We start from the raw sequence: 55,743 nt of genomic DNA, 5'->3' as shown, positions 1-55,743 counted from the left end.
TAGCGGGCAGGAGACCCCCGGGCGGCGGCCGTTCGCCGTCGCCTAAGCTTCCCGATCATGCTTTCCAGACGACTGGCCGGGCTGCTCGTCGGCGCCCTCGCCCTCACGGCGGCCTGCACCGGCGTACCGGGTTCCGACCGGGGCGCTTCCGACCGGGGCGCCACCGGCCCTGCCCCCACCGGCCCCGCCGCGACCGACCGGGCCGCCTCCGGCGCGACGGCCGGGGTGCCGTCGCCCGGCGCCCCGGCGACGCAGGAGCCCCCGCCCGACGCGGACCCCGCCTACACGGCCAGGGTCCAGGCGATCCTCCCGTACGACGTCCAGGCGGCCTGGTGGAGCTGGGCCGCCTCGATCGAGCAGGCCCGCAACCCCGTGCTCGACCGGGACGGCCACCTCTGCGGCCAGGGGCAGAAGGCCGATCTCTGGTTCCTCGCCGGGACCACGGACGGCGCCGCCACGCGCTCCTGCCTCATCCCCGCCGACATGCCGATCATCTTTCCGGTGGTGAACCTGATCGGCGTCCGCAGCGACTGCGTGGACTTCATGGCCGTCGCCGAGGGCGGTGCCACCCTCGACGGGCGCGCCCTCACGGTCGAGCGGATCGAGCCGACCCCGACCGAGTTCGACTCGGTCAAGGGCAACCCCTTCACCGGCGGGGCCGCGTCCGGCAAGGCCTACCGGTACGCGTGCGGCCTGTGGGTGCGGATGGAGCCGCTCACCCCCGGCCGTCACGAGCTGAGCCTGCGGGGCAGTTCGGGCGGGTTCGCCACCGCCGTGGACTACCACCTCCAGGTCGGCCGGACCCCGCCCGCCGGCGGCGCCTGAGTACGGCGGCGTCCGAGCACGGCGGTGCCTGAGCGCCCGGCCCGTCGTTCTCGGGGAGCCGGGACCCGGACCTGACGTCAGAGCCGGGTGGCCGGGGCCGCCCGGCGGTACTTCGCCGGGTCGCGCAGCGCCCGCCGGGCCTCCTCGGCCGACGGGGTGACACCGCCGAGCCGGGCTCCGCATTCATGTCCGCCGGGTTCTTACACGCCTTTGCCGTCGCTCTGCCGAACGGCTGACGGGCACCCGGCAAGGTCGTGCCCACACCGACCGCAGGACGTACGGAGGGCACGGCGATGACCACGAACACGGCGAACACGGGAAGCACCGCGAGCACCGCGAGCACCACGAACACGGCGAGCACAGCGACCACCCACACCACCGCGAACAGCGCCAAGCGCCCCCGGCGGGCCGCCCTGGCCGCCGCGGCCCTGGCGGTGCTGGCGGCCGCACTGCCAATGGCCGCCGCCCAGCCCGCGCAGGCCGCCCCCGGCAAGCCGAAGGCCGGGCCCGCGTGGTGCCCGACCGTCCCCGGCCACCGGGTCGACTGCACGACCATGCGCCGCCCGCTCGTCGCGGACGAACCGCGCCTGGGCGGCATCGACGTGAGCTATGCGGTGGTCCGCCACAGCCTCCCCGGCCCGGCCAAGGGCACCGTCGCGCTCAACCCGGGCGGCCCCGGCGAGACCATGATCGACCGCGCCCGGCAGGTGGCCGCCGCCCTGCAGGGAGTACTGGACGACCACGACGTCCTCCTGCTGGACCCGCGCGGCACCGGCCGCTCCGGCCGGCTGCCCTGCGACGTCACCGAGGCCGAGTACCGCTGGGCCCCGCGCGCCGGCCAGCGCCGGGCCGTCGCCGACTGCGCCGAGGAACTCGGCCCGCGCGCCCGCGCCTACACCAGCGCCGCCACCGCCGACGACCTCGACGCCGCCCGCGAGCGCCTGCGCGCACCCAAACTCGTCCTCTACGGCCTGTCGTACGGCACCTACCTGATGCCGGTCTACGCCGACCGCCACCCCGAGCGGGTCGAGAAGATGGTGCTCTCCGGCGCCTACCCGCTCGCCTTCGACTCCCTGGCCCGGCCCGGCGCCCAGCAGGTCTCCCTGACCCTGCGCCGGATCTGCGAGCGCAGCGGGGCCTGCGACCCGGACACCGTCGTGCACGACCTCGCCGCCGTCACCGAGCGGCTGCGCACCCGCCCCCTGGTGCTGACCGCCTCCCTCGCCGGCCGGCCGCGCACCGTGGTCTTCGGCGAGGACAAGCTCGCCGACCTGCTGTACGAGCCCGCCACCCGCGGCATCGGCCTGCACCCCGACGAGCCCGGGCTGCTCGGAGCCCTGCCCGCCGCCCTGCACGCCCTCGCCGCAGGCGACGAGCGACCGCTGACCGCCCTGGTACGCGCCGAGGTCGAGCACACCGGAACCGAGGACCAGGCCTCCTTCCTGGCCGTCACCTGCAACGACTACGCCCGCGCCTGGGACCCGGACGCCCCGCCGGCCGAGCGCCGCCGCCAGTACCGCGCCGCTCTGGCCGCCGCCGACCCGGCCGACTTCGGGGCCTTCAGCGCCAAGGGCTGGACCGAGGGCCAGACCGACGGCGGCGACAACTGCCTGGACTGGCCGCGCCGCGGCACCGCCCGCCCGCAGCCGACCGACCTGAAGAACCTGCCCGACGTGCCCGTCCTGGTGCTCTCCGGCGACCTCGACACCAACACCCCCGAGGCCAACTCCCGGCTGTCCGCCGCCCAGTTCCGCCACAGCGCCTTCGTCTCCGTGCCCAACAGCGGGCACGTCCCGGAGATGGAGTCCACCGGCTGCACGCTGGACATCTCGGCCCGCTTCATCCGCACCGGCGAGGTCGGCGACACCTCCTGCCTCGCGCAGATCCCGCCGGTCCCCGTCGTCCCCGTCCCCCGCTGACGCGTTGACCGACCGGCATGACCACGCCCGCCACCAGCGAAAATGACACCATGACAGATCCCACCGCCGCAGGGCGCACCATCCTGGTCGTCGAGGACGACCCCGGCGTCCGCAACACCCTCGACCACCTGCTCCGCTTCGAGGGCTACCGGGTACTCACCACCGCCGACGGCCAGGAAGCCCTGGACCTCCTGGAGCACCGGCGCCCCGACCTCGCGGTGGTGGACGTGGTCATGCCCCGACTCGACGGCCTCGCCCTCTGCCGGATGCTGCGCCGGCGCGGCGACCGCCTGCCCGTCCTCGTCCTCACCGCCCGCCACCAGCTCGGCGACCGGGTCGCCGGACTGGACGCCGGCGCCGACGACTACCTCGCCAAGCCCTTCGCCACCGAGGAACTGCTGGCCCGCATACGCGCCCTGCTGCGCCGCACCGGCCTGCTCGGCACCGGGAGCGGCGAAAGCCCCGAACTCGGCCTCGCCGACCTCGCCCTGGACCCCGCCGCCCGCCAGGCCCACCGCGCCGGCCGACGGCTCGACCTCACCAAGACCGAGTTCGACCTGCTGGAACTGCTCCTGCGCAACCAGGGCACCGTCCTGACCCGCCACCAGATCTACGAGCGCATCTGGGGCTACGACTTCGACACCGACTCGCGCTCGCTCGACGTCTACGTCGGCTACCTGCGCCGCAAGACCGAGGAGGACGGCGCACCCCGGCTGATCCACACCGTGCGCAACGTCGGCTACACCGCCCGGACCGCCTGATGCTGCGCACCAGGATCGGCCTCGTGGTCCTCGCCTCCGTCCTGCTGGCGATCGCCGTACCCGTCGCCGCCGCCTACCGGGGCGTCAGCACCCTGGTCGCCGAACAGCTCGACCGCAGCCTCCAGGACCGGGCCCAGACCGTGCTCGCCGCCCTGGAACTCGACCGGCTCCCGCCCGCCCGGCCCGACACCGTCGAACAGCTGCTCCCCGCCGACGGCACCGCCCGGCCGCTGGCCCCCGGCGGTCCGGCGCTGCCGGTCTCCGCCCGGGCCCTGGAGGTCGCCCGCACCGGGCAGGGCTCCCACCAGGAGGACGTCACCGTCGACGGCACCCCCTACGGCATCCTCACCCAGGCCCGCCCCGATGGGCAGGGCGCGGTGATGGTCGGCCAGACCTACGCCGGAGCCACCGAGGTCGACGAAGCGTTCCTGCACCGCATCACCGCCACCAGCGTGGCAGCGGCCGCCGCCTGCGCCCTGCTCAGCTGGCTCGTCCTCGGCCGGATCCTGCGCCCGGTGCGCCGCCTGGCCCTCGCCGCCGAGCACATCACCACCACCCGCGACCTGGCCACCCCGCTGCCCGCCGCCGGACGCGACGAGGTCGGCGGCCTCACCCGGGCCTTCGAGTCCATGGTCGGCGCGCTGCGCCGCTCCCGCGAGCAGCAGCAGCGCCTCGTACAGGACGCCAGCCACGAACTGCGCACCCCGCTGACCTCGGTACGCGGCTGCGCCGAACTCCTCCAGCGCGCCCGGGGCCGGCTCGCCCCCGAGGACGAGGAGCAGATCCTCGCCACCCTGGTCACCGAGACCGTCGCGCTCGACGAACTCGTGCGCGAGCTGGTCGAGTTGGCCACCGACCAGCAGGCCGCGGAGGACCCGGAGCCGCTCGACCTGCCGGCCGCCGCCGAGGACAGCGCCCGGCGCTTCCGCCGCCGCACCGGCCGGGAGATCGCCGTCACCGCCGAGGGGCCCGTCACGGTGCTGGCCCGGCCGCGCGCCCTGCAGCGCTGCGTGGACAACCTGGTGGGCAACGCCGTCAAGTTCAGCCCGGACGGCACCCCGGTGGAGATCCGCGTCACCGGTACCCGGCTGGCCGTGCGCGATCACGGGCCCGGCATCGCACCCGACGACCGGCAGGCCGTCTTCGAACGCTTCTACCGCGCCGCCGGCACCCAGTCCACCCCGGGCTCGGGGCTGGGCCTGGCCATCGTCCACGACCTCGTCGCCGCCGACCGCGGCACCGTCTTCGCCACCGCCGCACCCGGCGGCGGCGCCGAGGTCGGCTTCCGGCTGCCCCCGGCCCCGGGCGGCTGACGGGCGGGCGGCGGGCGGCGGGCGGGCGGCGGACGCGGCTGACGTGCACGGCTGACGTGCGGGCGGGAGCCGGGCCGACGCGGCACGCGCGTGCCGTCGCCGGGAGCCGAACCGACGCGAGTGCCCGGACAGTTGAACCCGTCGCGCGGGTGCCTCCGTCAGCACTGGTGAGGGCCCGGCCGTTCGTCCGGGCCCGACCGGTCGTCACGTCTCTCCTCTGGAGCAGTCATGAAGTTCATCAAGGCCCTCGCCGTCTCCGCGGCCGCCTTCGCCGCGCTCTCCGTCGCGGCGGTGCCCGCGAGCGCGGCGGACACGGGCCGTACGGTCCCCGGCACCGGCAAGGGCACCGACGGCACCAGCACGTGCAGCAGCCCGGTGTGGGGCGGCAAGTACATCTGCGGCGGCTCGTACGGCGACGGCACGGCGACGTACTACTTCCGGGACGGCCGCCAGGAGGTCTTCGTCATCGGCACCGACCGCGCCGTGTGGACCCGCTGGACCGACAAGTCCGGCAGCAAGAGCGGCTGGCTGTCCATGGGCGGCACCCTGGCCGGCCCGGTCGGCATCCTCGCCTCGGACACGGGCGGCGGCAACTTCGAGATCGGCGCGCGGGGCACCGACGGCCGGATCTGGAGCCGCGTCCGCACCGTCGAGGGCAACTGGACCGGCTGGGCCGCGATCTAGGACCGCACGGCTCCGCTCTGACGAGGCACCGGCTCGCGGGCCGGTGCCTCGTCATGTGAGGCGGGCGCGGTGGCGGGCCCTGCGGCCGAGGGCCGCTCCGCATCAGCCCGGGGATGTAAACCCCTGGGCCAATGCGTGGTGACGGATGATCAACCGGTGGGCCGATGCCGCCCGTCCGCCCCCCGTGACACCGTTCCGGGCATGGACACCACGCCGATGGACACCACGCCGGTCGCCCACCGCACCGGACCCACCCGCCGCCGCATGCTGGGCACCGCCCTCGCCCTGGGCGCCGTCGCGCCGCTCGGCCTCGCCCGCGCCGCCTCGGCCGCCCCCGCCCCCGCTCCCGCTCCCGCTCCTGCCCCCACAGGCACCGGCACCGGCTCGCCCGCGCGGCTCACCCTGACCGCACCCACCGGCCCCTTCCCGGTGGGCATGGTGCCGCTGCACCTGCGCGACGAGTCCCGGCTCGACCCGAACGCCCGGCCCGGCCGGTTCCGCGAGCTGATGGCCACCGTCTGGTACCCGGCCCGGACTGCGGACGCCGACGCGTACCCGCTCGCCCCCTGGATGACCGACGGCGCCCTGAAGGCCTTCCTCGACGACGTCGGTTTCCCGCTCCCGCTCGCGCTCGCCCCGCTCACCGCCGGCCACCAGGGCGCGCCCGTCCACCGCGCCGGCCGGCCGCTGCCCGTCGTCCTCTACTCGCACGGCGCGGGCAGCCACCGCGCCGACCACACGATCATGGTCCAGGAGCTGGCCAGCCACGGCTTCGCCGTCGTCACCGTCGACCACACCCACGACGGCATCACCGAGTTCCCGGACGGGACCGTCGTCACCCGGGACAGCGTCGCCCCCGTGGCGCCGCGGGACTACGCCGCCGACCTGCTCTTCCTCCTCGACCGCGTCGTCGACCTCGCCAACGGCCGCAACCCCGACGTCGACGGCCGCGCCCTGCCGGCCGGCCTGCTCGGCGGCCTGGACGCGCGGAACATCGGCGCCGCCGGCTGGTCCAAGGGCGGCACGGCCGTCGGCCTCGCCATGGTCGCCGACCAGCGGATCCGGGCCGGGCTCACCCTGGACGGGCGGATGGAGTGCAACCCCGCCATCACCACCGACATCGACCGTCCGTTCATGATGATGACCGCCATCTACAACCGGGCCACCAGCCCCTACGTCGAGACCTTCTGGGGCCACCTGCGCGGCTGGCGCCTCGACGTCCAGGTCACCGGCGCCGTGCACTCCTCGTACGGCGACAACATGACGCTGATCCCGCAGGCCGGGAAGCTGCTCGGCCTGACCGAGCAGCAGATCCAGTCCCAGGTCGGCACCCTCGACCCCGACCGCGGCACCCTCATCCAGCAGGCCTACCCGCGCGCCTTCTTCGACCTCCACCTGCGCGGCCGCCACTGCGGCAAGCTGCTCGACGGCCCGTCGAAGGCCTTCCCCGAGGTCGTCTACCACCCGTAGGCCCGGCCCACGGCACGGCCGGGCCCACGGCCCGGCACGGCGCCGGGGCGACCGCCACGGGGGTGCGGCCGCCCCGGCGCCGGGAGTACGGGCGGCCTCGGGGAGAATGCCCTGGTGAAGACGTGGATCGACGACCTGCCGCAGATACCGTTCCCCTACCGCGCCCTGCCGCCGGGGGGCGACTGGATGACCCAGGAGGAGGCCGCGGCCCGGCTCGGCATCGGCACCTACCACCTGAACTCCCTGACGGCCGGTACGCACCGGCTCGACCTGGTCCGCACCACGGGCAAGGAGCTCGCCGTCACCCGCGCCAGCGTCGAGGCGGAGGCGCGCTGGCGGGCCACCGCCACCGTCGGGCAGAAGGCCTGGCGCCTGTTCAAGGACGTCTTCAAGTTCCTGTGAGGGCTGGGGCGTTCGCGCGGCGGCTCACCTGCTCCTGATGCCGCGAAGCCGGTCCGGCGGACTGCCGGACCGGCTTCGCGGTCTGTGTGCCGCACGCGCGGCGCTGCGGTGGGTCAGCCGCTGCGGTCGAAGAGCTTGACGCGCAGGGGCTCCCGGGCCGGTGCGTCGGCCGGGTCGTGCGGGGAGAGGGCGAGGGCGAACCCGCCGATGGCGATGACGGCCATGATGGCGACGGCCAGCGGGACGATGAACTGCGAGGCGGGCAGGCCGTTGGACTGGAAGCTGTCGTCCAGCCGGACGGAGACGGCGGCCATCCCGGTGTAGTGCATGGCGGTGACCGCGACCCCGGCGATGAGGGAGGCGGCCAGCGAGGCCGCGAAGCCGGTGATGTTGAGGGTCATCCACAGGGCGGCGGTGGCGGCGGCCACGGCGATGGCGATGGAGACGGTCACCAGCAGGGGGTCGTAGGAGACCTGGCCCTGGACCTGCATGGCGGCCATGCCGAGGTAGTGCATGGCCGCGACCCCGAGGCCGGTGACGGTGCCGCCGATCAGCAGGGAGGCCAGGGTGCGGCGGCGGTAGCCGACGTAGAGGACGCCGGCGCCGACCACGACGATGGCCAGCAGGAGGCTGCCGAGGGTCTCGGGGACGCGGTAGACGATCGCGGAGCCGGTGACGGAGAAGCCCATCATCGCCATGAAGTGCATGGTCCAGATGCCGCAGCCGAGTTCGACCGCGGACAGCAGCAGCCAGCCCAGCCGGCGGGCCGGCGGCAGGGTCAGGGCCCGTACGGTGCAGCGCAGTCCGAGTGCCGCGCCGGTGCAGGCGATGAGGTAGGACAGGGCCGGGTTGATCCAGCCGTAGTGGAAGCCGTCGATGTGGGCGGTGTGGGAATGCATGGCCACGTTCTTGCGTAGGGGGTGGGCGAAGTCGCTCTTCTGCCCAGGGGGGGCGGGCCGGCGAATGTGGGTTCGCTGTTCGGGCCCGCGGGATCAGTGTTCGATTCCCAAGGGATCGTATAGTGAGCACCAGGTTCCGTGAAATTGACAGCCTGTTTAATAGGCGAGGTCAGGCCGGGCCGGAATCCGGTGTCGACGGTGGTGGGCGGGTGCTTTTCGTCACCGTCCGGACTCTTTCCCGATTTCTGGAAATACCTTGGGAAATTCCCTCCGGGCGGCAGGGAAGTGCCCCCGCCGAATGGCGGGGGTTCACCGGGGAATGCCGTGGAATTCACCTGCCGGCCGCCGACTGCCGGCCGCCGACTGCGGGCCCGCCGACGGCCGGCCGGACGGTCAGGGCAGTGGCAGCGGCGCGGGCAACGTCACGGGTACCGGCGGCGCCAGGGACTCCAGCCCGGCGAGGCTTTCGGCGGTCACCTTCCGCAGGCCCGCCCTGCGGGCCAGGGCGAGGGCCGCCGTCCAGCAGTCCCGGGCGGCGGCGGCCCGTCCGGCACGGGCGTGCACGGCGGCGGTCGCCTGCAGCGCCACCGCGGCGGCGTTGTGGTCGTCGAGGGCTTCGGCGACGGACAGCGCCTCGGCCAGGGCCGTCAGGGCGTCCCGTGACCGGCCGAGGGCGGCCAGGGACTGGCCCAGGCTGGTCAGTGTGGTGGGTACCAGGGAGGGCAGTTCGCGGCGGAACACCTCCAGGTACCGACGGAAGATCCGCTCGGCCTCCTCGGCGTTCCCGGTGGCCAGGAGCATCCTGGCCAGGGTGCACTGGGCCGCGGGGTTGTCCCGGCCGTCTACGGCCCGGAACAGGTCGATGGACCGGTGGGCGGTCGCGAGGCCCTCGTCGACCCGGCCCTCCTTGAGGAAGGTCAGCGCCCGGACGAGCAGGACCATGGCCAGGCCCTCCTTGACGCCCTCCTCGGCGTAGATCCCCTCGGCGGTGGCCAGGTGCGCCAGGCAGGCGGCGTGGTCCCAGTCGTGGCCGTGGATCGTCGCGAGGACGACGTACAGCCGGGCCTCGGCCCGTCGCGCCCCGTGGGCCCGGGCGAGGCCCAGCGCGTCCGTCACCAGGGGGCTCCAGTGGCCCTCCCACCAGTAGCTGGTGCCGTACCCGGTGAGCAGGCCGACGATCTGCCAGGCCGGTTCCGGGCGGTCGGAGGCGCCGGCCCGGCGGACGGCCGCCCGGATCGACGGCATCTCCTGGCGCAGCCAGGCCAGGGCGTCGGTGGGGGAGGCGAGCCGGGGCAGCGGCGCGGGGGAGGGGGCGAGCCCGTCCACCGGTTCGGTGTCGCCCCAGTAGGGGGTGCAGAGCGTGCCGGCGTGGTGGACGGCGCGGGCGTACCAGGCCAGCAGGCGGTCGAGCGCGGCCGCCCGGCCCTGCGGGGATTCCCGGGTGCGTGCCAGTTCCGTCGCGTAGCCGGCGACCAGGTCGTGGAGGACGTAGGTGCGCGGGGCGGGCGACTGGAGCATCTGGGCGTCGACCAGGGTGTCCAGCAGGTCGAGCGTGCGGTCGACCGGCTCGCCGAGCAGGGCCGAGGCCACCTCGGGGGACAGCGGGAAGCACGGCCAGACGCCCAGCAGGCGGAAGGCCCGGGCGGAGGCCGCCTCCCCCGGGCCGTCGTCCTCCAGCAGCGCCTGGTAGCTCATGGCGAACGCGGCCCGCACCGAGGTGTCGTCCCCGGTCAGCAGTTCCAGCGTCTGCGGGGCCTCCTCCAGCCGGTCGGCGAGCACGCTCAGCGGCCAGTTCGCGCGGTTGGCGATCCGGCCGCCGGCGAGGCGGATGGCCAGGGGCAGGCCGCCGCACACGGCCAGGATGCGTTCGACGGCCTCCGGCTCGGCCGCGACCCGGTCCTCGCCGCAGACCAGGGCGAGCAGGTCGCGGCCCTCCGTGCCGAGCGGCTGCAACGGGACGCGGATGGCGTCGAGTTGTCCGGAGGGGGCGCGGCGGGTGGTCACGATCACCGCGGACGGTCCGGTGCCGGGGATCAGCGGGGCGATGCCGGTGAGGTCGTGCGCGTTGTCCAGGACCACGAGGACGCGGCGCCGGGCCAGCCGGTCGCGGTAGAGGGCGGCCCGGTCGTCGAGGTGCTCGGGCAGGGCGGACCCGTCGACGCCCAGGTCGGTGAGGAACCGCGCCAGGACGTCCCGCAGTTCGCGTCCGGGGCCGTTGCCGTAGCCGTTGAGGTCGACGTACAGCTGTCCGTCCGGGAACGCCGTCCGCAGGCGGTGGGCGGCGTGCACGGCGAGGGTGGTCTTCCCCAGGCCGCCCATGCCGTAGACGACCACCACCGGGACGGTCCCGGCGGCATCGGCGGCGGCATCGACGTCGGCGTCGTCGGCGGCGTCCGTGGCAGCGGCCTCCCGTGGCGCGGCGAGCGCGGCGGTCAGCTGCTCCAGCTCGCGTTCGCGCCCGATCAGGGCGGAGGCGGGCCGGGGCAACTGGTGCGGGACGCGGACGGCCGTCCCGGGCGCGGCGGGCGCGGGCGCTGTCGGGGGTGCCGCATGCGGCGCGGCCGGCTTGGTGGCCGACGAGGCGCGATCCGGCGAGGTGCGGTCCGACGAGGCGTGGTCCGACGAGGTGCGGGCAGGCGCGGCGCGGGTCGGTGCGGCCGGCGGGGAGTCCGCGGCCAGCAGTTCGCGGTGGGCGTCCCGCACCAGGCCGCCCGGGTCGACGCCGAGCTCCTCGGCGAGGGCCGCCCGCAGCACCCGGTGGACCTCCAGCGCCTCGGCGGTGCGCCCGGAGCCGTGCAGCGCCAGCATCAGCTGGGCGTGGAACGCCTCGTGCAGCGGGTGTTCGGCGGTCAGCGCGGTCAGCTCCGCGACCAGGTCGCGGTGGCGGCCGGTGCGCAGGCCGGTGGCGAAGCTCCGTTCCAGCAGGGTGAGGCGGGTCTCGCGCAGCCGGGCGGCCCGGGGGGAGCCGGCCAGCACCGGTATGTCGCCGAACGGCTCGCCCCGCCACAGGGCGAGGGCCCCGGCGGTCTCCGCCGCGACGGCCGGCCAGTCCCGGCGCTCGTGCGCGTCGCGCGCGCGGTCGGCCGCGGCGGTGAAGGCGGTGAGGTCCAGTTCGTCCCGCTCCACGGACAGCCGGTAGCCCTTGGGCGCCGAGCGCACCCGGGTGCCGTACGGGCCGAGTGCCGTCCGCAGCCGGTTCACGTGGTTGTGCAGGGACGCGAGCCCGGTGCGGGGCGGATCGCCGTCCCACAGCAGGTCCAGCAGGCTGTCGACCCGGACGGTCTCGCCGGGTGAGCCGAGGAGCAGGGCGAGGAGCGTCCGTACCTTGGGGCCGGTGATCGGTACCGGCCGTCCGTCGAGTTCCACCCGGAGCGGTCCGAGCAACTCGAACCTGATCCCCATGCCGACCCCCTCCCCGCACGTGACGAAGCACGTGACGAACCATCATATTGATCTTGGACCGATGTTATCGACATGTTAGATGCCTGTGATCGGGCGGAGTGAGGATCGACTCATTCGTCCGGTCGGAGGCGAACGGCCCCCCACGGCCCGCCCCTCCTCCGCCCGGTGACGTGCGAACCTCCCGGAGCCCCCACATGTGCACCACCGCCCCCCACGTGGCGTCCGCCCTGCCCGTCTGCCCCCCACCGGGGCAGGGCGGACGCCTCCACGGCCCCGGCCCCGGCCCCGGCGCCCGCGCGGACGTGGGCTCCCCCGACACCGGCTGGGACGTCACCGCCGGAACACTCCCGACCCCGCACCGCTGACGGCGCTCCCACGTCATCGCGGCGGGCGGCTACGGGTGGTAGAGGGCCCGGGCGAGCACCGGGTCGGCGGGCCCGCCCTGACCGAGGTCGAGGAAGAAGTCCGCCTGCCAGCCCTGCGTGCGGCCGGCCTGCCGGCTGGTCGTGGCCACCCACGGCGGGTAGACGCGGAACCCGCGCTTCCCGCCGGAGCCGTCGCGGGAGACGATGCCGCGCTCGCACAACACCTCGCGCGGGAACACGAACTGTCCGAAACCGTCGTCGTCGCGGCTGCTGACGACGAAGAGGTCCACTCCGTCGTCGGAGTCGAAGGGCCGGATCGGACCCTCCTCGGACCGCTGCCACACCGTGACGAACTGGCCCGCCTTCGTCGGAGTGGTCTTGCCCACGCGGAACCGGACCGAGCGGTCGTCGAGCGTGAACGCGCAAGCCGCGTACTCGGCACTCTCCGGTTCGGGCACCGGACGTGAGCAGACGAAGCCGCCCGGGTCGTACACCGATGCCTTCGCCGCCCGCAGGTCCCCGTGAAGACCCGTCCAGGGCTGATTCGACACCATGCCCTCATCCTGCCATCACACCCGCGCGCGCTGCCCCGTCCCCCCGAACCCGGGGCCCATCCTTCGGTTGGCCTAGGCGTAGAGGGCGGCGGCGCGGCGGGTGGCCTCGGCCAGGCGGGCGCGGAGGGCGGGCGGGTCGAGGACCTCGGCCTCCGGGCCGAGGCGCAGGAGTTCGAGGTAGCCGATGTCCCAGGTCTCGACCGGCAGGGCCACGGTGACCCAGCCGTCGGCGTCCGGGGGGCCCGCGGTGGCGAGGGCGTCGGCGGCGGCGGTCGGTTCCAGCAGGACGGCGAGGTGTTCGACGGCGAGCGGGCTCAGCCGCACCACGGCCCGCTCGCGCAGCATCGCGCGGGTGAACTCCCGTGCCGCCGCGTCCCAGTAGCCGGCCAGGTCGAACTCCGGGTCGCGCTCGAACCGTTCGTCACCGGCCTCGGCGGTCTCGAAGCGGTCGACGCGGTACGTGCCGACCTTGCCGCTCGGGCCGCGCGCCGCGAGGTACCACCGGCCGGCCTTGAGCACCAGGCCGTACGGTTCCAGCCGCCGGTCCCGGGTGCCGCCGCGCGCCGCGTAGCGGCCGTGGAGCACCCGGTCCTCCCAGACGGCGCGCGACACCTCGGCGAGCAGCGGTGGGGGTTCGGCGTCGCGGAACCAGGCCGGCGCGTCGAGGTGGAACCGCCGCGCGGCGGCCGCGGGGGCGTCGCCCAGGGCGGCGGCGACCTTCAGCCGCGCGGCGAGGGCCGGCCCGGCCAGGCCCATGTCGCGCAGCGGGCCGGGCAGTCCGGCCAGGTGCAGGACCTCGGCTTCGGCGCGTTCGAGGCCGGTGAGGCGGGTGCGGTAGCCGTCGACGAGCCGGTAGCCCCCGCCGCGCCCGCGTTCGGCGTACACCGGCACTCCGGCCTCGACCAGGGCGGCGACGTCCCGCTGTACGGTGCGCTCGGAGACCTCCAGCTCGGCCGAGAGCTCGGCGGCGGTCATCGTCCGCCGGGTCTGGAGGAGCAGCATCAGCGCGATGGCCCGGCTCGCCCGCACCCCACCGCTCCTTCCGCCGCCTGCCGCCGTTCGGTGCGCCCGGACCTCCGGGGCGCGGGCGCGGCACCATTCTCGCCGGGTGCGGCGGCCCGGGCCCGGGTGGGTCCGGGCGGGTCCGGTGCGGGCGGGGTCACGGCGCTACAGCATCACGGGGCCACGGCATCAAGGCGCCACGACGTCACGCCCCGTCCGCCGTCCCGCCGAGCTTGGCGAGGTCGGGGGCGAACACGGCCATCCAGTGCGGGTGCAGCCGGTAGTAGACGACGTCCTTCTCCCAGTCGAAGGCGTCGTCGCCGTAGAAGTCCCGGAAGTAGGCGAGCAGGTCCGGCCAGTCGGCGGCCGGCTCGCCGTCGAGCGGGTTGAGGACCTCGGCGGTGCCGTGGGTGAACACGCCCAGGTCCTCGCCGCGTAGGTGCGCGGCGCTGACGGCGGGCCGGGCGGCGAGGTGCCGGGCCTTGGCGGCGCCGCGCGCGGTGCCGAAGTGCCACTTCCCGTGCAGGAAGTGCCCGTCCACGGCGCTGATCCGAGGCTCGCCCTTCGCCGTCACGGTGGACAGCGCGAGCGTGCACATGCCGGTGAGCACACCGGTGAGCTGTTCGGCGGTGAGCGTGCGCTCGTCGCTGATGATCGACCGCAGGTGCGCGGTGGAGCGGGAGAGCGAGGCGTCGAGGAGGGCCTGGAGCCGGTCGAGCTCCTCGGGTGTTTCGCGCATGGGGGTCCTTGTCCGTCCGTCGGTCGTCCCGGCCGGCGCCACCACGGCACCGACCGTGACCCCTACTCTCCCCGCAGAACCCGACATCTCCTGTCGTCTTTCCTGCGGTGTCCTCGATCCCGCCGAGCCCTCGGTGTCGTGGAGCCGTCCCGCGCGTCCGTGTCAACCGTTCGGCAGCTGATGGAGTGTCACAGTCCGATCCCTGTCATGTCCTGACGACTGTGACGCCGGACGTGGCACCGAATGCCGTCGGTCCGCCGTCTTGTGAGGTGTCCACGCAGTCAGCACACACCGTGCCTCGCGCATCGTGCATCGCCATCGGGGAGCCACCATGTCCGTCCGTCACCGTCGCCCGCTGCTCGCCTCCGTCGTCCTCGTCGTCGGGGCCGGGCTCGCCGTGACCGCCTGCGGGCCCGGCAACTCCGACACGGCCGCCGGCCCGGCGGCCTCCGCGACGTCCACGGTGGCCGTCACGCCCCCGCCGGCGGCCGGCCCGGCGGCCGGCGGCTCCCCCACAGCGGGCGCGCCGGCCACCGGCGCGGCCTCGCACAGCGCCACGCACACCCCGCAGAAGCCGCCCGCCGCGAGCCCGTCGGGCGGCACCCGGACCGACGGCGGGGCCGCCGGGGCCGCCGCCCGCCCGTGCGACATCCAGAACCTCGCGGTCCGCGCGACGGCCCGCGCCGGGGCACCCACCCAGTGGGTCATCGAGGTGCGCAACAACGGTGCGAGCGCCTGCAGTGTGAGCTCCTCCCCGGGGGTGGACCTGGGCGACTCCGCGGCCCGCGACCGGAGCAACAACCTCAAGCCGGTGCTCGCCAGCGGCACGACGCGGTTCGCGGTCCCGGCGGGCCAGAACGCCTACGCGGTGCTCGACGTCGACCCGAGCGGTGCCACCACCGGCACCGTGCCCGGCATCAACGAGTTCAACGTGCTGGCCGACGACGAGGGCGGCATGCCCCTCGCGGCCACCCGGAACTTCCCGCTCGGCAGCGGCGCACGGGTCCTGGACCCCAAGATGGGCAACTACCGGTCCAGTGTGGCCGAGGCGGTCGCCTCCATGACGGCCGCCCCCAACTGACCGACCGTCGCCGCGGCGGCCGGCCGGTCGGACGGGTGCCTGCTTTCGACTGATCGAAGGATCTTCACACCACACGCCGTCGGCAGACCGCGCAGCAGCCCCGCCCCCGGAGTCCGTGCACCTACCATGCGCCGAGAGCGCCCCGCGGAGCGGGGCTTCCGACTCCAGAAACGGCTGGGCGAATGAGATCAAGGATCCGTGGTCTGCTTCGGGTCTGGGCCACCGCCGGCGTCGCGCTCGTGGTCGTGGCGGGTACCGCCGCCGCCGCACCCGCGGAGAACCCGCAGGGCGATTTCGGGCCCGACATCACGGCGATCATGAACAAACCCGCGTACAAGCACGCGCAGTGGAGCGTGCTGGAGATCGACCCGGCGGACGGGCGGGTCGTCCACTCCTCCCACCCCGACGAGTTCCTCATGCCGGGTTCGACCATCAAGCTGGTCACCATCTCCGGTGCCTGGCACGACCTCGGCCCGGACCACCGCTTCACCACGCCGGTGAACGCCGTCGGCCGCCTCGACGGATCGACCCTCACCGGGAACCTGGTGCTCGTCGCCCAGGGCGACCTCACCATGGGCGGCCGGACGAAGCCGGACGGGTCGGTCGACTTCACCCCCATCGACCACACCTACGCCGACGACGTCCCGGGCGCCACCCTCACGCCGGAGGACCCGCTCGCCGGCCTGGACCAGATCGCCCGGCAGGTCCACGACTCGGGCATCACCACCGTCGACGGCGATGTCGTCATCGACGCGCGGCTGTTCACACCCCCGCCGATCAGCCCCCAGCCGACACCCCTCATGATCAACGACAACGTGATCGACCTGCTGAGCACACCGACCACCCCCGGGCAGCCGGCTCAGCTGAGCTGGCGCCCGCAGGTCGCGCCGTACCAGGTCACCTCGGCCGTCCGGACGGTGGAGGCCGGCGGCACCACCGACATCCAGGTCTCCGCCTCCCCCGACGGCACGGCGATCACGCTCTCCGGCACGATCGCCGCCGACGCCCCGCCCGCCCTGAAGAACTCGCCGATCCAGGACCCCAACGCCTTCGGGCGCACCGCCCTGATCGAGGCCCTGGGCCGCGCCGGGGTCACCGTCACCGCCCCGCCGACCGGCCCCAACCCGGACGGCACGCTCCCGGCCTCGTACACCGGCGACCCCCGGGTGGCCGCCTTCGTCTCCCCGCCCTACCGCGACTACGCCAAGCTGATCCTGAACGTCAGCCACAACCTCGGCGCCAACCTGGCCCTGTGCAACATGGCCGTCAACCACGGCAGCAGCAACTGCTTCGACGGCTTCCCGGTCATCCGCGACTTCCTCACCCGGACCGCGAACGTCGACCCGACCCAGTTCCAGATGGCGGACGGACGCGGTGACGTCCCCGTCGACCGCGTCACGCCCACCGGGCTCAACCAGCTGCTCGCGTACTGGCTGCGCACCCCCGACGCGGACGCGTTCCGCACCTCACTGCCGATCCTCGGGGTGTCCGGTACCGGCGCCCTCTACTGCACCACCGACTGCCCGGCCAAGGGCAAGGTCTTCGCCAAGCCCGGCACCATCATCGGATTCGACCTGCTCAACCAGCAGCTCGCCATCAACGCGCAGACGTACGCGGGCTACCTCCAGGCGGACGACGGCCACCTCTACACCTTCTTCGTCGGCGTCAACGGCGCGGCCGCACCGAACATCCAGGGGTTCTTCGACGTCAACGACGACGTCGACCAGATCGCCGTCCTCCTCCAGCAGGAGGCATGCGCGGAACGGGGCACCGACCGCCCGCGCACCGCGCCCGTCGCGGCGTGAACCGGTAGATGGTCGCGCGGGTACGGGAGGCCGGACGGCGGCCTCCCGTACCCGCGTCCCCGGGCCGTGCCCGGCCGGGTCAGCCGTCCTGTCCGAGACCTCGGTCGGGCGCGCCCATGTCCCCCGTCCGGGGTGTGCCGTCGGCGAGTGCGTAGCGCAGGTACACGGTGCCCCGCGGGCCGGCGACCGGCGGTTCGAGGAGCGTCAGGTTGGTGGGCACCGCGCCGCCGTCGAACACCTTCTTGCCGACGCCGAGCACGATCGGGTGCACCCAGAGGTCGAGCCGGTCGAAGAGCTTCTCGCGCAGGAGGGTCTGGACCAGGTCCAGGCTCCCGACGACCTTGATGTGCTCGTGCCGGTCCCGGAGCCCGCGCACCGCGGCGGCCAGGTCCGGGCCGAGGCGGGTGGACCCGGCCCACGGGAGGGCGGGGGTGCCGCGCGAGGCCACGTACTTGGGGACGCGGTTGAAGAGCTCGGCGATCGGGCCGTCCTTCTGGTGCGGCCAGTAGGCGGCGAAGATGTCGTACGTCCGCCGGCCGAGCAGCAGGGCGTCGGTGCCCTCGTACGCGGCGAGGATCCGCGCCCCGGTGGCCTCGTCCACCAGGGGCGCCTGCCAGCCGCCGAACGGGAACCCCGCCGGGTCCTCGTCGGGGCCGCCGGGCGCCTGCCCGACGAGGTCGAGGGTTGCGAACAGCTCGATGTGGATGAGGCCCATGCCTGACTCCCGGCTCCTCGGAGAGCACCCGCCGACCGGACGCGGTGCGGGCAACACGCTGCCCTGCGTGTGCCACCGGGCCAAGACGCCGCACCGGTGCCCACCAGGGGTCACCGGTGACGGGTCACCGGCCGGGCTGCTCGGCGGGCGCCGCCGTCCGGGGGGGCCGGTGTCCCGGCCGGGGCGTCCCGGCGGCGGTAGCGGCCCTCGGTCGCGGTGCAGGCCGTGAGCACCAGGGCGGCCGCCGCGGCGGCGGCCGTGACGGCGAAGGCGGCGCCCGGGGCGAAGCGGCCGGCCGCCCAGCCGGCGAGGAAGGTGCCCGCCGACTGGGCCAGGATCAGCGCGCTGACCAGCGCCGCCATCGCCTCGCCGAGCCGGGCGGCGGGCACCGTGCGCTCGACCAGGCCGAACATCGTGATGATCTGCGGTGCGACCGGGATCCCGAGCAGGCCGACGGCCGCGGTGAGCGTCACCAGGCCGCCGCCGGCGAGGAGCAGCAGGCAGGAGGCGGCGAACAGCAGCGCCGCGCTCGTCCGCAGGCGCGGCGCCAGGCCCCGGCGGGCGGGCATCGAGGCGGTGGCGACGCCCGCGAGCGCGCTGGTGCAGCCGAGGAACCCGTACACCAGCCCGGCGGTGCCCGGCCGGCCCAGCGCCTCGGTGGTCGCGGTGACGCCGACCTGGACCGAGCCGAAGCAGGCGCCCAGCAGCGCCATCCCGGCCAGGAGGAGGACGTACGGCGTGCTCAGCAGCCGTCCGGCGGAGCGGCCCCGCGCGTGCGGCGGCGCCGGGACGCCCGGTGCGGCCGTGGGGTGCAGCGCGAACAGGGTGGCGCAGACACCGGACAGCGCGGCCGCGGTGAGCAGGCCGGCGGCGGGCGAGGCGGCGGTGGCGAGCACGCCGACCAGGGCCGGCCCGGCGGTGAAGGAGACCTCGTCGACGATCCCGTCCAGGGACAGCAGGGCGGAGGTCGCCGCCGGGTCGCCGTCCGCCAGCCGGACCCAGCGGCTGCGCGACAGCGGGCCGACCAGCGGGACGGACAGGCCGGTCAGCGCGGCGGGCGCGATCTGCCAGCCGAGCGCGAGCCCGTGCCGGGACGCGGCGACCAGCGCGACCAGGGCCGCCGCGTTGACCACGGCGGCGACCAGCCCCACCGTCCGCTGCCCGCGCCGGTCCGCGAGCCGGCCGACGACCGGGCCGCCGATCGCCTGACCGCCCGCCAGCGCCCCGGCGACCACCGATCCGGACCACACGCTGCCGGTGCTCCCGCTGACCAGCAGCAGCGTGCCGATCGGGCCCATCGCGGCCGGCAGCCGGCCCAGCAGCGACCACAGCAGCACCCGGCCGCCCGTCAGTTGCCTGGCCCTGCGGAAGTTCGCGGCCACGGACACGGTGCACGCCTCTCTGCGGAGCCGGCCCGGGCGCCCGCCTCCCGCAACCGGCCCGACGGGGCGACAGCGCTCTGCGGGTGCCCCCGACGGTAGGGGCGCGGGGCGGGGCCGGGTAATCGTCCGATCGTCCGGCGGCGCCGGGCCGGGGGAGGGGCCCGCTCGGAGGAGTGGCCAAGAGGGCCGGTCCGGCCGTCGACGGTCCGCGGCCGGTGCCGTCCGCCACCGGCGCCGCCGTCCCTGAACGCGGAAGGGGCCCGGCACCTTGGCAGGTACCGGACCCCATCCGACTCTGGAGCGCCAGGCCCGGGTCGCACGGACTCTTCCTACTGAAAGTAGGACGTGCTCTGGTAGCACCACTGACGCCTGACGAGGAATCATCTCCCTCGCGACAAGAAGAATATTAGCAGCTCACGGACGGTGCGCCGAACCGCCGTGGGACGGCCGCCCGGCCCCCCGGCGCTCCGCCGCCTGCCGCAGCGCCTCGTGGGTGGGGGAGTCCCGCTCCGCGGTCAGGACCACGAGTTCGAGGCCGTCGGTGCCGGGGACGACGTAGGCGGTGTAGTCCAGGTCGAGCCGGCCCGCCCGGGGGTGGCGGAAACCGTGGCTCCCGGTGGCCGGTCCGCGGACGTCGTGCTCCTCCCAGAACGCGGCGAACCGGCTGCTGCGCGCCGCCAGGTCGGCCACGAGCCGGTTGCCGCGTTCGTCGTGCGGATCGGCGGCCAGCGCGTGGCGCAGGCGGTGCACATTGCCCCGGGCCGTCTTCTCCCAGTCGGTGAGGAGCCGGGGCGCCCGCGGGTCGCAGAACACGAACCAGGCGAAGTTCCTTTGCTCGACCGGGAGTTCGGCGTAGTCGAGGAGCAGCCAGGCCTCGGCGTCGTTCCAGGCCAGGATGTCGCGCATGGGCGTGACCACGTGTGCCGGCCACGGGCCGAGCGAGGCGAGCAGCCGCAGGGTCGCCTCCGGCACGGCCGGGACCGTCGCGTCGGCCGGGCGGGTCTGCTGCGCCGGGCCGCCGGTGGCGAGGCGGTGCAGGTGCCGGCGGGCGTCGGCGTCGAGCTGCAGGGCGGTGGCGAGCGCGTCCAGGACATCGGGCGAGGGGCGCCGTTGCCGGCCCTGTTCGAGCCGGGTGTAGTACTCGGGGCTGATCCCGGCCAGGGTGGCGACCTCGGCCCTGCGCAGTCCGTCCAGCCGGCGGCTGACGGTCCGGGGCAGACCGGCGGCCTCGGGGGTCAGCCGGGCCCTGCGTGTGCGCAGGAAGTGGGCCAGTCCGGGAAGTTCCGCCGATGGTGCCATGCACCGAGTATCGGGCCCCTCGTCCGGCCGGGGGTAGCCCTGCCGGGGCCACCCCCCGCAGGGCCTGCCCCCGGCGGTGTCTCGTCGCGGCGCACGCCCCGGCCCAGACTGGCCGTCGACGGGGCCGCGGCCGCCGTGCCGGTGCGCCCACGCGGCCCCTCGTCCCCTTCCGTCCTTCCTGGAGCACGTCCATGCCCGCAGCACGTCCCGGCGAACCGCTGCCGCCCCCTCCGTCCCCGCTGGTGTCCTGCGAGCCGGCCCGCGAGCCGGCCGCGTGCATTCGCCCCGAGCCGGCCGCGCCCGGCGCTCCGGGGCCGGTCCGGTACCTGCCCCTGGCCGTGCTGAGCGCGGCGGCGGGCCTGGACGCCGGCGGCGTCGCGATCCTCAACAGCGCCCTGCCCTCGATGGGCGCGCGGTTCGGCACCTCGGCGCAGAGCCTGTCCTGGGCGGTGACCGGCTACGCCCTCGCGTTCGCGGGCCTGCTGCTGTGGGGCGGGGCCATGGCGGACCGGCTGCGGCGGCGGAGGGTCCTCGTCGGCGGACTGGTGACGGTGGCGGCGGGCGCCGTACTCGCGTTCACGGCGCCCGTGTTCTGGCCGGTCGTGGTCGGACGCGTCCTGCAAGGCGCGGGAGCGGCCGTCACGATGCCGGCCGCCACGGCCCTGCTGACCTCGGTGTACGCCGACGGGCCGATGCGCTCGCGCGCGCTGGGCGTGTTCTCCGCCGCGCAGGCGGGCTGCTACGGAGCCGGCCTCGTCCTCGGCGGTGTCGTCACCGGCGCCTTCGGCTGGCGCTGGGTCTTCGCGCTGCAGGCCCTGGCCGCGGCGGCCACCGCCGTGGCCGCCGTACGGTGGCTGCCGCCGGGCGCGCGGCACCGCCCGCGCCCCCTCGACCCGACGGGCGCCGGCGCGCTGGTGACCGCGATCACCCTGACCGTCCTCGGCGCGGACCTGGCCGCCCGCCCCGGCGGCGGCCCGCTCGCCGGAGCGACGCTCGCCGCCGCCGCGGCCGCCGGCTGCCTGTGGTGGCGCCGAGGCCGCGCCCGAGGCGGGGACGCGGTCCTGCTGGACCGGGACCTGCTGCGCCTGCGCGGCGTGCGGACCGCCGCGCTGGTGGCCGGCGCGTTCTACTTCTGCGTCACCGGCACGCTGTTCCTGCTGCCGCTCTACCTCCAGCAGGTGCGCGGCATGTCCCCGGCCGCCTCCGGCCTCGCGGTCCTTCCGGTCAGCCTGGCCGTCGCCGCCGCCGCGCTGGTCTCCGGACGGCTGATGAGGACCCGCGGGCCCCGCCCGCTCCTGGTGTCGGGCCTCCTGCTCACCGCCGCCGGTGTACTGCTCTGGTGCGCGGCGGGGGAGCACAGCCCCTACGCCGGACCGGTCCTGGCCGGCCTGGTCGTCACCGGCGTCGGACAGGGCCTGGCCTTCCCCGCCATCACCGTCACCGGCCTGCGCGACGTGCCGGAGCGGGCCCACGGCACCGCCTCGGCGGTCACGGCCACCGCCCTGCAGATCGGCAGCGGCATCGGCCCCACCGTCCTCGCGGGCATCGCCCAGAGCGTCGGCACGGCGGTCGGCGGCGGCCTGTCGCTGCCGGGCCACCACCTCGCCTACGCCGTGGCAGCCGGACTCCTGCTCCTCGTCGGCCTCCCGGCCACGGCCGCTCCCGCACGGCGCTGATCGGCGCCGGGCTCTCGGGGAGCCGCCGGCCGCCGCCGCGGTCCTCCTTCGCGAAGCGCGCGGCGAGACCGGGGACGCGCGGGGAGCAGGCCGGCGCGGCCACGGCGCGGAAGGCGGCCGGCGGTCCGCCGGCACGGGCGGGGGCAGGGCGCCGACGGGAGTCTGGAATGATCGCGGCCCATGGGGAACCTGGCGTTCGACGCGGTGCTGTGCGATCTCGACGGTGTGATCCGCCACTACGACCTCGCGGACGTGCGGCGTCTGGAGCGGATCGCCGGACTCCCGGAGGGCGCCACCGCCGAGATCGCGTTCGCCCCGGAGCGGGACCTGCCGCTGCTGCTCGGCCGGGTCAGCCGGGCCCAGTGGACCGCCTCCATCGCCGAGGCCCTGACCCGCCGGATTCCGGCCCGGCAGGCCGGCGCCCTGGCGACCGCCTTCGCCCATGCCCCCTTCCGGGCCGACGGGGCCGTGGTGGAGCTGATCCGCGGGCTCCGCGGCAAGGTGCCCGTCGTGGTGGTCACCAACGCGACCGTGTGGCTCGACGAGGACCTCGCCCTGCTCGGACTCACCGACCTGGCCGACCACGTGGTCAACAGCTCCCGCGTCGGCATCGCCAAGCCCGACCCGGGGATCTACCGGATCGCCGTGGAACGGGCGGGCGTCCCGGCCGGGCGCTGCCTGTTCGTGGACGACAACCAGGCCAACATCGACGCGGCCCGCGCGGCCGGCATGACCGCCGTGCTTTACCGCGACCCCTCCGACCTCCGCCGAGCACTGGCACCGGTCCTCGGGCCGGACGCGGACGTGCCCGCCGGAGAGCCCGCCGGAGAGCCCGCCGGCCCGGGCCGGCCGTGACGGACGTCCGCGTCGGCCCCGGAGGACTCCGGGTGCGGGCCACCGGACGGCGGCGGGAACGGCCGGTCGGGCGGGGACGGCCGGTCGGTCAGTCGCGGAAGGTGCCGGACGCGAAGCCGAAGACGGTGTACCGGCGGTCCGCCACGGCGAACTCCGCGAGTTCGCGCATCCCCAGGTGCCGGTGGACCGCGAGCGACTTGTGGTTGGCCTGCTCGACGAACAGGACGCCGTGCTCGAAGCGTCCGCCGAGATCGGCGTCGACGGCCCGCAACAGGCTCCGGACGACTCCGCGTCCGCGGAACGGCGGATCCACCACCACCGGCCCGTAGAGGTAGAAGCGGCCCGGCGCGAGGCCGGCCCGCAGGGCCGCGTCCACGGTCAGCCGCGGCGGGCCGCCGTCGACCACGGACGAGGCGGCGGAGGTGAGGGCGGCGCCGGCGAGCCGCCCGTCCTCCTCGGCGAGGTAGATGCCGGTGTCGGCCTCCATCGAGGCGAGCTTCTCCTCGTCGAAGCGGCCCTGCACGAAGCCCTGCTTCGCGCGCTCGGCCGCGGGCAGTCCGTCCCCCCGGGCGCCGTCGATCAGGGCGAGCACCCCGGCCCGGTCGGCGCTGACCGCTCTGCGTATCGACAAGGTCATGCGGCCAACCTACCGGTCCGGGGGGCGTCCGGTCGTACGGACGCCAGGGGTTCGCGATGTGCGGTCAGACGGTGACCCGCTCGGCCGGCTCTTCGGCGCCGGCGGGGACGGCCGGGGTGTTCTCGCGGGGTGTGGGGAGCACGGCCATGATCACGGCGGAGATCACGATGGTCGCCGCCCAGGCGAGCCCGTACCGGCCGACGGGGGTGTCGGAGAGCGGGCCGGCGAACCAGTCGCACTTGGTGAAGGCGAGCCCGATCAGCAGCGCGAGCACCCAGGACACCATCGCCTGCCAGCAGAAGCCGCCGGCGTACCAGTAGCGGCTGTTCCGGCTGGTGTCCATCAGCGCGGCGGCGTCGTAGCGCACCGCGCGCGAGCGGCGCCGGAACATGTCCACCGCGTAGACGCCGATCCAGGCCGAGAAGGAGACGGCGAGCAGGATGAGGAAGGTGATGAAGGAGCCCAGGAAGCTCTTCGCGACCAGCATCAGCAGCAGGCCGCCGACCAGCGAGATCACGGCGTTGATGCTGACGGCCATGGCGCGCGGCAGCCGCACGCCCATGGTCTGCGCGGTGAAGCCGGCCGAGTACATGGAGAGGCTGTTGATCAGCAGCATGCCCACGATCGCGGTCAGCAGGTAGGGCACGGCCAGCCAGGTCGGCAGCAGGTCGCCGAGGAAGGAGACCGGGTCCGCGGCCTGTGCCAGGCCGGGCGAGGCCACCGCCATCACGGCGCCCATCAGCACCATCGGCACCATCACCAGGCCGGCGCCGGAGACCGTCACGCCGACGATCTTCCGGCCGGAGGCGGAGTGCGGCAGGTAGCGGGCGAAGTCCGGGCCGGTGGGGACCCAGCTGATGCCGCCGGCGGCGATGGTGCCGATGCCGGCGATCATCATCGCGGTGGTGCCCGCGGGCTTGGCGAAGACCTCGCTCCAGTTCATGGTCGCGACCAGGTAGCCCAGCACCAGGACGCTGAAGACGCCGAAGAGGTACGTCGACCAGGTGTTGCAGACGTTCAGCGCCTTCCGGCCCATGCCGGAGACCAGGAAGGTGCAGGCGACGAAGAGGAACAGCGTGATCACGATCAGCGCGGTGTTGCTCTTGACGCCGAACAGCAGGTCGAGCACGGTCAGCACGGCGTAGGCGCCGGTGACGGCGTTGATCGTCTCCCAGCCGAACCGGGCGACCCAGAGCACCGCGCCGGGGAAGAGGTTGCCCCGCACGCCGAAGGTGGCCCGGGAGAGGGTGGCCCCCGGGGCCCAGCCCCACTTCCCGGAGACCGACAGCACGCCGACCATGCCGAAGGAGGCGAGCGCGGCGCACGCCGCGACGATCAGGACCTGCCAGAAGTTCAGCTGGTTGAACACCACCAGGGCCGCGCCCATGGTGAGCAGCAGGACGCTGATGTTCGCCGCGACCCAGGTCGGGAACAGCTCGCGGACTCTGCCCCGGCGCTCGTGGTCCGGGACGGGTTCGATACCGCGGGTCTCTATCGCGCCGTCGGTGTCGGCGGTGGACAGGTTGTCCATGAGGGTGGCTCCGGGCGTGTGAAGCGGGAGATGAAATCGGGCAAAGGGGATCTTTGTGGAACTCTTCGCGCGTAGCGCGGGAGTTGGGTCATCCTACTTTGTTCCGGATGTGACCCGATTGACACGGTTGCCCGCCGAGTACCCGCCGGCCAGCCGCCGGATCCCGCGGCCACCCGGGGGCAGACTTCACTCCGAACTGATGTCATCATGTGAAGACATCGTTTGATGACTTACGTGGAGAGTGGTGGATCATGCACGCGGAGCGGGTGCGGCAGCGGGCCCTGGTGCCCGTCCTGGTGTTCCTGGGGATGGTCGTGGCGGTCGTCAGCAGCCTCGGCGCGCCCCTGGTGCCGACGATCGCCGCCGTCGACCATGTCTCGCTCTCCGACGCCCAGTGGTCGCTGACCGTCACCATGCTGGTCGGGGCCGTCGCCACCCCCGTCATGGGCCGGCTGGGCGACGGGCCCCGGCGGCGCACGGTGATGCTCGCCGCCGTCGCCGCCGTCCTGGTCGGCAGCGTGCTCGGCGCGCTCCCGCTCGGCTTCGGGTGCCTGGTGACCGGCCGCGCCCTCCAGGGCATCGGCCTCGGGCTGACCCCGCTCGCGATCGCCACCGCCCGGGACCACCTGGCCGGCCCGCGCGCGCACTCCGCCGTGGCGATGCTCTCCATCACCACGGTGGCCGGCGTGGGCCTCGGCTACCCGCTGACCGGGGTGCTGTCCCAGTCCTTCGGCCTGCACGCCGGCTTCTGGTTCGGTGCCGTGATCAGCGCCGCCGCCCTGGCCGCCGGGGCACTGGTCCTGCCCGCCACCGCACACCGCCCGTCCGCCCCGCTGGACGCGCTCGGCGCCGTCCTGCTCGGCCTCGGCCTGAGCGGCGTGCTGCTCGTCCTCAGCGAGGGCGAGAACCGGGGCTGGACCTCACCCGGCCTGCTCGCCCTCGCCGCCGCCGCCGTCCTGCTGCTCCTCTGGTGGATCCGGCACGAGCTGCGCACCGAGCACCCGCTGGTCGACCTGCGCTCGCTGCGCAACCGGGTGGTGCTGACGGCCGACGTGGCCGCCCTGGTCGCCGGGGTCGGGATGTACCTGCTGATGTCGCTGCTGACCCGGTTCGTGCAGACCCCGAGCTCCGCCGGTTACGGCTTCGGCGCCTCGGTCACCGTCGCCGGACTGGTGCTGCTGCCGTTCTCGGTGGCCAGCGTGCTGTCCAGCAAGGTCGCCCCGCTCCTGGCCCGGCGGACCTCCCCGGTCGCCGTGCTGCCGATCGGCTGCGGACTCTCGCTGCTGTCGATGCTGTTGTTCCTCGTCGCCCGCGACCGGCTCTGGGAGGCCTTCGCCGTCCTGGCGGTCGCCGGGCTGGGCGTCGGCTGCACCTTCGCCGTGATGCCCGGACTCATCGTCGGCGCGGTCCCGGCCGACCAGACCGGCAGCGCCGTCAGCTTCAACCAGGTGCTGCGCTACGTGGGGTACTCCACCGGCAGCGCGTTCAGCGCCGCCGTGCTCCAGGCCCACACCGCGCCCGGGCAGGCGCTGCCCTCCGGCGACGGCTACCGCGTCGCCGCGCTGATCGGCTGCGCGGTGTGGGTCCTGGTCGCGGTGATTACGATCGTCCTGCCGCGGTACCGTGCCGCGACGGACCCCGGCGCGCCCGCCGCGGCGGGTACCAGGCCGCCGGTGCGGTCCGGGGACGAGGAGCTGCTGGTGAACGGGAGCACGGCCGAGCCGATGCCGGAGCGGAGCGGCCCGCCGGGCCGCGAGCACGGAGCGGGCCGGTGAACCAGAGCCCGCCCAGGACGCGCCGACGCGACGCGGCCCGCAGCCGCGAGGAACTGCTGAACGCCGCCGGCGAACTCTTCGCCGAGCGCGGGTTCGACCGCACCACCACCCGGGAGATCGGCGAACGCGCCGGCGTGGACCCCGCCCTGATCGCCCGCTACTTCGGCGGCAAGACCCAGCTCTACCTCGCCCTGGTCCAGGCCGAGCAGGGCGACGAGGTCCCCGCCGACCTGCTCGACATCCGACGGTTCGACTCCCTGTTCAAGCACCTCGAACGCCGCACCAGCCCGATCCTGCAGAGCGTCGTCCTCCCCGCCGCCGACCCGTCCGTCCAGCAGGCCGCGCAGGCCCACCTGCACCGGCGCCTGATCACTCCGCTGCGCGAGCGCTTCGAGCGCGAGGGCCTGGACCGCCCCGAACTGCGCGCGGAACTCGCCATCGCGGCCTTCGGCGGGGTCGTCCTCGCCCGATCCGCCGGAGCCCTCGAAGAGCTCGCCCGGGCACCGCAGGCCGAGGTGATCGAACTGCTCCACCAGCTGCTGGGCGGCTCCCGGGGGCACCAACCCCCGGACGCCGCACCGTAGCCCGGCACCCCGGCCGTCCGTAGCCCGGCGCTTCGGCGTCCCGGCCGTCCGCAGCCCGTCGGCTGCGGACGGCCTCCCCGGGTTCAGCCGGCCGGCGCGTCGGGTTCCGGAGGGCACACCGCGGACGGTGGCGGAGGCAGCTCCCCGTCGGCGGACGCCCGGCGCACCCCCAGGGAGACCCCCGCCATGTCGCCCGGATCACTGCGCCGCAGCACGAACACCTTCGTCACCGCGAGCAGCGAGGGCCCGCAGAGCAGGACCGCCAGCCACCACACGTCCCGGGCCACGTACACGCCCGCGACCAGCATCGCCGCGCTCACCGCGCCCCCGGCGTACAGCCCGGCCATCCGCAGCGCGTACTGCCGCCGGTGGAGCTCCGCCCGGGCCGCCCGCTCCTCCGCCGCCCGGGCATCGGCCGCCGCCCGCTCCTCGGCCAGGTGCCGCAGTTCGAGCCGCCGCATGTTCAGCTGGTGCTCGCGCTTCAGCTGCGGCTCCAGCGCGGTCAACGCGACCTGCAACTTCTCCGGGCCGCCGAGTGCCGCGCCCCACTTCATCGCGACCTCCAGCCCGGCCGCCAGCACCGGATCCCCCGGCTGCGGCTGCGGCTGCGGCTGCGGGCGCCCGCTGTCCTCGACGGTCACTGCCCCATCCCTCCGTCACCGGTGCCTGCGGGAGCGCGGTCGGGCCGGAGCGCTTCCGGTGGCGGCCCGAGCCGGATGAACAACCGGGCCAGCGCGTGCGCCAGCGAGTCGCCGGCGACCGCGGCGACGGCCGCTTCCCCGTTCGCGTTCAGCGGCGGGTCGGGCGGCCGCTCCGGCCCCCCGGGCGCCGGCGCAGCAGAGGCGGCCGACAGGGCCGGTGGGGCCGACAGGGCCAACACGGCCGACAGGACACGCGGCGGCCCGGACAGCGCGGCGGTGATCGCGCGCAGGCGGTCCCGGACCGTCCCGGCGTCGGCGGGCCGGTCGCGGGGGTCCTTGGCGAGGAGTTCGGCGACGAGGGCGTCGAGGGCGGCCGGGACCTCGGGACGTGAGGCGCTCGGCGGGTCGGGAACCCGCCGGAGGTGGGCGGCCATGAGCTCGACGACGGACCGGCCGCTGAAGGGGGGCTTCCCGGTGAGGAGTTGGTACAGGACACAGCCGAGGGCGTACAGGTCCGCGCGGCCGTCCTGTCCGCCGCCGGTGAAGCTCTCCGGGGGCATGTACCCGGGGGTGCCGATGACGTCCGCGCCGACACCGACACCGACACCGACACTGGTGCCGGTGCCGCCCGAGAGGTCGCGGCCGGCGGGCAGGGCGATCCCGAAGTCCAGTACCTTCACCGACCCGGTGTCGGTGAGCATGATGTTCGCGGGCTTCAGGTCACGGTGCACCAGCCCGATCCGGTGCGCGGTGGCGAGGGCGTCGGCGATCTGCGCGGCCCACTCCACGGCCGCCCCGACGCTCGGCGCGCCGTCCTCGTACAGCACCTGTTGCAGCGGGCGGCCGTGGATCCGTTCCATGACGAGGAACAGGGAACCGCCCTCATCGAGCCCCGAGTCGAGGACGGTGGCGACGCCGGGGTGGCTCAGGGCGCCGACGGCGCGGGCCGCGCGGAAGAACCGTGCCGTGCCGAGGTCGTCGTGATCGGTCCGGACGAGTCTGACCACGACCTCGCGGTCGAGCACGCTGTCGTAGGCGCTCCAGGCGTCGCCCATCCCGCCCCTGCCCAGCCGTTCCCGCAGTTCGTACCTGCCCGCAAGAATCCGCCTCACCCCGCCCCCCGGCGTCGCGTACCCGGGGGCATCCTACCGACCGACAACGACCTTTGTGGTAACGAGAAGTGACGCATTGTCGGCAGGTGCGGGCACAGGTGCGGGCGGGGCCGCCGGCCCCGGACCGGTCGGCGTTCCTCCCGTCCCCGCCTCTCCGGGGCGCCCGGTGATCGTTTAGGGTCTCGTCCCGTGATGAGCAACTTCAGTGACGCGTTCCTCGACGAGGCCGAGCGGCACACCGCGTGGGGGACCGCCCAGCTGGAAGCCCTGGACGCGGCCTTCCCCGACGGCCCCTGGGACGCCGACCTCGACGCGGCCCTCTACCGGCAGGGCGGCCGGGAGATCCGGGTAGGCGTCCTGGCCACCTACGATCCGTCCGAGCGGACGTGGATGTGGGGCTGGGCGAACCCGGGGCTGAGCGGTGCGCCGGTGGTCGCCGCCGCCGAGCGGGTACGGGAGTTCGGGCTGGCGCACGGCCTCCGGGAGTTCACCGAGGAGGTCCTCGACCTGTCCGGGTTCGCGGACCCGCGCCGTGCCGCCGAGGTGCTGGCCTTCGCGGCCATGGGCGTGACCGGCGCGGCCGGCTACCTCGGCCGGGAGGCGGGGCCGAGCACCCGGGTCTACCTGCTCCCGGACGATCCCCGGGTCCCGCTCGCGGGGGTCGATCCCGTCGCCCTGCCGAGGATCCTGACCACCGCCGTGGCGCTGATCGGGCGCTCGCCGCGCCTGGCCGTGGGCGGGTACTTCGACCACTTCCGGCTGGCCCGACGGCAGGAGGGGACGGGCATCAGCGCCGACCTGCCCGACGGCGGCACCGTGGAGGTCGACTTCGACGGGCTCGGGCGCATCGCGTCGGTCCGGGTGCACACCGCCGGCCGTCGCTGACCTCCCCGGCACCCCTGCGCCGCCCCCGGACCGGGGGCGGCGGTCAGTGCGAGGTGGTCGGGGTGGTCGGGGCTGCGGGGTGGTCGTCCTGTCGCGCGATGCCCGCGGTCCACTGCGGGAACTCGGCGAAGGGTACCGCCGCCGAGGCGGCCGGGCCGGGGCCGGGGTTGTGGCCGGGGTTGTGGCCGGGGTTGTGGCCGGGGCCGGGGCCGGCCGGCGCGGCGGGGAGGAACGCGACGCGACAGCGCCGGCACAACCAGCTCGCCTTCCACACCTGTTGGAGCTGCTGCCACTGGCCGTAAGTCCGCGGCCACCGGTCCGTCGTGTCGCTCCGGCTGCTCCGGTGGCCGGAGTGGATGGTGAAGGCGATGCCGAGCAGGACCGCGGCGACCAGGAGCACGCCGTAGTCGCGGCCGAACTGGTACGCGGGGTCAGAGCTGCCACCGCCGTCGTCGGAGAACAGCGCGCGCAGTCCCAGCAGGGCGAAGAGGCCGCCCAGGACGAACAGGGTGATCGCGGCCCCGGTCGTGCCCCCGGGCTCGGGCGGCAACGACAGCAGCTCCCGCGTCGGCGGGTCCAGCGGCCGGTCGGAGTCCAGCAGGGCTTTCCGTACGGCGGCGGTCTCGTCCGCCGCGGCACACGTCGGGCAGATGACGCTCATCGAGGGGTGGCTCCGGAGGGTAGAGGCACGTACACGGAAGAACACGTAGTACAGCACAGGGCCCCGAGCACTCGTCAGCCCGGCCCCCGCTCCCGTGGCCTGACCCCTCCTGACGTGCCGGGAGCCGCCGTCGCGACCGCCCCGCGCCGCGCCGGGGTGGGGCGGGGCGAGACGGTCGCTTCGTGGTCAGTGTGCGTCCGCGAGGAGGAAGTCGAGCAGGATCTGCCGGCTCGTCTGGGAGGTGAGGCTGCCGTACACGTCGTCGAACGCGTGGTCGGCGAAGGGCAGTTCCTTCACCTCGACGTCGACGCCCTGCTTCCTCAGCGCGTCGCCGAGGCCGGTGACGGTCTCGGGGCGGGCGCTGCGGTCGCGGTCCCCGACGACGAGCAGGGTGCGGGGCAGGCCGGGGCGGACGTCGGACGTCGGGGACACCTCGCGGTAGCGGTCCGGGTATTGCCGCGGAGTGCCGCCAGTGTACATCTGCGCCGCCTCGCGGGTCCCGGCCACGTCGTCCTCCCACATCCGCGCGACGTCCGTGCCGGGGTAGAAGCCGATCACGGAGACCGGGGGTGCGGGAGTGGCGCCCTCGGCGGCCTCGATGGTGCCGTTGTGGAGGCGGTAGGCGGTGTTCATCGCCAGGGTGCCGCCCGCCGACATGCCGCCGAGCGAGATCCGCGCGCCGTCGACGCCGTACGCGTCGGCGTTGCGCCGCACCCAGCCCATGGCGGAGACGAGGTCCTGCGGGGCCTTGTCCCAGGTGGGACGGTCGGGACGGGCCAGGCGGTAGTCGACGGCGAAGACGGCGACGCCGTGGTCGGCGAGCCACCGGCCGGTGCCGCGCAGGTCGCTCTTGTCGAAGGTGTGGAAGCCGCCGGCGTGGGCGAGCACGACGGCCGGGGCCCGCTTGCCCGGGACCTTCGCGGGCAGGTACGCGTCCACCCGCAGGGGCTCGCCCCCGGGGCTCGCGAACGTCTCGGTCGCGTCCGGCTTCGCCGCGGGGTAGCCGAGTTCGGTGAACACCTGGCCCAACGAGAGGTCGGCGCCGGCCTCCCTGGCGGCCTGGAACTGGATGCCGCCGATGACCAGCGCGCCCACGGTGCACAGCGTCGAGACGACGGTGACCGCGCGTCCCCAGCGCACCAGGCCGGCCCGCCAGGCAAGCGCGGCGAGGCCGGCGGCGACGAGGGCCGGCAGGGCCAGGTGGAACGGGTACTGCCCGCCCAGGACCGGCCCGATCACGCCCGCCTTGGGTATCGAGGGGACGTACGCGCCGAGCACGACGGCTGCGGTCAGGAACGCGAGGAACGACGCCAGGACGGCGGAGGCGGCCCGCAGGATCCGGACGGGCCGACCGGGCAAGGCGGGCGAGGCGGGCGAGGCGGTGGAGTTTCGGGGTGCGGAGCTTCGGGGTGTGGTCAAGGCTGTACTCCTGCGATGGTGCGCGGGGCGGTCGCCGCCGCCCGCGGAACGTGTCGGGAGCCACGAGGTCCTCGCAACCGCACACGGGGCGGCGAGGACCGGCTCGGACAGGAACGCTAGGAATCCGGCACCCGCACCGGCCTCACCCCACGGAGCCATTCTCCGGAGCAGCTCTCAGGTACGGGGTCGGAGGGAGGCGTCCGGGCCGGTGCCGCCGCACCATCGCGGGATCACAGACCGGTGCGGCCGGGAACGACCAGTCCCGTCTCGTAGGCGAGGACCGCCGCCTGGGTGCGGTCCCGGAGCTGCAGCTTGTGCAGGATGCTGCCCATGTGCGTCTTGACGGTCTGCTCGGCGACGACGAGTTCGGCGGCGATCTCCGCGTTGGACAGGCCCCGGCGACCAGGGTGAGCACCTCGGTCTCGCGGTTGGTGAGGACGTCGATCCGCACCCGGGCGGGCGGTTTCGCCGAGCCGCCCAGCCGGGCGAACTCCGCGATGAGCCGCTTGGTGAGCCCGGGCGACAGCAGCGCGTCCCCGGCGGCCACGACGCGTACCGCCTCGGCCAGTTGGACCCCGGAGGCGTCCTTGAGGAGGAACCCGCCGGCGCCGGCCCGCAGCGCCTCGTACACGTACTCGTCGAGGTCGAAGGTGGTCAGGACGAGGATCCTGGTCGACAGGCCGGCCTGCCCGGTGATCCGGCGGGTGGCCTCGATGCCGTTCAGCCCGGGCATCCGGATGTCCATCACGATCACGTCGGGGCGGAGCTCCTCGGCCTTGGCCACCGCGTCCAGGCCGTCCACGGCGGTCGCGATCACCTCGATGCCGGGCTGCGCGCCGAGGAGCACCGAGAAGGCCTCGCGGACCATCGCCTGGTCGTCGGCGATCATCACTCGGATCGTCATGCGGTCTGTTCCCTGTCTGTCCGGACGGCCGGGGCGGCGGGCACCGGCAGCAGCGCGGTGACCTCGTAGCCACCGTCGGGGGTGGTGGCGGCGGAGAACTCCCCGCCGAGCATCGCGGCACGTTCGCGCATGCCCAGGAGGCCGTGCCCGGCTCCCGGCGAGGGCCCGGCGGCCGCGGTGCCGGGCCCGTTGCGGATCCGCAGCCGCAGGGCGGCGCCGGTGTACGCCAGCTCGACGCGGGCCGCGGCGCCCGGGGCGTGGCGCAGCGTGTTGCTGAGCGCCTCCTGCACGATGCGGTAGGCCGACAGCTCCACGCCCTCGGGCAGCGGGCGGCGCGTCCCGGAGACCACCGCCCGCACGTCCAGCCCGGCCGCGCGCACCCCGGCGAGCAGGTCGTCGAGCCGTTCCAGGGTGGGTTGCGGAGCCTCGGGAGCACGCCCGTCGGGACGGTCCTCGGAGCGCAGCACGCCGAGGAGGCGGCGCAGCTCGGTCAGTCCCTCCAGGGCGCCCGCGCGGATGTCGGCCAGCGCCGCGACCAGCTCCCGGGGCGGGTCCGCGACCCGGTACCGGGCGGCCTCGGCCTGGATGGAGATGACGGACATGTGGTGGGCGACCACGTCGTGCAACTCGCGCGCGATGCGGGCGCGTTCCTCCAGGACGGTGCGGTGCGCCCGCTCCTGCGCGAGGGCCCGCTCCTGCTCCGCGAGCCGGGCACGGACCTCCCTCGTCCGGCGCACCCCGGTCGCGGCGGCCACGACGACGGCGAACAGGACCAGCACGATCACCGTGAAGTACCAGGGCCCGATCCGCCCGCCCGCCAGCTGCAGCCCCAGCAGCAGCGCGGTGCTCAACGCCACCGTCTCGCCCGTCACCCGAGGCGGGTTGCGCAGCGCGACCAGGAACGACAGCCCGGCCTGCACGGCCCACGCCCATCCCGTGTACGGCGCGAAGGGCGGGTACAGCGAGAACACCGGCAGCATCACCAGCGACAGCCACCAGGCGGGCAGCGGCCGGCGCAGCGCCGGTACCAGCAGCGCGGCGTGGAGCATCCCGACGGGCCGCAGCGGGATGTCCTCGGTGGCGGAGACGGCCGCGAAGACCGCCACCACGACGACCGCGCCGTGCGGCAGCCACCTCAGCAGCCCCGGCCCGCCCATGGGCGGCATGGGCTGCGGTGCCGGGGTGAACAGATCCTTCCGCACGGTGTGCAGGGCTCCGCGCACCGACCGCCTCCCAGTCCTGTCCATGCGGCCGGTATGGTCCGGTTCGTCCACCGGACGGCCGCGGCCGGGGCGCTCAGCGGTTCGGATGCTCACGGGGCCTTCCTCGGCGGGGTGCATTCGGTCACCACGCTACGGATCCCACCCGCCGCCCCGCCTCCCGCTGCGGAGCCGTCCTCGGCCTGGCTCTCAGGTACGAGGTGTCACGACGAGTCCGATGCGGGGTGTCGTCCGCGGACGACACCCCGGCCTAGCCGACCGTCCGCTTGATCCACTCGTTGCCGCCCAGCGGGTAGTCGTAGCCGGGGCGGTTGACGTCGGCGCTGGTGCGGAAGGGGGTGCCCCCGTTGTCGACGCGGACGGTGCCGCGCCGCTCGCCGCTGGACCAGTCGAGCGTGAGGTCCCAGCGGACGTCGTGTGCCTTGGTGTGCACGGTGACGTAGAAGACCTCGGGGTCGGACTTGCTGACCTTGTACGGGAAGTCGCGCTGGCCGCCGTGGAGGGTGATCACCGGGCTGCCCCGGTCGAGGTCGATGTCGAAGGACTTGGTGTCGACCCCGCCGCCGCAGCCGACGCCCATCGAGTAGTCGTTCCAGGCGAGCGGGGCGCCCTTGGCGGTGATCCGTACGTGCAGTGCCTCCAGGACGACCGTGTCCGCTCCGGTGCCCTGGACGGTGAGGGCGACCTGCTGCTCGTCGGAGGAGACCGCGCCGTTGGAGGCGGCCCACCGCTGGGCGTCGCGCTCGCCGGCGGGCGGCCCGACCTGGGCGGGCGCCTTGTTGACGAGGAAGTGCTGGCTGCACGGGTCGGCGTAGACGTACGGGCGGATGCCGACGGTGAGCGGTGCGGGTGCGTCGACAGGCGGGGTGGGGGTGGGGGTCGGGGTGGAGGTCGGGCTCGGCGCTGCCGTCGTCTCGGCGGCGGAGACGGCGGGGGCGGGCGGGGACGGCTCCGGCGGGGCGGCCAGGTCCGTCGTCTCCGTGGTACCGGCCGCCGAGTGGCCGGTCTTACCGCCCCCGCCGCCGCCCCAGATCGTGGGACGTGCGACGGCCACGGCGACGGCGAGTACGACGACGGCCGCGGCGCAGGCGATCAGCGCGTGACGGCGGCGCCGTGGCGGGGCGGGCTCGGTGACGGTCCGGACGACCGGCTCCACGCCCGCCGGGGTGTCCTGGGCCGGTTCCGGTTCCGGTTCCGGCGTCGGAGCCGGAGGAACCGGCGCCGGCTCCTGGGCGCGGTCGGCCCGGCGCCTCCGGGCCGCGTCCGCGAGGATCCAACTGCGGTGCAGTTCCACCAGCTCGTCCGGAGTCGCCCGGCACACCCGCGCGAAGCGTTCGGTGGCCGCGTACTCGCTGGGCAGCGCCGTGCCGCTGCAGTAGCGGTGCAGTGTCGACGTGCTGGTGTGCAGCCGCTTGGCGAGCGTTCCGTAGCTCAGCCCCGAGCGGTCCTTGAGTTCGCGCAGCAGTCGCGCGAACTCCACCGCCTCCGCGGCCCCCGTACCCTCCGACACCCGTCTCCTCCAGTCCCCCGCGTCCCGTTCCGGCGTTCCAGGCCCGTTCCACTCCCGCTGGTCAGAGCCCGGTTCGCCGTTCCACCCTACCTATCGCGGCGTCAGACGTGGCGGCTGGGACGGATCGCTCCGCAAGCTTCGGTCATCCGATCGACCCGATACCGGGGCGACTGCCGAAAGGGGAACGACCACATGTCCGTCCGTAACTCCCGCATCCGTCTGGTCACCGCCGCCGCGAGTGTCGCGCTCGCCGCCTTCTCGATGACCGCGTGCGGCAGCAGCGGGAACACCAAGGCGGCAGCCGGCCCGTCGCCCGCCCCCGCCGCCACCACCGGTGGCACCGCCGCCCCCGCCGCCACCGCGGGCACCGCCGCGATCCCCGCCCCGGCACCCGCCGGCACCGGCACCGCCGTCCCCACCGGCAAGGCCCCGGCCGCCGCGCCCCAGCCCACCGGCCCCAAGCCCGCCACCGGCACCACCGCGCCCAAGAGCCCCGCGGCCCCGGCGGCCCCCGCTGCCGCCGCCGACCCGTCCACCTGTGAGGGCTCCAACACCAGGACCGCCGCCGCCCTGCTGAACCGCCCCGCGAACCACCTGCTGCTCACGGTCACCAACACCGGCTCCGGCGTCTGCTACCTCTACGGCTACCCGGCCGTCCGGTTCGACGAGGCCCAGTCGGTGCCCCCGGTCATCACCGACTCGAAGCCGCAGGCCGTCGTCACGCTCAAGCCCGGCGAGTCCGGCTACGCCTCCGTCAAGCTCTCCTCGGCCGAAGCCGGCAGCGCCTTGAACGGCATCACCGCGACATCCCTGACCGTCTACTTCCACGGCCGCTCCGGCAACGAGAGCGTCGGCGCGGGAGCCCACCCCTCGCTGCCCGCGAAGGGTGTCCACGTGGACGACTCCCTCCAGGTCACCTACTGGCAGCAGTCGATGGACGACGCCGTCTCCTGGTGACTCCGGCAGGACCCGACGAAACGGCAGGACCCGGCGAAACGGCAGCACCCGACGAACCGCCGACGCCCGGCGGACTCCGGCAGGACTCGACGACCCGGCAGCACCCGGCCCGAAGGCAGGAAACCCATCATGCGCCACACCCTCCGCAGCACCGTCCGGCTCCTGGCCGTCTACGCCGGTGCGGCGTTCCAGGTCCTCGTCCTCGGCAGCCCGGACGACCCGCGCCTCTCCCGGTAGGCCGCCGCCGACCGCCACTCGCCCGACCGCCGCCGACGCCCGACACCCCCACAACCGGACCGCCTGCCCGATCACGGGCGGCCGCAGTTCTCCGCAAACCTCCTGGTCCGGTCCGCGCCTCCCGGATATCGTCCCCGCGTGCCTGTTCACCAGTACGTCTACTTCGCACTGTTCAGCCGCCACACCTCCGCGGCGGCGATGGCCGAGCTGCTCGGCATCGAGCCCGACGAGGTGACGGTCCGCGGCAGCCGCCTGACGGGACCGACGGTGATCCCGGTCCGCCATTCCTGGCGGATCGTCTGCCGGGAGCCCGGCCTCTGCGTCGACGAGCAGGTCGCCCGCGTCCTGGACCGGCTCCGGCCGCACACGGAGCGAATCGCCGAACTCGCCGGCCGGCTGTCCGCCGAGGAGGAGGGAGGCGGCGCGGTCCTGGAGGTGGTGCGGTACTTCAACGACACCGACGAGGAGCAGCCGTCCCCCCGACCGGAGGCCCCCGACGGCCCCAACCTGTTCGGCTGGCACCTGGGCCGTGACGTGCTGGACTTCCTCGCCGCCACCGGAGCCGTACTCGACGTCGACGAGTACGACATGACCCCGGATTGACCGGGCGCCCCCACCGCAGGGGCCCGAGCCCCGCCGCCGAGCGGGCCTCCCGACACGTCGACCGAGGCGTCGACCGACACGTCGACCGAGGCGTCGACCGAGGTGCCGGCCGACGCGTCGACCGAGGTGCCGGCGTCACGTCCGGTCGAGGAGTCCTACCGTCCACTCCCGCTGCTCGGCGGTGTCCGGGACGGGGAGCCCACGAGCCCGTTCGATCCGGTCCCAGGCGGTGTCGGGAGCGACGCCGTCGAGGATGAGGAGGGCGGCCGCGAGGAGGGACGAGCGTCCGATCCCGGCCCGGCAGTGGGTGACGATGTGTGCGCCCCCGCGCAGCAGTTCGGCCAGTGCGTGCAGCGTGGGCAGGACCGCGGCGCGGTCGGGGACGGTGCGGTCGGCCACGGGTATCGCCACGAACCGCAGCCCGGCCGCCGCGGCCGCGCGGGGTTCGTCGGCGAGGCCGAGTTCGTCGAGTTCGGGTCCGGTGAGGGCGCAGACCAGGACGTCGACGCCGCAGCGCTTCAGCGCGGCCATCTCGTCGTCGAGCCAGTCGTCGCCGCGGGGCCTGGCCATGGTGCTCAGCCGTCCCGGGCCGGGGAGGTCGATGGTGAAGAGGGCGGATCGCATGTCGGCGGCACTTCCGGTCGGTGGGGTGGGGCGGTCGGATCGGTCATGGCAGCGGGTTCGATCGCCTGTGATCCAGGTCATAGGAACCCGTGCGGGCGGGGCACCAGATAGGGGCGTGGACTCTTCAGATCGAGATGTGCGCGCGCGGGTGCGGGCCGGGGACCGGGACGAGTTCGGCCGGCTCTTCGACACGCATGCGCGCGCGGTGTACAACCACGTGTTCCGGCTCACCGGGAACTGGTCGACGGCGGAGGACGTGATGTCGTTGACGTTCCTGGAGGCCTGGCGCCGGCACGACCGGGTCGAGGCGGACGGCGGGTCGCTGAAGCCCTGGCTGCTGGGCATCGCCACCAACCTGGTCAGCAACCAGCGCCGGGCCGCCTGGCGGCACCGCCAGGTACTGGAACAGCTGCCGCCGGCACGCGAGGACGTTCCCGACTTCGCGCAGGAGGTGGCCGGGCGGATCGACGACGCGGCGCGGATCGCGGTCCTGCACCAGGCGCTGGCGCGGCTGCGCCGCCCGGACCACGAGGTGCTGTCCCTGTGCGTGTGGGCGGGCCTGGACTACCGGGAGGCCGCCGAGGCCCTGGGCGTACCGGTGGGTACTGTGCGCTCACGCCTGTCCCGGGCCCGGGACAGGCTGCACCGTCTTGCCGAGACGGCCCAGCGCCGGGCGCAGCGGAACACGGTCGAACGGAACACGGTCGAACGGAAGAAAGTGGAACGGAAAAAGGTGGAACCCGGCCGAGGCCCGAACCAGATCCAGGGTGGGCCCGCCAACGCGGCCCCGTCCCCGAAGGAGGTACACCAGTGAACGCCGGACAGCGGCCGGATCAGGCCGAGCGCGCGGAACTGCTCGGGCTGGCTCCCGTGCCGGCCGAGCGCGACCTCCCCGAGGGACGCCACGCCCTACACCGGGAGCGCCTGATGCGCCGGATCGACCTCGACACCCCCACGCCCACCGCGGCCTCCACCCCTGTCCCGACTCGCGCCCCCGCCCGGCCGCGCCTGCGGCGGCGGCTGGCCGTCACCGTCGCCGGTGCGTTCGTCGTGGCCACGGCCGCAGCCGTGGCGGTGACCGCGACGCAGCCCTCGGGCGGCTCCCGCGGGCCGCTGAGCGCCACGGAACTGGCCAGCTGGACCGGCGCCCCGACACCGCTGTCCGCTGGGACGGGCCCGGGTGCCACCGCCGAGAAGTGGTGCCTGGACCGGATGACCGACGGCCCGGGCGCCGGGTCACCCGCCACCATCACCAACGCGGACCTGCGGGGCAAGGTCGCCTCCATGGTCGTCAACCGCGGTGGCAAGTCCATGCTCTGCTACGTCGCCGCGGAGGGCCGCGGCCTGTGGGAGGCGATCGACCCGGTGAAGAAGGTGGCGCCCGACGCGATCACGTACGACACGGGCGGCTCCCACGGTGACGGGGAGGCCAGGTTCAACTACGCGCAGGGCTCGGTGGGGGCCGACGTCAAGGCGATCACCATACAGGGCACCGGACACACCTTCCAGGTCACCGTCGAGAACGGCCGCTGGACGGCCTGGTGGCCCGGTGTCGCGGAGGGAAGCAACGTCGACACGGCCACCATCACCCTGTCCGACGGCACCAGCCGCACCGTCAGCGGCAAGTCGCTGTACACCAGGTGAGACCGCCGGGCGCTCGGCGGGCACCGCTGCGCCGGCACCGTCCGGCCGGGCACCGGCCGGTTCGGGCGGTGCGGTCGGCCCTCGCGGGCCGACCGGGCGGCCCTGCCACGCCCCATCGGGCGGTGGGGGTGACGGTGACGCCGTAGTCGTTCCGACCGGGCCGGGCCGCACCCCGCCGGCGGGGACCGACCCGACCGGCCCGCCCGGCCCCGCCGAACCCGGTGCCGAAGCCGGTGCCGGGCCCGGCACCGGGTTCGCCGTCGTCGGTCAGGACGGCCGCCCGCCGAACTGCCACGGGTGCACCTCGACGGTGGTGTACCGGTCCGCCGTCAGGACGGCGCGCGCCGCCGCCGGGTCCGGCGCCCGCAGCAGCACCGCCGTGCCGAGCCAGGCGGCGCCGTCGTCGGACAGCAGCGGCCCGTACGCGATCAGTTCGTCCCGGTCGGCCGGGACGGCCGGGTCGGCGGCCTCCCCCGAGCCCAGGCCGAGCACCAGGTAGCGGTTGCCGCCGGTCCGGCCGCCGGGGAAGTCCCACATGGTGCGCCCCAGCAGGTTGCGCCACCGCCGCAGCAGCACGTCCCGGTAGACGCCTGCCTGGTAGCCCGGCTCCTCGAAGGCGAACGCCCGGGCGGCGGCGGGATCGGGCAGGTCGACGATGTGGACGCTGCCCGTGGGCGCGCCGCCGTCGTCGGCGAGGGTCGGGCCCCGGGCGATCATCTCCTTCGCGTACCGGTCCATGTAGGACCAGTGGTCTTGCAGCAACTCGTCGCGCAGCGGCAGGGAGCCGGGCCTGTCGCGGTGGTAGCAGAGGAACTCCATGCCCGTATCGTCCCGTCGGCGAGGCGGCCCGGTCGAGCGGATTCCGCCGCGCCGGCCCCGTCCGGTCCGTCCGGCCCGTCCTCAGAGGGGCTTGACGGCCAGGATGTCGACGGGGCGGATGTCCGGCGGGCTCGCCAGCATGGTGGGGGCGGCGTCCATGAGCGCGGCGGCGATCGCTCCGTTCAGGTGGGCCGTCCGGCCCGCCTCGTCGGCGAACGTGTCGAAGATGCCGAAGACGGCCGGGCCCTCCCGGAAGGCGAACCAGGTGACGGTCCGCTCCTCGGCGCGGGCCGCCTCCAGGGCCCCGCGCAGGAGCTTCTCGACCTCGTCCGCGTACTCCGGCCGGGCTTCGATGCGGGCGAGCAGGCCGATGGTCGATCCCATGGAGGTCTTCTCCGATCCTGTGGTGTCCGAGTGTCCGAGCGTCTGACATGTCTGAGTGTCCGAACGTACGACTGGCGGAAAGCCGGTGAGCCGTCAGCCGGCGAGCCGGGTCATGACGGTGCGCGTCGGCGGTGCCCGACGAGGAGCGCGGTCAGGCACAGCGTCGCGACGGCCTGGGCGCAGGCGGTGAGGGTCTTGTCGGTGTACCAGAGGGGCTCGTACATGTCGGGCAGCGGGCCGTGGGCGCCCACGTCGACGTAGCGGTAGAGCAGGAGGGCGGCCAGCCCGGCGGCGGCGACGGCCCAGGCGAACAGGTCTCCGAGGGGCCGTCGCCACAGCAGGACGAGGACGAGCGCCAGGGCCGCGGCGGCGGCCTCCGCGCGGAAGAGGGTCCCTTGGCTGATGTCGGCGGTGACGGCGTCGTAGCGGCCGGCGAGGTGCAGGTGGACGGCGGCGTCGACGGCCAGGCCGGTGGCGGCGAGCAGCCGCAGGACGACCTCGGTGATCTGCCGACGGTGCGTGGTGCGGTCGGTGGTGGGGGTGGACACGGCTGGTGCGGGGTCCGTTCCGGTGGGGGCGGGTTCAGCTGACGGTGAGGGTGCCGTGCATGAACGGGTGGATGGTGCAGATGTAGGGGTGGGCGCCGCTCTGCTGGGGTGCGGTGAAGGTGGCGGTGGCGCCGGGGGCGAGGGTGCCGGTGTCGAAGCTCTTGTCGGAGGCGGTGAGGGTGTGGGCGGTGGAGTCCTCGTTGGTGACGGTGACGGTCTCGCCGGGCTGCAGGGTGACAGCGGCCGGTTCGAAGGCGAAGTTCTTGATGGTGATGCGGACGCTGGCGTTGGTCTCGCCGGCCGAGGCCGAGGCCGAGGCCGAGGCGGTGCCGGTGGCCGTGGCCGTGGCCGCGGCCGACGGGGAGGCCGTGGCGGTCTTGCCGGAGCCGGAAGAACCGCTGGAGCAGGCGGCGAGGGCGCAGACCAGCAGCAGCGCGGCGCCGGTCGGCACGAGCCGGCGCAGGGGGACGGCGGGTGTCCTCATGGCGGATGTCCGTTCGTGGTGGGTCGTTCGTGGTGGGGGCGTTCGTGGTGGAGGGGCGGGCGAGCGCGCTGCCACCACCGGCGCGCCGGACCGCCTCCTTCCGACCTTCGGCACCGGCCCTGCCCCGGCTTGGTCACAGGACCCGAACGGCCACCGATTCCACCCGTGAGGGTGAATCCGCCCGGGCCCGTTCGACGGCGCCGGCGCGTCGCTCGGCGGTGTCCCGGACGGTGTCCCGGGTGGTGTCCCCGGTGGTGTCCTGGTGTCCCTGGCACCGTCCCGGGTCTCGGCGCCGGCCGGTGGGGGAGTGCCATTCGAGCCAAGCGGCATCCGGATGCCGACGCGTTTCCGTGCTTGTGGTGGCCCGGCCGGATTGGCATGTGCATTGATGCTGTGGGACGGGGGGAGCCCTGCCGGACCGGCAGGGGTGGGTTCGGGACGCGAGGAGACGCTCGTGGGGGCGGAGAGTACGGCCGGTGACGACGGTTTGTCGGCGGAGGAGCGCTTCGAGCACTGGCGGGACATGGTGGGGAGGACACGGGTGTGCGAGGCGACCAGCGCCCACGCCGACACCTTCACGGCGGAGATCCGGCGCTTTGATCTGGGGCCGGTGGCCCTGCTGGGGACGTCGTTCCCGTCGGCCCGGTTCCGGCGGACGGAACGCATGATCCGGAGTTCGGACGAGGAGCTGTACCACCTGACCCTGCTCACGGCAGGCGGCCACGTGTTCGGTTCCGGCCGGGAGCAATTCGAGACGTTCGGGCCCGGCGACCTGTTGTTGATCGACACCTCGCATCCGTACGACGGGCGGTACTTCGACGTCCGGGCTCCCGGCCAAGGGGAGCCCCTGGTCTCGGGGGTCGGCATCGACCTGCCCAGGTCACTGCTGCCCGTGCCGCCCGACCGGGTGGGCGACCTGCTCGGCCGAAGGCTGTCCGGCCGGGAGGGCACGGGTGCGCTGCTGGCGGACTTCCTGCTCGGCCTCGACCGGCAGGCCGGCGTTCTGGGGCCCGCCGAGGCGTCCCGGCTCGGCCCGGTCGTGGTCGACCTGATGTCGGCCTGGATCGCCCGGGAACTCGACGCCGAGGACACGCTGTCACCGGAGGCCCGGCAGCGGGCCACGGTCGAGAGCATCCGGGCGTTCATCCGGAACAACCTCCACGACCCCGGGCTGACCCCGCCGGTGGTCGCGGCCGCCCACCACATCTCCGTCAGCTACCTGCACCGCCTCTTCGCCCGCTACTCCGACGGGGAGACCGTCGCCGCGTACATCCGCCGCCAGCGGCTCCGGAAGGCCCACCGGGACCTCGCCGACCCCGGCCTGTCCACCCTGACGATCCAGGGCATCGGCACCCGCTGCGGGATCCCCAGCGCCTCCGAGTTCAGCCGGGCGTTCAAAGCGGTCCACGGACTCTCCCCCGGGGAACACCGCCGGCAGGCACGGCCTCGGCCCGTGGGAGAGGCGACGCCGTGCGGATAGCCGTCGGCGCGGCGCGGTAGGGGGCCGGAGGCCGGAGGCCTGGGGTCTCGCCCCGGCGGTACCGCCTCCCGGCTCGGCGGCGGGGGTGACGGCGGTCGTCCTCGGCGGTCGTCCTCAGCGATCAGACCACGTGCTGCCAGACGGTGACGTCGAGCACCACGTAGGTCGAATTGACCGAGGCGACCGTCACTCCGGCCATACTCCCTTTTTCCAGCACGCAGAATGATGTTGCGGCGGTGCTGTCGGCCTGGGTGGAGAATACGGTGTCGCTCGCGCAGGCCTCGTACGTGGGTGTCGTTCCGCTCGGCAGGGCGAGCATCTTGGTTCCATTGATTGGAAGGAATACCAGGTGGCCGCCGGGTCCGCCGGTCCCGAGGTCCCCCTGGCCGGTGGTGCTGAATTCGGCCTGTGTCGGCTTCGTGGCACGCAGCGGGATGGAATGGTCCGCGTTGATGTTCACGCTGTAGGTCCCCAGCACGGTTCCGTTGGCCGTCGTCGCCGTCCCCGGTGGCGCGGTGGCGGGGTCCGTGCCGGTCGGAGTGGGCGGTACCGGCTTGGTCACCGTCGGGCCGGGGGCGGTCACCGTCGGGCCGGGCACCGTCACGGTCGGGGCCGGGTCCGGCGACGCGAGCTTGGTGCCGGCGGCGGCGCCGGACCCGAAGAGCGCCGCCGCGGACAGCACCACGGTCACTATTCCGACGGCATTCGACAAAAGCTCTTTGATATTTCCGAGAGTCGCCGCCGCCCCGCTCAGCGACGGCGGATTCTTCGGAGCCTCCCCGGCGCGAGGACCGCCGTCTTGGGCCGGTCCGTCAGGGCCTGATGATCCGGACGAATTTGGCATGCGCGCATCCCCCACGATCGGCGTCCAGAACGGATTGTCGCGAATCCGATGGTAGCCGGACGCGTGATATCCAGATAGGTGCGAGACAAGCCCGTAGATGAATTCTCAGGATGCGCGATCTTCGCGAAATGCGCCGTCCCATCGGGCGGTCGGCCGCTCGACGGGACGACGCATTCGGGCCGGTCAGAGCGGCCGGACGTTGGAGATCCAGCGCTTGTTCGCGTCGAGCTTGTGAGGCGCCTGCTCCACCGGCGCCGAACCTTCGCCCCACTGCTGGGCGGGCGCGCCGTTCTCGGTGCTCCAGTCCGCGATCTCCAGCAGCCTGCCGGAGTACGCGTTGACCAGGTTGCCCGCGCTGATCTCATCGAGGAAGGCCGAGGGGTACCAGTGCTGGTTGATGCTCCACGTGCACGTCCACTGGCGGGCGACCCCGCCGTCCTCGCGGTCGAAGTCGGCGATCTCCAGGCACTTGCCGGAGTGGCGGTTGACGATGGTGTACTGGCCGCCGGGGTAGTACACGACGTCCCACAGCTGGTTGTCGCCGCCGTCGCAGTCCCACTGCTGGGCGGCCGCGCCGTCATCGGTGCTCAGGTCGGCGATCTCCAGGCACTTGCCGCTGTTGACGTTCACGAACGTGGTGACAAAGGTGCCGGACGCGTGGGCCGCGGGGGCGGGTAGCGCGGCGAGCAGGGCGACCACGCTGCCGACAACGGCTGCGGCGGTGCGGGCGCGGTGCGGGCGGCTGGCTGAGTCCATGAGGAATCGGTTCCTTTCACGGGCGGAGGCAGGGGGACTCGGTCCACCCGGGCCCGACGCTCACCCGGAACCGCGTCGGCCAGGGCCCCGGTCGCGCGCTCGCACCGGTCGCCCTCCCCCCTACGGCCCGAACGGTCTGCCGGGCCGCCGACACCGGCGAGGACGACGCGAACGGGCGGTCCGGTTCTCATGATCGGGCGCAGCCGAGGGGGAACCCGCCGATCCGGGTGACCGCGTCGGCGATGTGTCCGGCAACCGCGCAGCCGGGCATGCCCGTAGCTGGTCATGCCCGTAGCGGGGCGCGCCCGGATCAGTGCGCCCCGGGCTCGGACAGCTGCGCGTCGACGAGGATCTGCCCCGCCGTGGTCCGGTAGTAGAGGACGGTGCGGCCCGCCCGCCGGCGCCGGATCAGGCGGGCCTCGCGCAGGATCCGCAGGTGCCGGCCCACCGCGCCCAGCGGCCGGCCGGTGAGGGCCACCAGCTGGGTGGTGGTCTTCGGGGCGTCGAGCAGGCCGAGGAGGTCGGCGCGGGCGGGGCCGAGCAGCGCCGCCAGGGCCTCGGGCACCGGGCGGCGCTCCTCGTCGACCAGAACGCCCGAACACGGGTAGACGACCGCGTACCGCCGGGCGGGAAGCGTGCGCCGGCCGTCGACCGCCGGGACGTCCCAGCAGACCCAGCTCTGGTCCGGGGTGACGGGGACGAACATCAGCTCGGCGCCGGAGAGTTCGAGAGGCGGGCTGTCGCAGCCGGTGATCCGGAGCCGGTGCTCCCCGAGCCAGCGCATCCCGGGCCGCATCCCGTCGAGCGTGGCGGCCCAGCCGCGCAGGCCGAGGCCGGCGGTCCGCGCGACGATGTCGGCCTCGATGATCCGCCGACGCCGCGGCCAGGTGGGCCGGACGGTCTCCGTCCACACCCACTCCAGCAGCTCGGCGGCCCGCTGCGCCAGGTCGTCGCGCCGCAGCAGGTCCGGCAGCAGGTCCGGCGCAAGGCCGGGCGGCAGGCCGCCCAGGGACTCCGCGAGGTCCGCGCGGACGACGGCGGGCGGGGTGCGGCGCACCTGCTCCACCTCCTCGGCGAAGGTCGGACCGTCGCCGCCCAGGGGGGTGGGCGTCAGGAAGGTCGCGTTCCAGCGGTGCCCCAGCGCGGCCCCGACCAGGGCGGCCGTGACCCGGTCCCCGGCGAGACGGTCCCGGTAGCCGGCGAGGTGGGCGTCCAGCCACCGGCGCTCGCCGACGTGGCCCGCGCCGCCGCGGTGCAGGGTCTTCAGACCGGCGAGCACCTCGGCCAGCGGGGAGACGACGAACCGGCCCCCGGCGAGGGTGTCCGCGTCGACCTGCCACCAGCCCATGGTTTCGCCTCCCCGCGAAACTCTAACGACCCGTCGGCCGCGGCGGAGAGACTCCCCGCCATGCGTACGTATCGGGACCTCTTCCGCACCCGGGAGTTCACCCCGCTCTTCCTCGCCTCGGCCGGGCAGACCGCCGCCCAGACGGTGAGCGGGCCGGCCCTCGGCATCCTGGTGTTCCAGCAGACGGACTCGGCGCTGCTGTCCTCCCTGGCGATGTTCGGCCCCGCACTGGCCCAGGTGGTCGGGGCGGCCACCGTGCTCTCCGGGGCCGACCGGCTGCCGCCCCGCGCCGCCCTGACCGGCCTGAGCCTGGCGTTCGGCGCGGGCACGGCGCTACAGGCGCTCCCCGGGCTGCCGGTGTGGGCGGTGTTCACGGTGCTGCTGGGCCTCGGCGTCGTCGGGTCGGTCGGCGGCGGAGTGCGGTACGGGCTGCTCGACGAGGTGCTGACCCGGGACGGCTACCTGCTCGGCCGGTCCGTCCTCAACATGTCGGCCGGGGCCGTCCAGATCTGCGGCTTCGCGGCCGGCGGCGCCCTGGTGGCCGTCGTCTCGGCACGCGGCACACTGCTGCTCGCCGCCGGCCTGTACCTGCTGGCCGCCGTCGTGGCGCGGTGCGGGCTGACGCGCCGGCCCCCTCGGGGCACGGGCAGGCCGTCGGTCGCGCAGACCTGGCGCACCAACGCACGGCTGTGGTCCTCCGTGCCGCGCCGGTACGCCTACCTGGCGCTGTGGGTGCCGAACGGCCTGATCGTCGGGGCGGAGTCGCTGTACGTCCCCTACTCGCCCGGCGGTGCGAGCCTGCTGTTCGCCTTCGGGGCCGCCGGAATGCTGGCCGGCGACGCCGTCGTGGGCCGCTTCCTGCCCGCCCGGTGGCGGAACCGGTCCGCCGTCCCGCTGTGCGTCCTGCTCGCCGCCCCGTACCTGCTCTTCCTGTTCGACCCGGCCCTGCCCGTCGCCCTGCTCCTGGTCACGGCGGCCACCTTCGGGTACGGCGCGGGGCTGCTGCTCCAGGACCGGCTGATGGCGCTGACACCGGACGAGCTGAGCGGGCAGGCACTGGGCCTGCACAGCTCCGGGATGCTCACCATGCAGGGCGTCGGCGCGGCGGTGGCCGGCTCGGTGGCCGAACTGACCTCGCCCGCCACCGGCATGGCCGCGACCGCGGCGGCCTCGCTGGCCGCGACCCTGCTGCTGGCGCCCGGGCTGCGCGGAGGCCCGGCGGCGGGCACGGAGGCGGCGGACGGGGCGGCGGCGGACGGGGCGGAGGCCGTCCTGCCCGCGCCGAAGTAGCTCCCCCGGAGGGCGCCGGACAGGGCATCCCGCATCCGGTGAACGCGGACAGCTGACGTCCGCCGAGGAACCGCACCGGACGGCCGGGTTGCCCGCCGACTGGTCGTCCCCGGCAGCACAGTCGGATTCGCGGGCAGGCCCGGTCCGTTGCCGGTCCGGCACCGCACCGGGCGGTGGTGTCACGGGCCGGGGGCGGGCTGGGTGAGGACGGTGTCCGCTTCGTCGAGCATGCGGTGGCGTTCGGCCAGGACGGCGTCGAACGCGGTGGCGTTCTGCCGGATCAGGGTGCGCTGGACGGCGGCCTCGGCGTCGTTCCAGATCCGGACGAGCCCGGTCTCCTGTTTGCAGGCGACATCGGTGAGGGCGGTCGTCCGTTCCTCGCCGGTGGCCTGCCCGGACGGCCAACTGCCGGTCTGCGGTGGTGTCGTGTAGTCGTAGCCGGCCCGCTTCATGCAGCGTGACCACGCGGCGATGACGGCCACGACCTCCGGCGCCTTCGCCGACTGGTCGAAGGACTCCTGGTCGGTCGAGCGGACCAGGTAGGCGTCTCCCGGGTAGCCGGTGGTGCCGGTGATCCGCTGCGCGGCGGACTCCTGGCAGCCCTGTGGGCGGGTGAGCGCGTTCAACTGCGCCGGGGTGAGCGGGATTTGGGCCGGGAGCGGGTGGTCGGGGAGGTGGTAGCCGGTGGTGCGGGCGGTGGCGGTACTGGTCAGGCCGTAGCGTCGTTCGTACCGGCCGAGTACGGGAGGCTGCGGGCTGGTCTTGGCGGGTGCCTGGAGGCCGGCGGTTCGCAGGCAGTCGGCGACCAGCCGGTCCAGGGCCGTGTGCAGCCGGGCCTCCTCAGCGGGCGGGAGGAAGTACGGGTCCAGCGGCAGGGAGATGACGGCGGGGGCGTCGGCGGCGGCCCCGGGTGTGGTCTCGGGTGTGGCGTTGGGCGTGGCGGCCGCCGTGCCGGGCGGCGTGCCGGTGGCGGTCCCGCCGCCCGTGGAGCAGGAGGCGAGCAGCAGGCAGCAGATGACGACGGCCGCGAGTGGGGCGGCGAGCCGTGGTGTGTTCATGGTGGCGTGGCCTCGAATCTCTGCGCTCGCCCGGACGGTGAGCCGACCGCGGCTGCGGACTCCGGCTCCGGACTCCGGCTCCCGCCGCCGGCGGCCGGGTCAGCGGCGGCTCTCGATCCGCAGGTCGCCCGTGGTCACCCGGCGGATGGGCTCGCTCGCCAGCAGCTCGTGCGGCTGGCCGAGGGCGATCGCGCCCGCCGCGTCGAGCCGGGCCAGCTGGGCGTCCGTCAGCTCGACCGCCAGGGCGCCCAGGTTGTCCTCCAACTGGGCAAGGGTGCGGGCGCCGAGGAGCGTGCTCGTCACGCCCGGCTTCCGCAGCGTCCAGGCCAGCGCCACCTGGGCCGGGGTGTACCCCAGCTCGCCGGCCACCTCCCGGACCACCCCGGCCACGCCGAGGCTGCGTTCGGTGAGGGTGCCCAGGGCGAGGTTGTGGCTCCGGCGGGTGCTCCCGTCGGGGCCGGCGCCCGTTGCGCCCACGTCGTCCCGGCCGTACTTGCCGCTGAGCACCCCGCCGCCGAGCGGCGAGTACGGGACCACGCCCAGGCCCAGTTCCCGGGCCATCGGGATCAGGTCGCGCTCCGCGGTGCGTTCGATCAGGCTGTACTCGAGCTGCAGCGCGACCAGCGGCGACCAGCCGCGCAGGTCCGCGATCGCCTGCATCCGGGACACCTGCCAGGCCGGGGTGTTGGAGATCGCCACGTACAGCACCTTGCCCTGCCGGACCAGGTCGTCCAGGCCGCGCAGCACCTCCTCCACCGAGGTCCGGAAGTCCCAGACGTGCAGGTACAGCAGGTCGAGGTAGTCGGTGCCGAGCCGCCGCAGGCTGCCCTCCACCGAGCCGAACAGTGCCTTGCGGTGCCCGCCCCCGGAGTTCGGGTCGCCGGGGCGGCGCAGGGTCGAATACTTGGTCGCCAGCACCAGGCGTTCGCGCTCCTCGTGGGCGAACTCGCCCAGCAGGCGCTCGGAGCTGCCGTCGGTGTAGGTGTCGGCGGTGTCGAGGAGGTTGCCGCCGAGCCCGACGTAGTGGTCGAACAGCTTGCGGGCCTCGGCCCGCTCGGCGCCCCACCCCCATTCGGTGCCGAAGGTCGCGGTGCCCAGGGCCAGCGGTGAGACCCGCAGTCCCGAGCGGCCCAGCAGCCGGTAGTCGTCGAGGGCCAGTGCCATCAGGTTCTCCTGTGCTCGCGTGTGCTCGTGTTCCGTTGCCGGGACCGAGTCTGCGGCGGCGGCGGGCCCCGGATAAGGGAGGAGCTTTCCTGGGAAGGCCGGTCCTACCCTGGCGGTTGGAGCGGTCATGACGACACGAACCGTGGACACCACCGAGGAACTGGCCGCCTTCCTGCGCGGCAGGCGCGAACGGCTGGACCCGGACCGGCTTGGCCTGCCCGCGCACCGGCGGGCCCGGCGGACGCCCGGACTGCGCCGCGAGGAGGTCGCCGAGCTGGCCGGGGTCAGCACCGACTACGTGGTCCGGCTGGAGCAGGGCCGGGGGCTTCGGCCCTCCGCGGAGGTGCTCGCGGCGCTGGCCCGGGCCCTGCAGCTGGCACCCGGCGAACGCGACTACCTCTTCGACCTGGCCCGACGGCGCCGCCCCGGCGGCACCCGCGGTGGGGCAGCCACCGGTCCGGCGCCGGCGCTGGCCCACCTGGTCGACGAACTCTCCCCACTGCCCGCCGCGCTGCTGGACCACCGCTACGACCTGCTGGCCTGGAACCCGGAAATGGCCCGGCTGCTACCGGAGTTCGACGCCGTTCCGCCGGAGCGGCGGAACGCGATGTGGCTCTGCCTGCTGTACCCGCCGATGCGCGGCTTCTACGCCGACCGCGAGCGGGTGCTGCGGGACGGCGTCGCCCACCTGCGCGCGGCCTGGGCCGCCCACCCGGAGGACCGGGCACTGGCCGGGCTGATCGCCGAATTCACCGCGCAGGACGAGGACTTCGCTCGGCTCTGGGCCGAGCGGGAGGTCCGCGTCAACGGCCGCGGCCGCAAGCTGCTGCGGCACCCAGCCGTCGGGACGATCGCCGTCGATTTCGAGGTCCTGCTCCCGCTGGAGGACCCGGAGCTGAGGCTTCTGGTCTACCGCGCCGCGGACGACGAGAGCCGCGCGGCCCTGCTCCGGCTGTGCGGCGGCGACGGGCGCCAAGAAGGCTGACAACTCACGGCTGGTTGCGAGAAGCGTGAGCGCTTGGCAGCGGGTGTGGATCGACCTCACCGGCATTCGCGCGATCGTGAAGGGAGCTTCCTCCGGAACCGGAGGCCTGCACCGGGCGGAGGCCGGGCGAGGACCGGGTGGACGTCGTCCCGGCCCTGCTCGGTCCGGGGCGGTCGTTCAGTACGTCTCGGCCTCGGTGCCGTAGCTGTAGTCGGAGACGAGTTCGCCCTGGCTGTCGGAGAGGTGCGCGGTGTCGCCCTTGTCGTTCCAGATGGCACGTCCGCTGTTGTAGGAGTACCCGCCCCACTCGGCGTGGACCTCGTTGGTGTAGATGCGGATCCGCTGGCCGGCCTTGAGCGTGGTGCCGGGCGGGAAGGTGAAGTTCTGGCCGGGGTCGTCGGCGTAGAGGTGCCAGCCGGAGATGTCCGCGTGCGCCGTGCCGCGGTTGACGATCTCGACGTACTCGTCGGCCTGGGTGTACTTGACCCCGCCCTTGTAGTGGATGCCGGTGATCACCACGTCCGGGACGCCGACGCGCGAGAGCGAGGCGACGATGTCCGCGCTGTTGGAGCCGTTCTCGGGGCTGAAGAACTTGTTGACGATCTCGCCGTCGCGCTTGAAGCCGGTGATCACGGCGGCGTACTCCTCGCCGTCGATCGTGACGCTCTCCGGGGAGACCCGCGTGGGCAGGTCGACCTCGTCGTCCGGGTTGGGGCCGGTGTTGGGGGTCTCGAAGTGGTGGAACCTGAAGCTGAAGTCGCGGTCCTTGTCGTCTTCCTCGAACCGGATGCGCACCACGAGATCGACATCGAACCGGTCGACGCCACCGCCGAAGATCGGGAAGTTTTGGTGGGTGAAGGTGCCCAGCGTCACCTCCGAACCGTCGGCCTTCGCCTCGACCGTGCCGCCGGTGAACGAGTAGCCGCTCTTCCCTCCCCCGGCCGGGGTGCCCCAGGAGACGTGGCCGGTGTTCAGCCCCGAGACGTTCGGCGGAGCCGGGGTGACGGCCGTCCAGGTCCCTGACGTCGTGATCTTCGACATGCTCTGACAACTCCTCGGTTCAGTGACGTCGCGTCAAGGTCCACCGCGTGCCCGTGATGGCTGTCACCCGCAGCAGCCGGCGCCCCCGGTCGGGGCACCGGTCCCCGGCCATCCTATGGGCACAGTCAGTTGCCGGGAGTTGCGGTGCGTGATCGGGCGTGTTGGCCCGAGCCGGCCGCGTCCGCATCGCCGATCCAGGCCATCCGGCCCGCCAGTGGCGACTGTTGCGGTCCGGCGCAGTCGTCGAGGCGCACTGTTTCGTCCTCATGCGGAGTTGTCCGAAGAACCTGTGGAGACTGCGCGGCGCCGCATGTTTGATTGTCCGTCTACAAGAGCCGGTCCGGCTTGGTGAGTGGCGGGCAGTCCGGTTCGGCCGCAGACGCGCGAGGGGAGCACGGGGTGGGTCGTGCCGGACGCCCGCAGGGGCGGTTCAAAGGGGAGACCGAGCAGGCGGACGCCCTGGCCCGGTTCGTACGGGAGGTGACGTCCGGGGCCACTGTGCGCGAGCTCGCCCAGCGGTACCAGGCCGGCAAGACCAGTTGGAGCGAGTACCGCTCCGGGGAGAAGGACATCCCGTGGCACCTGCTCCAGCGGCTGGTCCACGACCGCGCCGCGGACCCGCAGGCCCGGGCGGTGCTGCTGGCACGTGCCGCCCACCTGTACGAACAAGCCACCCGGGCGGCGCGGGGGCTCCGGCCGCCGGCGGCCGGTCGGTCGGCCGCGCGGCAGGCGCTGGACGGGGCCCGGCAGGCGCAGCGGCAGGCCGAGGCGAGCGTGGCCGAGGCGGAGGAACTGGTCCGCGTGCTGGTGGCGGTCGTGGCCGAGCTGAGGGGTGAGCTGGGCGCCGGTGTCGAGGACGAGGCCGGTGCCGAGGGCGGGGCGGGTGCCGAGGGCGGGGCGGGTGCCGCTTCACGGCGGCCGGTCGACGGGGACACGGCGCGACTGCGGCGGGCCCGGCTGCGGGAGGCGACGCGCTGCCTGGCCGAGGTGCGGCGCATCCGGGAGAGCGCGCGTGAGGCGCGGCGGATGGCGGAGCGGGAGCAGGAGGCCGTCGGGGTCCTGGTGGACCAGGAGTGTCCGCGCGAGTGGGCGGACGGACGGGAGCCGGGGTCCGAACCGGCGGTCGTGGACGGGGTGCGGGCGCATCTGCCGGTACTGCGGCGCCTGGACGCCGACCTCGTGGAGGTACGGGAGGCCCTGGCCGACCGGCGCCGGGAGGTGCTCCTGGCGGCCGGTGCCGTGCCGGCTCCATCCGTGCCCCGGATTGTCCGCGGCGAGGTCGTCGAGGCGCCGGACAACCGTCTGACCAGTGTGTCCAGCCTCGTCGCCCCGTTCTTCCGGGTACGTACCACCCCGTTCGCCGGAGGCCCCCACCGTGCTCCGGGCGCCCGTCGCCGGGCCGGCACTGCTCTGTTCGCGGCCGTCGGCCTGGTGCTGGCCGGCGTGCTGATCGGCATGCATCTCAGCGCTCCGGCACCCGGCGGCCCGGTGCCGTACCCGGCGGATCCCTCCCGCGCACCGGCGGCCGCCGCGGCCCACGATCCGTCCCCGTCCGGGGCCGGTGCCCCGGCGGACACGGTCCGCCCGGAGACGGGCATCCCGTCGGCGGCGGCGGCCCCGGCGGACGCAACCGCCTCCGGGGCACCGAAGGCCACGGCCTCGCCCTCGGCCGGGGCGGCGCCTGGCTCGGGGGCGGCGCCTGCCCCCGGGACAGCGACGGCCCCGGTCGGCTCGACGCCGGCCCCCGAGGCGTCGAGCACCCCGAGGAGTGACACCCAGGGCGTTCCGCCCGGCACGGCTCCCCGGCTGCCGGGACAACCCGCGGTCGTCGCCTCCGCTCCCGGCACGCTGTACTCCATCGCCCCGGACCACCGCGCCCTCTACCAGTGGCAGGGCCGGGGCACGGCCTGGACGCCCATCGGAGGCCCGACCGAGAGGATCCTCGCGGGAGGCGCCGGTGTGTTCGCCGTCGACGCCGACGACAAGCGGCTGCTCGGCTACACCGGCACCCCCGGCACCTGGACACCCGTCAGCGAACCCGGCGCCGACTTCGCCATCAGCGGCGACCGCCTCTACCGGCTCGCCCAGGACCGCACCGGCGTCTACCGCTGGAACGGCACCGGAACGAGCTGGACGAAGATCGGCGGCCCGGCCGGACGCCTGTACGGCGGCGGCGCCGGCCTGTTCGCGACCGACCCGCGCGACGGCCGTGTCTTCCGCTACGACCCCGCCAAGGACAGCTGGGCCCTGGTGGGCGGCGAGGCCGCGACCTTCGCCGTCAGCGACACCCACCTGTACGGACTCTCACCCGACCGCGGCCGGGTGTTCCAGTGGGACGGCACCGGCAGCGACTGGACCCTCATCGGCGGCCGGGCCGAGGACCTCTACACCGGGCCGACCGACCTGTTCGCCACCAGCCCCGACCACGGCGTCTTCCTGCGCTACGCCCGCACCCCCCAGTTCTGGGACCCGGTCAGCGAGGCGGGCGCCGAATTCGCCGTCACCGCCGCCCACATCTACCGCCTGGCCCCCGACCACAGCGCCATCTACCAGGCACCCGTCGACGACACCACGACCTGGACGAGGATCAGCGGTCCGGCGGCCACCCTGACCGTCAGCAGATGACACCCCGTCAAGGGCGCGAGGAGCGGGGGAGCGGCCGCTACGGGGTCGGGATGAAGTCGTAGCAGTTGGTGAACCAGCCCTGGTAGGTCAGCTCCCACAGGGCGCCCCCGGTCTCCCTGCCGACCACGCCGTCGATGTCCAGGTGGCCACGCGCCCGCTGGAAGTCCTCCACCATTCCCTTGGTGTCCTTCCCGAACTTGCCGTCGACGGCGATGGTGTGTCCGAGTCCGACCCGATTGAGCATGACCTGAACGCACTCGACCCCGAAGCCGGAGGACCCGTACCGCAGCGTGGGAGCCATGTGGTCCGCCTGCGCGGTCCCGCCGAGGCCGATCACCGTAGTCACCGAAAGAGCCAGAACCGCGGCAACCCGCGCGACCCTCGAACCGATCGTCATGTAGTACACCCCACCGTTGAGTCAACCAAATCCGGCCATGATGGCGAGACGACGCCCACCACCGGCGCAGACCCTACCGTCTGATGATCCATTGGATGACCGCCGCCCCCGCCTCCTCGCCGCCGTGGCCGCCACCCCGACCTGGGAGAACGTCCCAGCCCAGGGCCGGTGGCGGGCAGGCTCGTACGGGCTGTCCTCCACGTCGGTGGTCGCGGTCGCGGTCGCGGTCGTGGTCGCGGTGGTGACGGTGACGGCCGGGCGGCCCCGGGCGCGCCGCGGCCCGGGTAGGCGGGGGGCTTACCCGGGCTGCGCGGTGGGGTGTCGCGGGGGGGGGGGGGGGGGCCGGGGTCAGGCGCGGAGGGCCGGGGGGCGTGCGGCGAGGCCCTCGCGGTATATGCCCGGGAAGATGGCGACCACCTCGTCGTCGG

The 55,743-nt window shown here is 74.5% G+C and carries 52 protein-coding genes and 1 pseudogene (1 of these 53 cut by a window edge); 24 read left to right on the top strand and 29 right to left on the bottom strand.

The window, feature by feature from the left end:
- The 8 genes from ACFQ6N_RS00300 to ACFQ6N_RS00265 all read left to right on the top strand — a co-directional run.
- A protein-coding gene (locus ACFQ6N_RS00300; protein ID WP_380645857.1) for a hypothetical protein crosses the window boundary here: on the top strand, positions 1-3 show its final stretch. The gene continues 942 nt to the left of window position 1, outside the view; only the last 3 of its 945 coding nucleotides appear in the window; its start codon lies beyond the left edge, outside the window; its stop codon occupies positions 1-3.
- Between the two features lie 54 nt (positions 4-57).
- Positions 58-825 carry a signal protein gene (locus tag ACFQ6N_RS00295; RefSeq protein WP_380645856.1) on the top strand — a complete coding sequence of 256 codons (768 nt, stop codon included), beginning with the start codon at positions 58-60 and terminating at the stop codon, positions 823-825.
- A gap of 293 nt (positions 826-1,118) precedes the next feature.
- Complete coding sequence (locus tag ACFQ6N_RS00290; RefSeq protein WP_380645855.1) at positions 1,119-2,744, top strand: alpha/beta fold hydrolase; 1,626 nt, start codon at positions 1,119-1,121, stop codon at positions 2,742-2,744.
- A gap of 50 nt (positions 2,745-2,794) precedes the next feature.
- Positions 2,795-3,505, top strand: a complete 711-nt coding sequence (locus tag ACFQ6N_RS00285; RefSeq protein WP_380645854.1) for a response regulator transcription factor — start codon at positions 2,795-2,797, stop codon at positions 3,503-3,505.
- Entirely contained in the window at positions 3,505-4,818 is a 1,314-nt protein-coding gene (locus ACFQ6N_RS00280; protein WP_380645853.1) for an ATP-binding protein, read from the top strand. Before ACFQ6N_RS00285 ends, ACFQ6N_RS00280 begins: the two co-directional genes overlap by 1 nt.
- Positions 4,819-5,046: 228 nt before the next feature.
- A complete protein-coding gene (locus tag ACFQ6N_RS00275; protein ID WP_380645852.1) occupies positions 5,047-5,502 on the top strand; it encodes a hypothetical protein in 456 nt (151 codons plus the stop codon).
- 201 nt (positions 5,503-5,703) lie between these two features.
- Positions 5,704-6,972, top strand: coding sequence for an alpha/beta hydrolase family protein (locus ACFQ6N_RS00270; RefSeq protein WP_380645851.1), 1,269 nt, complete (start codon positions 5,704-5,706; stop codon positions 6,970-6,972).
- 114 nt (positions 6,973-7,086) lie between these two features.
- Positions 7,087-7,374 (top strand): hypothetical protein, encoded by a 288-nt coding sequence (locus tag ACFQ6N_RS00265; RefSeq protein WP_380645850.1) that lies wholly within the window; start codon positions 7,087-7,089, stop codon positions 7,372-7,374.
- A 113-nt stretch (positions 7,375-7,487) separates the two neighbouring features.
- On the opposite strand, the gene ACFQ6N_RS00260 is transcribed toward ACFQ6N_RS00265, so the two are convergent.
- Both ACFQ6N_RS00260 and ACFQ6N_RS00255 read right to left on the bottom strand, forming a co-directional pair.
- The gene (locus tag ACFQ6N_RS00260) at positions 7,488-8,273 is read right to left on the bottom strand and encodes an MHYT domain-containing protein (protein WP_380645849.1); all 786 of its coding nucleotides are present in this window, start codon (positions 8,271-8,273) and stop codon (positions 7,488-7,490) included.
- Positions 8,274-8,666: 393 nt separating this feature from the next.
- Positions 8,667-11,675, bottom strand: a complete 3,009-nt coding sequence (locus ACFQ6N_RS00255; protein ID WP_380645848.1) for a BTAD domain-containing putative transcriptional regulator — start codon at positions 11,673-11,675, stop codon at positions 8,667-8,669.
- 194 nt (positions 11,676-11,869) lie between these two features.
- Between ACFQ6N_RS00255 and ACFQ6N_RS00250 the strand changes: the two genes are divergently transcribed.
- Complete coding sequence (locus ACFQ6N_RS00250; protein ID WP_380645847.1) at positions 11,870-12,040, top strand: hypothetical protein; 171 nt, start codon at positions 11,870-11,872, stop codon at positions 12,038-12,040.
- Between the two features lie 29 nt (positions 12,041-12,069).
- Here the strand turns inward: ACFQ6N_RS00250 and ACFQ6N_RS00245 are convergent, their stop codons facing one another.
- The 3 genes from ACFQ6N_RS00245 to ACFQ6N_RS00235 form a co-directional block, all read right to left on the bottom strand.
- Positions 12,070-12,594 (bottom strand): MepB family protein, encoded by a 525-nt coding sequence (locus tag ACFQ6N_RS00245; protein ID WP_380645846.1) that lies wholly within the window; start codon positions 12,592-12,594, stop codon positions 12,070-12,072.
- Between the two features lie 72 nt (positions 12,595-12,666).
- A complete protein-coding gene (locus ACFQ6N_RS00240) occupies positions 12,667-13,623 on the bottom strand; it encodes a helix-turn-helix transcriptional regulator (protein WP_380645845.1) in 957 nt (318 codons plus the stop codon).
- A 178-nt stretch (positions 13,624-13,801) separates the two neighbouring features.
- Positions 13,802-14,335 (bottom strand): pyridoxamine 5'-phosphate oxidase family protein, encoded by a 534-nt coding sequence (locus ACFQ6N_RS00235; protein ID WP_380645843.1) that lies wholly within the window; start codon positions 14,333-14,335, stop codon positions 13,802-13,804.
- 331 nt (positions 14,336-14,666) lie between these two features.
- Between ACFQ6N_RS00235 and ACFQ6N_RS00230 the strand changes: the two genes are divergently transcribed.
- Both ACFQ6N_RS00230 and dacB read left to right on the top strand, forming a co-directional pair.
- Positions 14,667-15,416: a DUF4232 domain-containing protein gene (locus tag ACFQ6N_RS00230; RefSeq protein ID WP_380645842.1), complete on the top strand. Its 750-nt coding sequence runs from the start codon at positions 14,667-14,669 to the stop codon at positions 15,414-15,416.
- A gap of 182 nt (positions 15,417-15,598) precedes the next feature.
- Entirely contained in the window at positions 15,599-17,221 is a 1,623-nt protein-coding gene (gene dacB, locus ACFQ6N_RS00225) for a D-alanyl-D-alanine carboxypeptidase/D-alanyl-D-alanine-endopeptidase (RefSeq protein WP_380645841.1), read from the top strand.
- A 79-nt stretch (positions 17,222-17,300) separates the two neighbouring features.
- Here dacB and ACFQ6N_RS00220 read toward each other — a convergent pair whose 3' ends face one another.
- The 3 genes from ACFQ6N_RS00220 to ACFQ6N_RS00210 all read right to left on the bottom strand — a co-directional run bounded on the left by ACFQ6N_RS00220 (position 17,301) and on the right by ACFQ6N_RS00210 (position 20,617).
- Positions 17,301-17,936 (bottom strand): dihydrofolate reductase family protein, encoded by a 636-nt coding sequence (locus ACFQ6N_RS00220; RefSeq protein ID WP_380645840.1) that lies wholly within the window; start codon positions 17,934-17,936, stop codon positions 17,301-17,303.
- Between the two features lie 110 nt (positions 17,937-18,046).
- Complete coding sequence (locus tag ACFQ6N_RS00215; protein WP_380645839.1) at positions 18,047-19,324, bottom strand: MFS transporter; 1,278 nt, start codon at positions 19,322-19,324, stop codon at positions 18,047-18,049.
- A 408-nt stretch (positions 19,325-19,732) separates the two neighbouring features.
- Positions 19,733-20,617: a helix-turn-helix domain-containing protein gene (locus ACFQ6N_RS00210; RefSeq protein ID WP_380645838.1), complete on the bottom strand. Its 885-nt coding sequence runs from the start codon at positions 20,615-20,617 to the stop codon at positions 19,733-19,735.
- A gap of 191 nt (positions 20,618-20,808) precedes the next feature.
- Here ACFQ6N_RS00210 and ACFQ6N_RS00205 point away from each other — a divergent pair, with 191 nt between their 5' ends.
- Both ACFQ6N_RS00205 and ACFQ6N_RS00200 read left to right on the top strand, forming a co-directional pair.
- Entirely contained in the window at positions 20,809-22,293 is a 1,485-nt protein-coding gene (locus ACFQ6N_RS00205; RefSeq protein ID WP_380645836.1) for an MFS transporter, read from the top strand.
- Positions 22,294-22,473: 180 nt separating this feature from the next.
- Positions 22,474-23,148 (top strand): HAD family hydrolase, encoded by a 675-nt coding sequence (locus ACFQ6N_RS00200; RefSeq protein WP_380645835.1) that lies wholly within the window; start codon positions 22,474-22,476, stop codon positions 23,146-23,148.
- An 88-nt stretch (positions 23,149-23,236) separates the two neighbouring features.
- Here the strand turns inward: ACFQ6N_RS00200 and ACFQ6N_RS00195 are convergent, their stop codons facing one another.
- Positions 23,237-23,785: a GNAT family N-acetyltransferase gene (locus ACFQ6N_RS00195; RefSeq protein WP_380645834.1), complete on the bottom strand. Its 549-nt coding sequence runs from the start codon at positions 23,783-23,785 to the stop codon at positions 23,237-23,239.
- Between the two features lie 64 nt (positions 23,786-23,849).
- A complete protein-coding gene (locus ACFQ6N_RS00190) occupies positions 23,850-25,316 on the bottom strand; it encodes a purine-cytosine permease family protein (RefSeq protein ID WP_380645833.1) in 1,467 nt (488 codons plus the stop codon).
- A 251-nt stretch (positions 25,317-25,567) separates the two neighbouring features.
- On the opposite strand from ACFQ6N_RS00190, the gene ACFQ6N_RS00185 reads away from it, so the two are divergent.
- A complete protein-coding gene (locus ACFQ6N_RS00185) occupies positions 25,568-27,091 on the top strand; it encodes an MFS transporter (RefSeq protein ID WP_380645832.1) in 1,524 nt (507 codons plus the stop codon).
- Complete coding sequence (locus ACFQ6N_RS00180; RefSeq protein WP_380645831.1) at positions 27,088-27,675, top strand: TetR/AcrR family transcriptional regulator; 588 nt, start codon at positions 27,088-27,090, stop codon at positions 27,673-27,675. The genes ACFQ6N_RS00185 and ACFQ6N_RS00180 overlap by 4 nt, the downstream gene beginning before the upstream one ends.
- A gap of 83 nt (positions 27,676-27,758) precedes the next feature.
- Here the strand turns inward: ACFQ6N_RS00180 and ACFQ6N_RS00175 are convergent, their stop codons facing one another.
- On the bottom strand, positions 27,759-28,316 hold the full coding sequence (locus ACFQ6N_RS00175) for a hypothetical protein (protein ID WP_380645830.1): 558 nt from the start codon (positions 28,314-28,316) through the stop codon (positions 27,759-27,761).
- Positions 28,313-29,428, bottom strand: coding sequence for a serine/threonine-protein kinase (locus ACFQ6N_RS00170; protein WP_380645829.1), 1,116 nt, complete (start codon positions 29,426-29,428; stop codon positions 28,313-28,315). The genes ACFQ6N_RS00175 and ACFQ6N_RS00170 overlap by 4 nt, the downstream gene beginning before the upstream one ends.
- A gap of 192 nt (positions 29,429-29,620) precedes the next feature.
- Here ACFQ6N_RS00170 and ACFQ6N_RS00165 point away from each other — a divergent pair, with 192 nt between their 5' ends.
- Entirely contained in the window at positions 29,621-30,313 is a 693-nt protein-coding gene (locus tag ACFQ6N_RS00165) for a DUF6882 domain-containing protein (protein WP_380645828.1), read from the top strand.
- A gap of 43 nt (positions 30,314-30,356) precedes the next feature.
- Here ACFQ6N_RS00165 and ACFQ6N_RS00160 read toward each other — a convergent pair whose 3' ends face one another.
- The 5 genes and pseudogenes from ACFQ6N_RS00160 to ACFQ6N_RS00140 form a co-directional block, all read right to left on the bottom strand.
- On the bottom strand, positions 30,357-30,974 hold the full coding sequence (locus tag ACFQ6N_RS00160; protein ID WP_380645827.1) for a hypothetical protein: 618 nt from the start codon (positions 30,972-30,974) through the stop codon (positions 30,357-30,359).
- Between the two features lie 186 nt (positions 30,975-31,160).
- Entirely contained in the window at positions 31,161-32,393 is a 1,233-nt protein-coding gene (locus ACFQ6N_RS00155) for an alpha/beta hydrolase (RefSeq protein ID WP_380645826.1), read from the bottom strand.
- Between the two features lie 230 nt (positions 32,394-32,623).
- A pseudogene (locus tag ACFQ6N_RS00150) lies at positions 32,624-33,297 on the bottom strand (response regulator).
- Positions 33,294-34,520: a sensor histidine kinase gene (locus tag ACFQ6N_RS00145; protein WP_380645824.1), complete on the bottom strand. Its 1,227-nt coding sequence runs from the start codon at positions 34,518-34,520 to the stop codon at positions 33,294-33,296. Before ACFQ6N_RS00145 ends, ACFQ6N_RS00150 begins: the two are co-directional and overlap by 4 nt.
- A gap of 247 nt (positions 34,521-34,767) precedes the next feature.
- Complete coding sequence (locus ACFQ6N_RS00140; RefSeq protein WP_380645822.1) at positions 34,768-36,027, bottom strand: helix-turn-helix domain-containing protein; 1,260 nt, start codon at positions 36,025-36,027, stop codon at positions 34,768-34,770.
- A gap of 192 nt (positions 36,028-36,219) precedes the next feature.
- Here ACFQ6N_RS00140 and ACFQ6N_RS00135 point away from each other — a divergent pair, with 192 nt between their 5' ends.
- Positions 36,220-36,984 (top strand): DUF4232 domain-containing protein, encoded by a 765-nt coding sequence (locus tag ACFQ6N_RS00135; protein ID WP_380645821.1) that lies wholly within the window; start codon positions 36,220-36,222, stop codon positions 36,982-36,984.
- 375 nt (positions 36,985-37,359) lie between these two features.
- Entirely contained in the window at positions 37,360-37,824 is a 465-nt protein-coding gene (locus tag ACFQ6N_RS00130) for a DUF4279 domain-containing protein (RefSeq protein ID WP_380645820.1), read from the top strand.
- Between the two features lie 135 nt (positions 37,825-37,959).
- Here the strand turns inward: ACFQ6N_RS00130 and ACFQ6N_RS00125 are convergent, their stop codons facing one another.
- Positions 37,960-38,448 (bottom strand): tyrosine protein phosphatase, encoded by a 489-nt coding sequence (locus ACFQ6N_RS00125; protein WP_380645818.1) that lies wholly within the window; start codon positions 38,446-38,448, stop codon positions 37,960-37,962.
- A 136-nt stretch (positions 38,449-38,584) separates the two neighbouring features.
- Between ACFQ6N_RS00125 and ACFQ6N_RS00120 the strand changes: the two genes are divergently transcribed.
- Together ACFQ6N_RS00120 and ACFQ6N_RS00115 are read left to right on the top strand one after the other, a co-directional pair.
- Positions 38,585-39,262, top strand: coding sequence for an RNA polymerase sigma factor (locus ACFQ6N_RS00120; RefSeq protein WP_380646138.1), 678 nt, complete (start codon positions 38,585-38,587; stop codon positions 39,260-39,262).
- Positions 39,259-40,092, top strand: coding sequence for a hypothetical protein (locus ACFQ6N_RS00115; RefSeq protein ID WP_380645817.1), 834 nt, complete (start codon positions 39,259-39,261; stop codon positions 40,090-40,092). The genes ACFQ6N_RS00120 and ACFQ6N_RS00115 overlap by 4 nt, the downstream gene beginning before the upstream one ends.
- 267 nt (positions 40,093-40,359) lie before the next feature.
- Here the strand turns inward: ACFQ6N_RS00115 and ACFQ6N_RS00110 are convergent, their stop codons facing one another.
- The 4 genes from ACFQ6N_RS00110 to ACFQ6N_RS00095 form a co-directional block, all read right to left on the bottom strand.
- Positions 40,360-40,911, bottom strand: a complete 552-nt coding sequence (locus ACFQ6N_RS00110; RefSeq protein WP_380645816.1) for a YciI family protein — start codon at positions 40,909-40,911, stop codon at positions 40,360-40,362.
- An 81-nt stretch (positions 40,912-40,992) separates the two neighbouring features.
- Positions 40,993-41,295 (bottom strand): putative quinol monooxygenase, encoded by a 303-nt coding sequence (locus ACFQ6N_RS00105; RefSeq protein ID WP_380645815.1) that lies wholly within the window; start codon positions 41,293-41,295, stop codon positions 40,993-40,995.
- 110 nt (positions 41,296-41,405) lie between these two features.
- Positions 41,406-41,843, bottom strand: coding sequence for a hypothetical protein (locus ACFQ6N_RS00100; protein WP_380645814.1), 438 nt, complete (start codon positions 41,841-41,843; stop codon positions 41,406-41,408).
- Between the two features lie 34 nt (positions 41,844-41,877).
- Positions 41,878-42,327 carry a cupredoxin domain-containing protein gene (locus ACFQ6N_RS00095; protein ID WP_380645813.1) on the bottom strand — a complete coding sequence of 150 codons (450 nt, stop codon included), beginning with the start codon at positions 42,325-42,327 and terminating at the stop codon, positions 41,878-41,880.
- Positions 42,328-42,781: 454 nt separating this feature from the next.
- Between ACFQ6N_RS00095 and ACFQ6N_RS00090 the strand changes: the two genes are divergently transcribed.
- Complete coding sequence (locus ACFQ6N_RS00090; RefSeq protein ID WP_380645812.1) at positions 42,782-43,807, top strand: helix-turn-helix domain-containing protein; 1,026 nt, start codon at positions 42,782-42,784, stop codon at positions 43,805-43,807.
- A gap of 121 nt (positions 43,808-43,928) precedes the next feature.
- Here the strand turns inward: ACFQ6N_RS00090 and ACFQ6N_RS00085 are convergent, their stop codons facing one another.
- From ACFQ6N_RS00085 to ACFQ6N_RS00075, 3 genes are all read right to left on the bottom strand, one after another.
- Positions 43,929-44,498: a hypothetical protein gene (locus ACFQ6N_RS00085; protein ID WP_380645811.1), complete on the bottom strand. Its 570-nt coding sequence runs from the start codon at positions 44,496-44,498 to the stop codon at positions 43,929-43,931.
- A gap of 336 nt (positions 44,499-44,834) precedes the next feature.
- The gene (locus tag ACFQ6N_RS00080) at positions 44,835-45,407 is read right to left on the bottom strand and encodes an RICIN domain-containing protein (RefSeq protein WP_380645810.1); all 573 of its coding nucleotides are present in this window, start codon (positions 45,405-45,407) and stop codon (positions 44,835-44,837) included.
- A gap of 310 nt (positions 45,408-45,717) precedes the next feature.
- Complete coding sequence (locus ACFQ6N_RS00075) at positions 45,718-46,755, bottom strand: helix-turn-helix domain-containing protein (RefSeq protein WP_380645809.1); 1,038 nt, start codon at positions 46,753-46,755, stop codon at positions 45,718-45,720.
- A 60-nt stretch (positions 46,756-46,815) separates the two neighbouring features.
- Between ACFQ6N_RS00075 and ACFQ6N_RS00070 the strand changes: the two genes are divergently transcribed.
- Positions 46,816-48,045 carry an MFS transporter gene (locus tag ACFQ6N_RS00070; RefSeq protein WP_380645808.1) on the top strand — a complete coding sequence of 410 codons (1,230 nt, stop codon included), beginning with the start codon at positions 46,816-46,818 and terminating at the stop codon, positions 48,043-48,045.
- A gap of 179 nt (positions 48,046-48,224) precedes the next feature.
- Here the strand turns inward: ACFQ6N_RS00070 and ACFQ6N_RS00065 are convergent, their stop codons facing one another.
- The gene (locus ACFQ6N_RS00065; protein ID WP_380645806.1) at positions 48,225-49,103 is read right to left on the bottom strand and encodes a hypothetical protein; all 879 of its coding nucleotides are present in this window, start codon (positions 49,101-49,103) and stop codon (positions 48,225-48,227) included.
- A gap of 99 nt (positions 49,104-49,202) precedes the next feature.
- Entirely contained in the window at positions 49,203-50,267 is a 1,065-nt protein-coding gene (locus tag ACFQ6N_RS00060) for an aldo/keto reductase (RefSeq protein WP_380645805.1), read from the bottom strand.
- Between the two features lie 127 nt (positions 50,268-50,394).
- On the opposite strand from ACFQ6N_RS00060, the gene ACFQ6N_RS00055 reads away from it, so the two are divergent.
- Positions 50,395-51,252: a helix-turn-helix domain-containing protein gene (locus ACFQ6N_RS00055; RefSeq protein WP_380645803.1), complete on the top strand. Its 858-nt coding sequence runs from the start codon at positions 50,395-50,397 to the stop codon at positions 51,250-51,252.
- Between the two features lie 177 nt (positions 51,253-51,429).
- Here the strand turns inward: ACFQ6N_RS00055 and ACFQ6N_RS00050 are convergent, their stop codons facing one another.
- Positions 51,430-52,293, bottom strand: coding sequence for a choice-of-anchor K domain-containing protein (locus ACFQ6N_RS00050; protein ID WP_380645802.1), 864 nt, complete (start codon positions 52,291-52,293; stop codon positions 51,430-51,432).
- A 399-nt stretch (positions 52,294-52,692) separates the two neighbouring features.
- Between ACFQ6N_RS00050 and ACFQ6N_RS00045 the strand changes: the two genes are divergently transcribed.
- A complete protein-coding gene (locus ACFQ6N_RS00045) occupies positions 52,693-54,918 on the top strand; it encodes a hypothetical protein (RefSeq protein ID WP_380645801.1) in 2,226 nt (741 codons plus the stop codon).
- 37 nt (positions 54,919-54,955) lie between these two features.
- On the opposite strand, the gene ACFQ6N_RS00040 is transcribed toward ACFQ6N_RS00045, so the two are convergent.
- Positions 54,956-55,264: a peptidoglycan-binding protein gene (locus ACFQ6N_RS00040; protein WP_380645800.1), complete on the bottom strand. Its 309-nt coding sequence runs from the start codon at positions 55,262-55,264 to the stop codon at positions 54,956-54,958.
- Between the last annotated feature and the right edge of the window lie 479 nt (positions 55,265-55,743).

The organism is Kitasatospora sp. NPDC056446, assembly GCF_042796115.1.
Taxonomy (GTDB): Bacteria; Actinomycetota; Actinomycetes; order Streptomycetales; family Streptomycetaceae; genus Kitasatospora.
The sequence above is the reverse complement of the archived record's forward strand: the minus strand, read 5'-3'. Positions and strand labels throughout refer to the sequence as shown.

Bases quoted from the DNA above. Each gene is read 5' to 3' on its own strand.
- ACFQ6N_RS00295 (WP_380645856.1), top strand. From the start codon at position 58: ATGCTTTCCAGACGACTGGCCGGGCTGCTCGTCGGCGCCCTCGCCCTC.
- ACFQ6N_RS00070 (WP_380645808.1), top strand. From the start codon at position 46,816: ATGCGTACGTATCGGGACCTCTTCCGCACCCGGGAGTTCACCCCGCTC.
- ACFQ6N_RS00280 (WP_380645853.1), top strand. From the start codon at position 3,505: ATGCTGCGCACCAGGATCGGCCTCGTGGTCCTCGCCTCCGTCCTGCTG.
- ACFQ6N_RS00220 (WP_380645840.1), bottom strand. From the start codon at position 17,936: ATGGGCCTCATCCACATCGAGCTGTTCGCAACCCTCGACCTCGTCGGG.
- ACFQ6N_RS00110 (WP_380645816.1), bottom strand. From the start codon at position 40,911: ATGGAGTTCCTCTGCTACCACCGCGACAGGCCCGGCTCCCTGCCGCTG.
- ACFQ6N_RS00230 (WP_380645842.1), top strand. From the start codon at position 14,667: ATGTCCGTCCGTCACCGTCGCCCGCTGCTCGCCTCCGTCGTCCTCGTC.
- ACFQ6N_RS00050 (WP_380645802.1), bottom strand. From the start codon at position 52,293: ATGTCGAAGATCACGACGTCAGGGACCTGGACGGCCGTCACCCCGGCT.
- ACFQ6N_RS00210 (WP_380645838.1), bottom strand. From the start codon at position 20,617: ATGGCACCATCGGCGGAACTTCCCGGACTGGCCCACTTCCTGCGCACA.
- ACFQ6N_RS00135 (WP_380645821.1), top strand. From the start codon at position 36,220: ATGTCCGTCCGTAACTCCCGCATCCGTCTGGTCACCGCCGCCGCGAGT.
- ACFQ6N_RS00080 (WP_380645810.1), bottom strand. From the start codon at position 45,407: ATGGACTCAGCCAGCCGCCCGCACCGCGCCCGCACCGCCGCAGCCGTT.
- ACFQ6N_RS00160 (WP_380645827.1), bottom strand. From the start codon at position 30,974: ATGAGCGTCATCTGCCCGACGTGTGCCGCGGCGGACGAGACCGCCGCC.
- ACFQ6N_RS00200 (WP_380645835.1), top strand. From the start codon at position 22,474: ATGGGGAACCTGGCGTTCGACGCGGTGCTGTGCGATCTCGACGGTGTG.
- ACFQ6N_RS00065 (WP_380645806.1), bottom strand. From the start codon at position 49,103: ATGAACACACCACGGCTCGCCGCCCCACTCGCGGCCGTCGTCATCTGC.
- ACFQ6N_RS00285 (WP_380645854.1), top strand. From the start codon at position 2,795: ATGACAGATCCCACCGCCGCAGGGCGCACCATCCTGGTCGTCGAGGAC.
- dacB (WP_380645841.1), top strand. From the start codon at position 15,599: ATGAGATCAAGGATCCGTGGTCTGCTTCGGGTCTGGGCCACCGCCGGC.
- ACFQ6N_RS00125 (WP_380645818.1), bottom strand. From the start codon at position 38,448: ATGCGATCCGCCCTCTTCACCATCGACCTCCCCGGCCCGGGACGGCTG.
- ACFQ6N_RS00205 (WP_380645836.1), top strand. From the start codon at position 20,809: ATGCCCGCAGCACGTCCCGGCGAACCGCTGCCGCCCCCTCCGTCCCCG.
- ACFQ6N_RS00245 (WP_380645846.1), bottom strand. From the start codon at position 12,594: ATGGTGTCGAATCAGCCCTGGACGGGTCTTCACGGGGACCTGCGGGCG.
- ACFQ6N_RS00105 (WP_380645815.1), bottom strand. From the start codon at position 41,295: ATGGGATCGACCATCGGCCTGCTCGCCCGCATCGAAGCCCGGCCGGAG.
- ACFQ6N_RS00075 (WP_380645809.1), bottom strand. From the start codon at position 46,755: ATGGGCTGGTGGCAGGTCGACGCGGACACCCTCGCCGGGGGCCGGTTC.
- ACFQ6N_RS00185 (WP_380645832.1), top strand. From the start codon at position 25,568: ATGCACGCGGAGCGGGTGCGGCAGCGGGCCCTGGTGCCCGTCCTGGTG.
- ACFQ6N_RS00290 (WP_380645855.1), top strand. From the start codon at position 1,119: ATGACCACGAACACGGCGAACACGGGAAGCACCGCGAGCACCGCGAGC.
- ACFQ6N_RS00195 (WP_380645834.1), bottom strand. From the start codon at position 23,785: ATGACCTTGTCGATACGCAGAGCGGTCAGCGCCGACCGGGCCGGGGTG.
- ACFQ6N_RS00060 (WP_380645805.1), bottom strand. From the start codon at position 50,267: ATGGCACTGGCCCTCGACGACTACCGGCTGCTGGGCCGCTCGGGACTG.
- ACFQ6N_RS00190 (WP_380645833.1), bottom strand. From the start codon at position 25,316: ATGGACAACCTGTCCACCGCCGACACCGACGGCGCGATAGAGACCCGC.
- ACFQ6N_RS00165 (WP_380645828.1), top strand. From the start codon at position 29,621: ATGAGCAACTTCAGTGACGCGTTCCTCGACGAGGCCGAGCGGCACACC.
- ACFQ6N_RS00250 (WP_380645847.1), top strand. From the start codon at position 11,870: ATGTGCACCACCGCCCCCCACGTGGCGTCCGCCCTGCCCGTCTGCCCC.
- ACFQ6N_RS00095 (WP_380645813.1), bottom strand. From the start codon at position 42,327: ATGAGGACACCCGCCGTCCCCCTGCGCCGGCTCGTGCCGACCGGCGCC.
- ACFQ6N_RS00235 (WP_380645843.1), bottom strand. From the start codon at position 14,335: ATGCGCGAAACACCCGAGGAGCTCGACCGGCTCCAGGCCCTCCTCGAC.
- ACFQ6N_RS00255 (WP_380645848.1), bottom strand. From the start codon at position 11,675: ATGGGGATCAGGTTCGAGTTGCTCGGACCGCTCCGGGTGGAACTCGAC.
- ACFQ6N_RS00260 (WP_380645849.1), bottom strand. From the start codon at position 8,273: ATGCATTCCCACACCGCCCACATCGACGGCTTCCACTACGGCTGGATC.
- ACFQ6N_RS00055 (WP_380645803.1), top strand. From the start codon at position 50,395: ATGACGACACGAACCGTGGACACCACCGAGGAACTGGCCGCCTTCCTG.
- ACFQ6N_RS00270 (WP_380645851.1), top strand. From the start codon at position 5,704: ATGGACACCACGCCGATGGACACCACGCCGGTCGCCCACCGCACCGGA.
- ACFQ6N_RS00275 (WP_380645852.1), top strand. From the start codon at position 5,047: ATGAAGTTCATCAAGGCCCTCGCCGTCTCCGCGGCCGCCTTCGCCGCG.